Here is a 54,157-nt window from a genome sequence, read left to right on the forward strand (position 1 = left end):
ACGGTTTTGTGACGCGTTACGGGCATCTCAGCGAAATCGACGTCGCCGTCGGCCAGAAGCTCGATGCCGGAGACGTCATCGGCAAGACCGGCAATAGCGGCCGCTCGACCGGCCCGCATCTGCACTACGAAGTTCGCCACAATGGCGAAGCGATCGACCCGCTGCGGTTTTTGACCGTCGGCAAGAAGGTCGAGCGGTACCTCTAGGAGCCGGGTTGCTCCCCAGACGAACCAGCAATTGACCGGCATTGGCCGGCGCTGCCACGCCAAGGCGGCCTCGCCTAAGTATCCTCGGGCGATCGCCCTCCGCCCTGTTCTCTCAGCAAACATTTCGGCTCCAGCCCTTGTGGGCTTGTGCCCCACAGCGTTGACTCCGACGCAGTTGTAGGATGATATGTATAAGCGTATGCCTTAGCCTAGCAGGCTTGTAATGACCGTTCACGGTATCCCGCCTGAAATTCTGAATGCCCTGGAGAGCGCTGTCGGACAAAGCGGCGTGGCTGCCGAAGCGGCCGGCATGGCGAAATACCTTTTGGACTGGTCCGGGGATCATCGCGGCGGAGCCCTTGCGGTGCTGAAGCCGGCTTCCGTCGGCGAAGTCCAGGCTGTGGTGCGGCTCTGCGGCACGCTCGGGCTCGGAATCATCCCGCAGGGCGGGAACACCGGGCTGGTGGCGGGCGCAATCGACATCGACAGCCGTGGCGCGGTGGTCGTCAGTCTGGAGCGGTTGAACGGCATTCGTCTTGTCGACGCCGACAATTTCATCCTGCAGGCCGACGCCGGCTGCATCCTGCAGCACATCAAGGATGCGGCAGAGGCACAGGATTGCCTGTTTCCGCTGGCGCTCGGCGCGCAGGGAAGCTGCCAGATCGGTGGCAATGCGGCCAGCAACGCCGGCGGCACCAACGTGCTGCGCTATGGCATGGCGCGCGACCTCATCCTCGGCCTCGAAGTCGTCCTGCCCGACGGCGAGTTGTGGAGCGGCTTTTCCGGCCTGCGCAAGGATAATCGCGGCTACGACCTGAAGCAGCTCTTCATCGGCAGCGAAGGAACGCTCGGCATCATCACCGGCGTCGAGCTCAAGCTGTTCCCGAAACCGGCCCGGGTCGAGACCGCCTATCTCGGTCTCGCCTCGTTCGAAGCGGCCATCACCCTGTTCCGGCACGCTCGCCGGGCCTCATCCGATCTGATTTCGGCCTTCGAGATCATCGGTTCGGAGTGCATCGACCTCGCCCGCTTGATCGATGCCGACATCGTTTCGCCGGTCGAAGCTCCCGTCCACGTGCTGATCGAACTCTCCGCAAGCGTTGCGGTCGATCTGCGCTCCATGCTGGTCGATTTCCTGGCCGGAGCGATGGAGAGCGGCCTGGTTGCCGATGCCGTCCTTGCTGAAAGCGTTGCGCAGGCCAGGGCGTTCTGGGCCATTCGCGAGGGCTTGGTCGAGGGCCAGGCAAGACGCGGCTACCATGTGCGCACCGACCTTGCGGTCAGGATATCGGACATCCCCGCCCTCGTCGGTAAAGCCCGCCAATTCGTGGCGCTGGAACATCCCGGTTGGCTGCCGCAGGCCTATGGCCATGCCGGCGACGGCAATATCCATTTCAACGTCCTGCCACCGCCTGGGCTCGCCGAGGGTGAAGCTCGTGCCCAGGGCGCGGAGATCACCGCCGGACTCTACCAGATCGTCGGCGCACTTGGCGGCTCGATCAGCGCCGAGCACGGTATCGGCCGCACCCGCCATCGCACTTTCTGGGCCGGCCTGGCGCCTGCCCATCGCCAGCTCATCACGGCGCTCAAGAGAACGATCGACCCTCAGGGATCGATGAATCCCGGCTGCCTGCTGCCATCGACGGAGACCTTTCCATGAAGCAAAGACTGGCCGCTATCGGCACGGTGGAGGCGCTGCCGCATCGCGTCGCCGCGTTCCTCAGCCGCGAGATCGAATCCGGCGAGCTCAATCCGGGCACGCGACTGCCGACCGAGCAGCAGCTCTCGGAAAAATTCGGCGTCAGCCGCAACGTAGTGCGCGAGGCGATCGCTCAACTCAGGGCCGATGGCATGATCGAAGCCCGGCAAGGCGTCGGCGCCTTCGTGCTGGCGCCGGAGCAGCGCGCGTCGATCCGGATCGATGGCGAGGCGCTGAAAGCGACCGGGAATATGGAGCGGCTGTTCGAACTGCGTTGCATACTGGAAGCCGAGTCAGCTGCACTCGCCGCCGAACGGCGCGGGCAGGAGCACCTCGACGCAATCAAGGCGGCGCTAGACCGGATGAGCGGCGAGGAGCGCTGGGAAGAAGGCAGCATCGACGCCGACCTTTTGTTCCATCGCGAGATCGCGCGGGCGACCGGCAACAACTACATCCACACCTTTATCTCCTTCGTTTGCGAGCAGATCCGCCGCTCGATCCACTACGCCCGCCTCACCAATCCGCTGCACGACCTGGTCGAAGTCAATGTCGGGGAGCACGTGCGCATCTATGAGGCGCTGGTCGCGGGCGATCCCACGGCCGCCGAGGCGGCGATGCGCGCCCACATCATCGGCGCCGCCGACCGCGTCGGCGTCAAGCTGCCGGCATCGCGCGCCGCGCACAGCACAGGGAGATAGCCATGCCGGTCGGAGGCGCATATGCGATTTCGGACGTCTGCCTGCTCGTCGAAAACATCGAGCGGACGGTTGAATTTTACGTCGAGAAACTCGGCTTTCGCCTGCGGCGTCGCGCCGAGGGCTTTGCCGACTTCCATGGCGAGGGCGTCACGCTGGCGGCATGGGAGATCGATCACATCAACCGGCACACCGGCGTCTCGAGGTTGAGGTCGCCGCGCCAGGCGCACAAGGTTTGCGTGGCGGTCAGGCTCAACGCGCCCGGCGAGATCGACCGGCTGCATGGCGAACTGGCAGCCAAGGGCGTCCCCTTCTACGGCCCGCCGGAGGATTATGTCTGGAACGCGCGCTGCGCTTATTTCACCGATCCAGACGACACGCTTTGGGAATTATACGCCTGGCTCGACGGCGGCCCCGGCGACTACCACGACGAACAGCCGTAGACGACGCCGCGCCGCGGGAACGGCGCGCAATGAAGAGACGAGAACGTCTTGCAACAGGAGCGAAAAATGAGTGGGAACAGAGACTACGACATGAACCGCCGCAGCTTCGTGAAAGCCGGCTTCGCCGCCGTCGCGGCAGCTTCGGCCGGAATGCAGCTCGTGCTGACGCCCGGCGCCAGGGCTGCCGGAAAGGTCGTCATCCAGTATGACTGGCTGATGTCCAACGGACAGATCGGCGACATCGCGGCCGTCGCCAACGGCTATTTCAAGGACGTGGGCCTCGAGGTGGAATTCAGCCCCGGCGGCCCCAATGCGGCGACGGTGCCGCCGGTGATTTCGGGCGCCGCACAACTCGGCCAGTTTTCCGAAACGCCCCAGCTCTACGCGGCGCGTGCCAGCGGCGTGCCGGTGAAGATCATCGCCTGCGGCTTCCGCACCGGTCCCTATGCCTTCACTTCGAAGCCTGCCAAGCCGATCCGCGGCGTGGCCGACCTCAAGGGAAAGAAGATCGGCATCCAGCCGACGGCGCGCTTCGTCATCGATGAGATCCTGGCCAAGAACGGCATTGATCCGTCCGAGGTCACCGTCGTCAATGTCGGCTTCGACAAGGCGCCGCTGGTGCGCGGCGACGTCGACGCGATTGGCGGATGGATCACCAACACCCAGGCGCTGAGCGTCGTCGGCGACGACAGGATCGATCTTCTGGTGCGCGATCTCGGGCTGAACTCCTATGCCGACGTCTATTTCGCTACCGACACCGCGATCGAACAGGATGCGGACACGCTGGCGAAATTCATCGGCGCCGTCGCCAAGGGCTGGGGCTGGGTGCACGCCAATCCGCAGGAAGCCGTCAAGAAGATGGTCGAGGCCTATCCGGAAATGGACCTCGGTTGGGAGCAGAAGACGATCAATCTGGTGCTGAAACTTTCCTTCGACGGTGCAACCGCCAAGGACGGATGGGGAACCTTCGATCCCGCCTCGATCGAGGAGCAGCTGGCACTGCTGGACAAGGTCGGCCAATACCCGAACGGCCGGCCCACGGCAGCCGATGTCTACACCACCAAGATACTCGAATTGTCGGCCGCTGACCGACCCAAGCTCGACGCGCCCGCCGCTTGATGGCGAACGCGATCGAGGCCCGCAGGCTGGATGTCGGCTATGGCGGCCGGCTGCCGGTGGTGAAAGTGCTCTCCGGTCTCGACCTGTCGGTGGAGGCCGGCTCCTTCCTGTCGATCCTTGGACCTTCGGGATGCGGCAAGTCGACCCTGCTCCGTGTGGTCGCGGACCTGCTCGATCCGCTCGGCGGCTCGATCAGCGTGCTTGGCGACACACCGCATGCGGTCCGTTCGCGGCGCGATGTCGGTTTCGTCTTCCAGGACTCGACCCTGCTGCCCTGGCGCACCGTGCGCGACAACGTCCGCCTGCCGCTCGATATCGGACAAGGCCGGCTGACCCGGACAATAGACGATCGAACCGACGAACTGCTTGATCTGATGGGGCTTGCCGGGTTCGGCGAGCGCCTGCCGCACCAATTGTCCGGCGGCCAGCGGCAGCGCGTGGCGATCGCCCGGGCGCTGCTCGGGCAACCCAGGCTGCTTTTGATGGACGAGCCTTTCGGCGCGCTGGACGAGATCACCCGCGACCGCCTAAACGACGAGCTTTTGTCGTTGTGGCGGCGCACCGGCACGACCATCCTTTTCGTTACTCATTCGATCGCCGAAGCCGCCTATCTCGGAGAACGGGTCATCGTTCTTGCCGCCAATCCGGGCCGCCTGGCCAGGGACCTCGACATGCGGCCGTTCAAGCAGGCAGGCAACCGCTGTTCGCGCGAGGATCCGGCGATCGTTGCCGCGATGGCCGAACTGCGCGGCGCGCTGGAACAGGCCTCATGAGGCAGGCGCCCTTGCCATCGGCGCTGGCCGTCGCCCTGCCCGTTTTTGGCGCGGCTTCGATCCTGCTCGCCTGGCAGTTCCTGCTGCCATGGCTCGGCGTGCCGGCCTATATCGTCCCGACGCCGGCGGCCATATCAGGCGTGTTCCGGAAGAGTCTTGCTTTGCTGCTTAGCAATCTCTGGCCGACGCTGATCGAGGCGCTGGCGGGATTTGTCATCGGCAATCTTGCCGGTGTGCTGCTGGCGGTGCTGTTCGTGCACAGCCGCATCCTGCAGGCCGCCTATTTTCCGATCGTGCTGTTCTTCAACACCATTCCCATCCTGGCGCTGTCCCCGATCATCATCCTGATCTTCGGGCTCGGCATGACGCCGAAGATCGTGATCGCTGCGGTGATCTGCTTCTTCCCGACGCTGGTCAACATGATCCGCGGGCTGGACTCGGCCAGCGACAACGAGCACGAACTGTTCCGGGTGCTATCGGCTACGCGCTGGGAGATCTTCTGGAGCCTGCGCCTGCCAAGAGCATTGCCGATGCTGTTCTCCTCGCTGAGAATTGCTTCGGCCACGGCCGTGATCGGCGCCATTGTCGGCGAGTGGATCGGGTCGGATAAGGGCCTCGGCGCGCTCATCATCCAGGCGACCTTCAACTATCAGTCGGACCGGCTCTATGCGGCGATCGTGCTGTCGTCTTCGCTGTCGATCGCGCTGTTTGCGATCGTGGTTCTGCTGGAGCGACGTACCATCCGCTATTGATCATACCCTTGATGGGCCATCCGCCGGCTTCGCTCAGCGCGGCTGTCGATTTATTTTTGAATTCCATTTGACTGAATAAATCTTCGGTGCCAGTCTGGCCTCTCTCGAGGGCGCAAGGCATGGCACTGCGGGGAACCAATCAGGAGTTCGGGCGGCCGTATAACCGGCGCATCGTGCTCGAATCCATCCGCCTTCATGGCCCGATCGCCCGCGGCGACATTGCCAGGCGGGTCGGGCTCACCGTGCAGACGGTGTCGACCATCGTTCGCGAGCTGGAAGAGCACGGTTACGTGCTGTCGCTGCGCGAAGAGCCCAAGGGCCGCGGCCTGCCGCCGGCAACGCTGCGCATCAATCCGGAAGGCGGCTATGCCGTCGGCATCCACGTCACCCCGCTCGGCATCAATGCCGCGCTGATCAACCTCAGCGGCGACGTCATCGAGAGCAGCTATCGCGAAGCCCCAAATGCAACGCCCGACCGCGCTTTCGAGCTGATCGGCGCCATGGTGCTCGAATTGACGGCATTGCGGCCCGGTGGCCGCGTTCTCGGCATCGGCATGGCGCTGCCCGGCCCGTTCGGCGTGGAGTCCATGAGCTTTGTCGGACCGACCACCATGACCGGCTGGAAAGATGTGGCGCTGCGCGAGCGGCTGGCCGCCTCGACCGGACTGCCGGCCTTTTTCGAAACCGACATGGCGGCGGCTGCGATCGGCGAGCGCCTCTACGGCCTCGGCACGGCATATTCCGAATATTACTACCTCTATTTCGGCGTCGGCCTCGGCGGCGTCATGGTGCATGACGGAGCCGCATTGCGCGGCGCCTGGGGAAACGCCGGTGAAATCGGCCACATTCCCGCGGTGCCGGGCGGCGAGCCCTGTCCGTGCGGCAATCGCGGCTGCCTCGAACGGTATCTCTCGCTGGAGGCGCTGCGTCGCCGCAACATCGCCGACACCGACTGGGTCAGCGAGATCGCGCCGATCTTCCGCAACGCCGTCACCATCATCGAAAATCTGTTCGATCCCGAAACCATCATCCTCGGCGGGCTGGCGTCCACCGATCTGCTCGAAAGACTTGCCGGCGCGGCCGCGCACCTGCCCAATTCGGTCTCGGCGCGAAGCGACCGCACGACGCCCCGCGTCAGCGTCGCCAGCGGCGGCCAGCATGCGGTGTTGCGCGGCGCCGCCGCACTTGCCGTTTCGGGGGTGCTTTCGCCCCGCTTCGGCCAGATCTTCACCGCCGAACGCGAACGCGGACGGGATCTCTTGCATAACAAGGGGATCGCGGCATGAGCGAACCGCTGCTGGTGCTCGATAACGTTGCCAAGAATTATGGCGCCATCGAAGCGCTGAAAGGCATCAGCTTTTCGATCGGCAAGGGCGAAGTGGTGGCGCTTCTGGGCGACAACGGCGCCGGCAAATCGACGCTGGTCAAGATCATTGCCGGCGGCCTGGAGCCGACCTCCGGCCGCATGCTGTTCGAAGGCAAGGAATTCCTCGCCAAATCTCCCGCCGAGGCCAAGGCCGCCGGGATCGAGACGGTTTACCAGGACCTGTCCCTTTGCACCAATGTCGACGTGGTCGCCAATTTCTTCATGGGCCGCGAGATCACTAGAAAGGTTCTCGGCATTCCGGTGCTCGACGAGCGCGCCATGGAGCAGGTGGTACAAAAGGCGCTGGCCAGCGCCGGCACCCGCATTCCCTCGCTTCGCACCAATGTCGAGCACCTCTCCGGCGGTCAGCGGCAGGCCATCGAGCTCAACCGCTTCGTGCATTTCGGCGGCAAGCTGGTGCTTCTCGACGAGCCGTTCGCGGCGCTCGGCGTCGAGCAGACGCGGCGCGGCCTCGACATGATCCGTCAGGTGGCGAGCCAGGGCATCGGTGTCGTCATCATCACCCATATCATGCAGCAGGCCTTCCAGGTCGCCGACCGGATCGTGGTGATCCGGCAAGGCGTTGTGGCTGGCGATGTCGCACGCAACAAAACAAGTCCCGACGCGGTGATTAACATGATCACCGGAGAGACGCTCGCCGGTGCCGGACCGGCGAACTGAGGGACAAATGAGGGGTCCGGCGCAAGAGGAGCGAACGACATGAAGAAAATACTTCTTTCCGTCTTCGGTATCCTGGCACTGGCCTTTGCCACGCTCACGCCGGCATTCGCTCAGTCGAAGGGCACCGTCTACTACATGGTGCCGACATTGCTCGATGAGTTCCAGACCGGCTCGGTGAGCGCGCTGGAACTGTTCCTGAAGCAGGTCGGCTACGAGATGAAGACACTGAACGCCGACAACAAGACCGACGCGCAGCAATCGCAGATGAACGACGTCATCGCGCTGAAGCCGGCGGCGATCATTCTTGCCGCCGTCGATTTCAATGCGCTGAAACCGTCGGTCGAGGCGGCCCGTGCCGCCGGCATCCCGGTCGTCGAGTTCGACCGCCAGATCACCTCGACCCCGTCCGACTTCACCTCGGTGGCCGGAACCGTCGAGATCGGCTACGTCGCCGCCGATCAGGCGCAAAAGCTCCTGACCACGAAGAACGGCTCGGTGAAGGGCAAGATCCTGCAGGTGCTCGGCGATCCGGGCGACCCCTACACGCTCGACATCCAGAAGGGTTTCGAGGAGAAGATGAAGGCATTCCCGGACGTCAAGATCATCTCGCTGCCGGCCATGCAATGGGAGGCCAGTAACGCCGGCACCATCGTTGCCGACCAGATGCTCGCCAACCCCGACATCGACCTGATCTTTAGCCATGCCGCGCATCTTTCGGTCGCTGCCGTCGCCTCGCTCGAGGCCGCCGGCAAGAAACCGGGCGACGTCATGCTGATGAGCTCGAACGGCGCTCCGGTCGGCCTCGACCTGATCCGCAAGGGCTGGCTCAATGTCGAAGTCGAGCAGCCGCTCTACGCCCAGGCCGCGGCGGTCGCCATGTTCATGGACAAGGTGGTCAACAAGCAGGAGATCAAGCCCGGCGAATATGATGTGCTTGGCCTGAAATCGACCCTGACCAAGGAAGCGTGGGGGCCGAACATCAAGATCCCCGGCGCTGCGATCACCAAGGAAAATGTCGATAACCCGGCCTTCTGGGGCAACATGAAGCCGCCGACCGAATCCATCAAGCCGGTCGAATAGCAAACTCGCCAGAAGCTCCGGGCCACACAGGCCCGGAGCCAGCCCTGCAGCCCTGGTGCGTTCGAACGGACGCGCACGGGAACGTTGCAGCAATTTTCAACCGCGCCTGATCTTTCCGAACACCGAGTGGCTTTTTTCGGGGTCGGCGCCAACCGGATCCGCAGATGAACCCCCGCACGCGCCAAACCCTCGAGTTCATCCTCGACAATCTCGTCTGGTTCATGCTGGTCTTCGTGCTGGTGGTCTTTTCCATCCTCATCCCGAACTATTTTCAGCTCGGCATCTTCGCCAACATCATCGAGGCGTCGAGCGTGCTCGGCGTGATGTCGATCGGCCTGGCGCTGGTCATCATCGCCGGCCATATGGACCTGTCGGTCGAATCGGTGGCGGCGCTCAGCGCCATGGCGGTCGGCATCCTGTTCTGCTCGTCGGGCATCGGCCTTGGCATCCAGTTGCAGCCGCAATGGCTGATGGTTCCGGTTTCGCTGCTCATCGCGCTTGCCGTCGGCGGCCTGATCGGAGCCTTCAACGGCTATCTGGTGGTCAGGGTGAAGATGAGCGCCTTCATCATCACCCTGGCTTCTTACATCTGGGTGCGCGGCCTGGTGCTGGTCATCTCCGGCGGCCGCTCGGCACAGGACCTTGCGCCGGCGATACGCTGGTTCGCCATCCAGCGCCTGCTCGGCCTGCCGCTCACCGCCTGGATCGCCATTGCGTGTTTCGTGGTGTTCTCGCTGATCATGGCCAAGACGCCCTTCGGCAGGCATTTGGTCATGATCGGCGGCAACGAGACGGCGACCTTCCGCGCCGGCATCCGCGTCAACCGCAACCTGGTCATAGCCTTCGTTCTCGCCGGCGCCATCGCCGGCCTTGCCGGCTGGCTGCTGGCGATCCGCACCTCCGGAGCCAGTGCCAATCTCGGTGCGGGATTCTTGTTCAACGCCTTTGCCGCCGTCGTCATCGGCGGCGTCAGCCTGAAAGGCGGTGTCGGCACCTTGCCCGGCGTCTATGCCGGCGTGCTGCTGCTGTCGGCGATCAACACGGCGATCAATTTGATGGGCCTGCCGGCCAATTTCACCCTGGTGATACACGGCCTGCTGGTGCTTGCCGCCGTGCTGCTCGATGCATTCAGGCAGACCATCCGCCAGAGGCTCGCATGAGCAGCCGACCGCAAAACCGGCGACTTTTTGGCAAGGTGGCGCTGGTCATCGGTGCTGCCCGCGGCATTGGCAAGGCGATCGCGCAGCGCTTTGCCGAGGAAGGCGCAAAGCTGGTGCTGGCCGATACCGAGACCGAAGCCGGGCAAGCAACGGCAGATGAGGTCGGCGCCCACTTCATTCGCACCGACATTTCGCAGATGGCCGATGCGGAAGCCGCCGTGGCGCTGGCCCTCGACCGTCACGGTCGGCTCGACATCATGGTGCAGAATGCCGGCATCTATCCCTGGCAATTGCTGGAAAACACCAGTCCCGACGACTGGGACCGGGTCATGGCGGTAAACTTGCGCGGCAGCTTTGTCGCCGCACGTGCGGCGCTGGTGCCGATGAAGGCACAGCATTTTGGCCGCATGCTGTTCACCTCCTCGATCACCGGCCCGCATGTCACCAGCCCCGGCCACGGCCATTATTCGGCGACCAAGGCCGGCATCAATGGGCTGATCCGTTCGGCTGCGCTCGAATTCTCGGGCTACGGCATTACAGTCAACGGCGTCGAGCCCGGCAACATCCTCACCGAAGGCATAGAGCAGCATCGCGGCGCGGCCTTCATCAAGAACATGGAAGACGCCATCCCGCTCGGCCGTCTCGGCAGCCCGCGCGATGTGGCCAATGCCTTCCTGTTCCTGGCCTCTGACGATGCCAGTTACATCACGGGCACGACCATCATCGTCGATGGCGGGCAGCTTCTGCCCGAGGGCAAGGACTTCCGGCTGCTGCCGCCATGATCCTCGATTTCGGCGGCGGTTTCTTCCTGCGCCGGGCGACCGCCGCCGATCACCAGACGCTTGCAATGATCTGTCTCAAGACCGGCGATGCCGGCAAGGACGCCAGCGGCCGCGAGGACGACCCGGACCTGCTCGGCCTGCTCTACACCATTCCCTACCAGGTTCTCGAACCCGATCTGGCCTTTATTGTCGATAGCCCCACAGGTGCGGCCGGCTATCTGCTTGGCGCCGCCGACACAGCCGCTTTCAATGCCAGCCTGGCGTCAGACTGGTATCCGGACCTGCAGCGGCGCGTCGCCGACCCGGGATCCGACAGCTCGCGCTGGCGCGGCAGCGATTGGGCGCGGCATCGGGTCCATCATCCCGATTTCGCTGTTCCACCTGCGCTGGCGGCCTATCCGTCGCACGGCCATATCGACCTGTTGCCGCAAGCGCGCGGGAAAGGCATCGGCAGGCGCGCGATGGCCTTCCTCGAGCAGCGCCTTGCCGCGAGCGGCTCGACCGGCATCCACCTCGAAGTCATGCCGCAGAACGATGGTGCGCTGAAGTTCTACAAGGCAATCGGGTTTGAGGTGGTGCAGGATCCGGAACCAGTGAAGCGATGCGTCTACGTCGGAAAACGGCTTGCGAATAGGGCGGAAGCTGCAGGCTGAGCCGCGGCGGGCAATCGCACAAGTCGCACACGACATCCACGGACATGGAAGGATCGCAGCGTCAACACGGTGCGGGCCAATCGGAGTCGTGGCGGAGCGTCTACTAGTTCAGCGTGGGCGGCAGGGGAACATCCGCGACCGTTTCCCCGGCCACAATGGAGAACACATAAAGCAGATAAATGGTTAGTACCAATAACGCTAGGAATGAGCCGCTGGCAAAGATTCCCGCAACCGTGGTGCGGCGATACGGTTCAACTTTTTCCTTCTTAAAGGTGTCTTCTTCGCTCCGGGTTGTCAAAACCCGTTCGCCTGGAAGCTGGATTTTTTCAGCCTCCTTCGATATCTTATCCGCGAGATCTCCTGCGATCACAGGATCATTCGCAAGATGACTCGTAAGCCATCCAGGAATATTTTCGCTCCCGCCCATGCCCATACGCAAGTAAGGTTTAGTTTTTGTTTGTGATCTCTAGAATTACTGCAAGTTTTAGCTTTCGGCAATCGTTTGCCACCTAAGGAGGCAGCAGATCAGACTTAGGTCCCAACGGGAAGACCGATTGATCAGACCAAAGTCCTAGCTCTTATGCTCCCTACCCCGAACCGTGAAGCGTTTGGGAGCGAAGTTACCGCAACAAAGACGAAACCATTGGTTGCATTGATCGCTGGTCTGTTTGCCGGGCAGCTCAGTATCCAGGGTCCGTGTGCCCTACGAGGGACCTTAGCATCGACAACCCACGTGCTTGTTAGCCAATCTCGATACCATCACTCTCGAGACGCCCGCCTTGGCTCTGCGACCGCTTCAGCAGTGAATGCGACGCCTCGATCAGCCGGCGCGATAGGGCGATCGTGTAGCGAAGCTCTTCAATCAGCGCGGTTCCGTGTTCAGTGGCCTGACGAGCACGTGCTACTTGGCTATTGTCGGGCTTGCGAGGGAATTCTTTCACGCTCCGACCTCCAAACCATGCCGAAATTATCGCGAAGAGCAATGCCTGGGCAACGAAGAAGCCCGCCGCGTCTTTTCGACGGTGGGCGATCAGGAAAAATGATAAGGGATGCCAGATAGTTGCGTCTACCAACCGCCAGTTGGACGAATCTCCGACAGTGCAGGCGGTGTGTGAACCGGACATCGCAAAACGACAATGCCTGGATGAACACGTCGATGGAAAGTGGTGGGCGATGACGGGCTCGAACCGCCGACATCTTCGGTGTAAACGAAGCGCTCTACCAACTGAGCTAATCGCCCGCTCCGGGCCGGACCTTTAAGCAGTTAGGACCGGCTTCGCAAGGCCAAATGAGCGGCGAGTGGCTTGGCCGGGAGCCGGTTTCGGCAACAAAGTTCGGCTTGTCAAAAAACCTTCTGCTGTTTGCCGTTATGCTGTCCGGGTCCGCTTGACACCCGCTGGCTTACCCCTTATCCACCGCCCCAACGACGAACACGGCTGACACGTGCTCGTCCATGCGCGGGTGTAGCTCAGTTGGTTAGAGTGCCGGCCTGTCACGCCGGAGGTCGCGGGTTCGAGCCCCGTCACTCGCGCCATTTCTCCTTCGGGCCACGGCCCTTGGTGTTGGAGAAATGTCGACGTTGATTTGTCAAAACCATCGTCGTTCGTGAAGTAATCCACAAGACCTCACACCTTGGCCAGCAGTGCCTCGACTTCCTGCAGCGTCGGCATGGACGGGGCGGTGCCTGGACGCGTCACCGAGATGCCGGCGACGGCGCAGGCGAAGCGCACGGCCTGCAAGGGTTCCATCCCCCTCGACAGCGCCGCCGCCAGGCCGCCATTGAAGGCGTCGCCCGCGCCGGTGGTCTCGACAACCGGGCCGGCGGCGACCGCTGCGACATGCTCGGAACGATCGGCCGTGTGCAGCAGCGCACCCTTTTCGCCGAGCGTTACGATGACGGCGGCAACGCCCTTCTCGAGCAGGCTGTCGGCGGCACGGCGGGCATCGTCGATGGAGGACACCTTGATGCCGGTCAGTTCCTCGGCCTCGGTCTCGTTCGGCGTGACATAGTCGCAAAGCGTATAGATGCGGTCCGGAAGCTTGGCCGCCGGCGCCGGGTTGAGGATGGTGGTCACCCCTGCCCCGCGCGCGATCTCCAGCGCCCGCAGCGCCGCCTCGATCGGCTGTTCGAGCTGGGTGACGAAGACGCCGGCCGCGCGGATCAGGCCGGCATTTGCCTCGATATCGGCGGGCGAGATCAGCATCGCCGCACCGGGGCTGACGATAATGGCGTTGTTGCCGCTCGTCTCCTCGATGAAGATATAGGCGGCACCGGTGTAGCTTTTCGGCGTGTCGATGACGGCGCTCTTCACGCCGGCGTGCGACCAGGTCTGTCTCGCCATGTCGGCAAAAGGATCGACCCCGAGGCGGGTAAGGAAGGTGATATCGGCGCCGAGCCGGCCGGCCGCCACTGCCTGGTTCGAGCCCTTGCCGCCGGGGCCGAGCGTGAAGGACGTGCCCAGGATCGTCTCGCCCATGCGCGGCTGGCGGGCGGCGCGGTAGGCGGTGTCGGCGACGAAGACGCCCAATATGACAATAGGCTTCATGACAATCGGTCTTCCCGGCATGCCGCTACTCCGCATCCGGTGGCACGACGCCCTTGCGGAAGGCAAAACAGCCATAGAAGCGGCGCTCGCCGGTCTGGATGACGCAATAGGCCTTCTTGGCGCGTTCGTAGAAGGCGTAGCGCTCGACCGAGATCATCGGCCAGGCCTTGCCCTCGGCGGCATCGATCTCTTTTTGCACTTCCTGCTGCACGGCAGGGATTTCGACCGGCTTGCCGACGATCTCCATGCGCGCGGCCGCGTCGTCGACGAAGGTGTCCAGCGGATAGAGCGAAAGCACCGCCTTGACCACCTCGGCCGCCGACGCATCGATGCGCAGCAGCCGGCCAAGCACGGTCTGGCGCGCCACCGAATCGGACGGGAAATTGGTGTCGGCGATAATCAGATCGTCACCGTGACCCATCGCCCGCAGCGCCTGCAGCACATCGGCATTGAGCAGGGGATTGATTCCTTTGAGCATGGTATTCCTCGCGAAGTTTGCTGGGGCGAAATCAGAGCCGCTTGCCGGTCTCTGCGTCGAAGAGATGCACCTGGTCGAGCCGTGGTTTCAGGTGCAGTGTGTCGCCCGGCTTGAAGTCGTGGCGCTCACGGAACAGCGCCACCATCTCGCCCTCGCCGAAGCGCAGGAACACCAAAGTCTCGGAACCGGTCGGCTCGACCACCGAAATCTTCGCCGGAACACCATCGGGATGGATTTCGAGATGCTCGGGCCGCACGCCGTAGACGACATTACGGCCGTCCTCGACGGCACTGGTCGCCGCGATCGGGAACGGCGTCCCGGCGATCTCGACGACCGGCTTGTCGCCCTTGCGCACGACGCCCTTGAGCAGGTTCATCGAGGGCGAGCCGATGAAGCCGGCGACAAACAGGTTGGCCGGCCGGTCGAACAATTCCAGCGGCGCGCCGATCTGTTCGATGCGACCGTCGCGCATCACCACGATCTTGTCGGCCATGGTCATGGCCTCGATCTGGTCGTGGGTGACGTAGATGGTGGTGGTCTTCAGTCGTTGGTGCAGTTCCTTGATCTCGGTGCGCATCTGGACACGCAGCTTGGCGTCGAGATTGGAGAGCGGCTCGTCGAACAGGAACACCTGCGGGTTGCGCACGATGGCGCGGCCCATGGCGACGCGCTGGCGCTGGCCGCCAGAGAGCTGGCGCGGATAGCGCTTGAGGTAGGGGTTGAGGTCGAGGATGTCGGCGGCGCGCTTGACCCGCTCTGTGACCACCGCCGGGTCGGTTTTGCGTAGCTTGAGAGCAAAGGCCATGTTCTGCTCGACCGTCTTGTGCGGATAGAGCGCATAGTTCTGGAACACCATGGCGATGTCGCGCTTGGCCGGCGGCAGATGGTTGACGACACGCTCGCCGATGGCAATGGTGCCGCCGGAAACGGTTTCCAGCCCGGCCACCATCCTCAGCAGCGTGGACTTGCCGCAGCCGGAAGGTCCGACCAGCACCACGAACTGCCCGTCGGCGATGTCGACGCTGACATCGTGCAGAACCTTGACGGTTCCGAACGCCTTGGCCACATTGCGGATCGCGACTTGAGCCATTATTCCCCCTTCAGTTGCCGTGAAGCTAAACAACGCAAACGGCGAGGGCAAGTCAGTCTCTTATAGATAAAAAACCCATTCACGTTGACACCGCACTTCGTTGTGCGAATAGTGACAGTGTCCGGCTTATGACCCTGTTCCGGGCGCACCGGTACGCTTGTCCGGTACTGAATGCCAAGCGTCGCGGGAGGGAGAATTCGGGCCGCTATTTACGGGAGTCGCTGTCGTTGGGGAACATAATCGGCGCTCCACCATCTGAACCAATTCACAATTGACCTTCTGGGAGGAACGAAATGAAAGTCAGCCTTTATAACCAACTTGTCCGCGCCGGGGCCACCCGCCGCGACGTGCTGAAGGGAGCGGCCAGCATGGCCGCCCTCGCGGCGGCCTCAAGCGCCGGACTGGGCGCGCTGACGCGCCCGGCTGCGGCCGCCGATGATCTGCGCGCGCAGATCCTGCAGATCCCTGGTGTCGGCAAGGGTCAGCCGACCGATGCCGACTTCCAGCAGGTCGGCGAGCTGTGTCTGGGCGCCACCAAGGCCAACGTCAAGGAAGGCGAATTCGCCGGTGTCGAACTCACCTTCATGGGCCTCAACAACCAGAACCTGCACAATGTGCTGTTTCGCGGCTTCCTGAAGCCGTGGGAGACCTATACCGGCGCCAAGATCAACTGGATCGACCTGGCGCAGGCTGACTACAACGCCCGCCTGCAGCAGTCGATCGCGACCGGCACGGTCGATTTCGACATCATCGAAATGGGAGCACCGTTCGAAGGCGACGTCTGCGGCAAGGGTCTCACCTCCGAGATGCCGGACTGGGTCAAGGACCAGATCGACATGAAGGATGTCGTGGCCTATCTGCAGCCGCCGGTGGGCACCTGGGACGGCAAGCAATATCGCGTCACCGTTGACGGCGACGCACATAATTTCAACTACCGAACCGACGTGTTCGCCGATGCCGACCTCGCCAAGGCCTGGAAGGACGGCGGCGGAGAAGGCGAATGGGGCGTGCCGAAGACCTGGCAGCAGGTGCAGGCGGTGACGAAATTCCTCAAGGGCAAGCAGGTGAACGGCCAGGATGTCTTTGGCTATCTCGATGCGCCCAAGCCCTGGGGCGGTTTCGGCTTTTATTTCCTCGGCAGCCGCGCCAGCGCCTACGCCAAGCATCCCGATGACAAGGCCTGGCTGTTCGATGCCGACACGATGAAGCCGCGCGTCAACAATCCGGCATGGGTGCGGGCGATCCAGGACGTCATCGATGCCCTGCCCTCCGAACCTGCCGACCAGATCAACGCCGACCCGAACACCACCGCCTTCCAGCAATTCCTGGCAGGCACCGGTTCGATGGTCACCTGGTGGGGCGACGTCGGTTCGAACGTCAAGACCAACGATTCCTCGGTCGTCGGCGACATCACCGGCTTCTCGATCCTGCCGGGCTCGGACGATGTCTACAACTCCAAGACCGGCCAGTGGGACAAGCTCGCCAGCGGGCCGAACCATGCGCCGAACTGCGCCTATCTCGGCTGGGGCGTCTATGTCATGGCCCGCGTCGACAGCGACGAAAAAAAGAAGAAGGCGGCCTGGTCTGCCGCTGCCCATCTCGGCGGCAAGGACCTGTCGCTCTGGTGTGCGGCCTATCCGTCGGGTTTCCAGCCCTATCGCAACTCGCATTTCAACATTCCGGAATGGGTGGCGGCGGGCTACGACGAAGCGTTCATCACCTCGTATCTGAAGTCGGAAGCCGACAGCTACAACCATCCGAACGCGGCGATCGAGCCGCGCATCCCCGGCATCTTCCAGTACTACAGCGCCGCCGAGGACATTTTGGCCAACACCTTTGCCGGCAAGATGAAGGCGCAGGAAGGCGCCGACGCCATCGCAGCCGCCTGGGAGAAGCTGACCGACCAGATCGGCCGCGACAACCAGATCAAGCTCTACAAGGCCTCGCTCGGCATGTAGGCTGAGATCGTGAAACCTGGTCCGGCAGCGCACAGCCGCCGGACCTCCCCTTGACCGACTTGGCCTCGACCGGCTCGGCCGGTCATCGAGCCTCCTGTGAACAGGCAAGACGCGTGGCTGACCGGACCCTGGCTGACCAGACTTTGTCGACAAGTGAATGGCCGGCAGGCGCCGTGCCATCCGACCTGATACCGCGGAGCCGCAAACGGCTTGGCTGGGGGCTGATGGCTGCTGCGACGCTCGGCCTTCTGGCGGTGATTACGCTGCAGATCCTCTACAAGAGCGAGGTCGACGCTATCGGCTTCGACACCTGGCGGCCCGTGGTCTACGCCTACGTGCTGTGGGGTGTCGCGCTCGGCATCGGCCAGGTACTGACGCGCGGCGAGGACGGCCAGCGCGCGCTGTTCCTGCTGCCGGCGCTGCTGTTCACCATTGCCATGGTGATCTTCCCGACGCTGTTCGGCTTCTACATCGCGCTGACCGACTGGAACCTCAGTTCCTTCAGCGGACGGCAGTTCAACGGCCTCGACAATTTCTGGCAGATGCTGAACGACGCCTATTATCGCAACGCGCTGTTCAACATGGTGCTCTACGTGCTGGCGGTGTTCGTCGAATATGTCATCGCCTTCGGCCTGGCGCTGCTGCTCAACGCGCAGATTAGGGCACGAAAATTCTTCCGCGTCGTATTTCTCATGCCCCTGATGCTGTCGCCCGTCGCGGTTTCGTGGATGATCGGCAAGTCGCTGATGGAGTACCGCTTCGGGCCCGCCGCGACGCTGGCGCGGCATCTCGGCTGGGAAAACCCGGCCTTCTTCTCCAACCCGATCACCGCCCGCATCTCGATCATGGTGCTCGATGCCTGGACCTTCATCCCGTTCATGATGATCATGCTGCTGGCCGGGCTGCAGGCGATGTCGCGCGAGGTGCTCGAAGCCGCGCGGGTCGACGGCGCCAACGCCTGGCAGACCTTCTGGCAGGTCACTTTCCCGCTGATGCTGCCGGTGTCGGTGACGGCGGTGATCCTGCGCATCATCTTCAAGCTGAAGCTTGCCGACATCATCATCACGGTGACGTCCGGCGGTCCGGGCGGTGCGACAGATTCCGTGTCGAGCTTCATCTATCGCGAGTATCGCGACCGCTCGAATGTCGGCTACGGCACTATGCTGGCGATGGCCTATCTGGTCATCATCATTGTGTTCGTCACGTGGCTGTTGAAATTTGCCAATCGCTTCGTGCGCAATGTCAATTGAAGCAAGATCGGGTGAATTGAAACAAGATGAGCGTCCAGACCACCGAATATGTCGCCTCGGAGATCCGCTCGCCGGCGAGCTTCGTCGCCAGTCGCGTCTTCATCTACGGCGCGCTCGCCTTCTGGGCGTTCATCTGCCTGTTCCCGATCTATTGGACGATAACCACCTCGTTCAAGACCGCGGTCGACGTCACTCAAGGTCATTTGATCCCGTTCGTCGATTTCCAGCCGGATTGGAAAGGCTGGCGCTCGCTCGGCCTTTCACCGGACTCGATCTTCCAGACCTCGACCGTGCGCGAGGAATTCCTCAAGCGCTTCATGAATTCGGTGATCACCTCGGTCGGCGCATCGAGCCTCGCCATCATCATCGGCAGCCTCGCCGCCTACGGACTTACCCGCTATCGCTACCATTTCGCCTGGTTCAAGAACGAGGACATCTCGTTCTTCTTCCTGTCGCAGCTGATCCTGCCGCCGGTCGTGTTGGCGCTGCCCTTTCTCGTGCTTTACCGGGAAGTCGGCATGCTCGACACGCGCGTCGGGCTGATCCTGCTCTATACGCTGATGGTGCTGCCGATCGTCATCTGGATCATGCGCGACCAGTTCAATTCCATTCCCGTCGAGCTTGAGGAAGCAGCCCTCGTCGACGGCCTGTCGATCTGGGGCGCGTTCTTGCGCATCGTCATGCCGATCGCGCTGCCGGGCATGGTCGCCGCCTTCATCCTGGCGATGGTGCTGTGCTGGAACGAGTATTTCTTCGCCGCGCTTTTGACCTCGACCGACGCCAAGACCATTCCTGTCATGGTGGCGAGCCAGACCGGCTCGCAAGGCATCAACTGGTGGTCGATGGCAGCGCTTGCCACCGCCGCCATCACACCGCTCGCCGTCATCGGCATCGCGCTCGAGCGTTACCTGATCATGGGCATGACCGCGGGCGCGGTGAAGTAATTGCGCCAGCCTTCCCTTCTCCACAACAAGGGGAGAAGGGGAAAGCGCGCTAACCCGAAAGTGTTGCCCGCAAATGCTCGAGGATCATGGCAACCCCTTTTTGCCCCAGTTCCGCCGAGGCTTCGGAGGCGCTTGCCGTGTACCAGCCGGTGTTGTCGGCGAAGCGATCGGCATCGACCGCTTCCGGGCACAGCGCCAGCATCAGTGACGTCTCGCCGGTGCCGGCATGATCGAACGGATACTGGCTGTGCATTGAGGCCGGCATCAGCGGATGCACCTGCACCCAGTTGAAGAAATTGCTGCCCTCGGCGTGGGCGGCATAATAGTCGGCCATCGCCGCAGAGCCCCACCAGCCTTCGCCGCGGTCTTTCTCCAGGAAGCGGAAGATCGCCTGCCGGCCGGCGGCCTTGAAGGCGAGATCGGTTGGCATGCCGGCGGCAAAATTTTCGGTCTGGTGGTGAATGATGGCGTGGATGTTGCGGAAGCCGATGCGCAGCAGGCTATAGAACAGTTCTTCCGCAAATGGCGCCAGCACATTGCCGCCGACCTGCACCGAGCCGCTGCCCTCCGGTGCTGCAACCGCATAGCTCGCCGCGCCGTAATAGAAGGGCGGCAGAATGACGATCTCGGCTTCTTTTTCGAACAGTTCCAGGCTCTTGACCACCGCCAGCGTGTCCATTCCGACGGCCATGTGCTCGCCATGATATTCGAGCACACCGAGCGGCAACACGACCGGCCGGTTCTCGGCGATCGCCTTGCGGATCTGGTGCGGCAGCATCAATTCGTAGCGCATGACACCTACTCCATATTGGTGTGGCGGGCGCGCATCGCTTCCGGCGAGACGCCGGTCAGATCCCTGAGCTTCAGCACCATCACTTCGAAGAGGACGAACAGCGCGCCTTCGAAAACCGAGCCCATCGGCAGCACGGATGTCTTTTCCAGGCCCTGGTCGTCGGCCATGGTCTGAGCCGGGATAAGCAGTGTGAAGTCGGCCAGCTTCGCGGCAGTGCTGTCGGCTTGCGCGGTGAGCAGCAGGACGGTGGCACCGGCATCGCGTGCGACCCGCATCAAAGTCAGCACGGTCGAGGTCTCGCCCGGGCCGGAACTGCAGAGGAAGACATCGCCCGCGCCCAGCGGCGGCGTGGTCATGTCGCCGACGACGGACACCGGCAGACCGAGATGGTAGAGCCGCATGGCAAAACCCTGGACCTGCAGCGCCTCGCGGCCGCAGCCATAGGTGACGATCTTTTTCGCACCGGCCAGGATGGCACAAGCGGCGTCGATGCGGCTTTCGTCGATACGCTCCAGCACGGTGCCAAGCTCGTTCAGCGCAATCCCAAACAGATTTTCGCCGGCGTCCGTCATGACATTTGCACCAGCTTGCAGGTGCCGGAGAACCACTTGAATATCTCAGTCACATCTGCCCCGAACAGCTTGTTTTCATTCATGCTATCACCGCGAAAATCGGTGTCCAACGACACGCAGTGCTTTTGATGCGCCACAGCCGTGATAGTGTCACGGCAAATCGCAAATGAGGAAACGACAGCATATGAAGACACGGCATTTCGACCGCATCGGCAATGGCGGCATCAACTTCACCGAGCTCGGCTTCGGCACCGCGCCGCTCGGCAATCTCTACCGCGCCGTCTCCGACGAGGATGCCAATGCCACGCTGGAGACGGCATGGCGGGTCGGCTGCCGCTACTTCGACACCGCGCCGCTTTATGGGCTGGGCCTTGCCGAAACGCGGCTCAATCCGTTCCTGCGTTCGAAGAAGCGCGACGACTACGTGCTGTCCAGCAAAGTCGGGCGCATCATGCGCGCCTGCCCGCCGGAACAGCGCACCGGCATCGGCAAATTCTTCGACACCCCATTGCGCCGCGAGGTCTACGATTACAGCTATGACGGCGTCATGCGCTCCTTCGAAGCCTCGCTGGAACGGCTCGGCGTCGACCGCATCGACATCCTCTTCGTGCACGATGTCGACATCTTCACCCATGGCAGCAAGGAAGCCTCGGACCAGCGGATCCAGGAATTCATGAGCTCCGGCTACTACGGATTGCTGGCGTTGCGCGACCAGGGCGTGATCAAGGCATTCGGCGGCGGCATCAACGAGTGGCAGGTTGCCCAGACGCTGGTCGAGCGCGGCGATTTCGATCTGTTCCTGCTTGCCGGGCGTTACACGCTGCTGGAGCAGGAAGCGCTGCAGTCTTTCCTGCCGCTATGCCAGCAACGCGGCATCGGCATCGTTCTCGGCGGGCCTTACAATTCCGGCATCCTGGCAACCGGGCCGAAGCCCGGCGCCTACTACAACTATTCAGAGGCGCCGCAGGACATCATCGACCACGTCACCCGCATCGAGGCCGTCTGCAAGCGCCACGGCGTGCGCCTGATCGAGGCGGCGCTGCAGTTCCCGCTGCTGCATCGTTCCGTTGTCTCGGTAATCCCCGGCGGCCAGCGGCCGGGCGAAGTCGAAAGCAATCGCTCGCTGCTCGACGCGAAGCTGCCATCGGCGCTGTGGGCCGATCTCAAGAAAGAAGGCTTGATGCGCACTGACGCGCCGACGGCATAGCGCCGCTTTTTCCAACAGAAAAGAAAAACCGGATATGCCGGCTTTTCTTTTCTCTGAAAGACTTAAGGAGGCGCTTAGTTGACCGCGTCCTTGAGGCCCTTGCCGGCCGAGAACTTCGGCACGGTGCGCGCCGGGATCTTCACTTCCGCACCGGTCTGCGGATTGCGGCCGGTCGACGCGGCGCGTTTTGACACGGTGAAATTTCCGAAGCCGACAAGCCGGACATCGCCGCCCTTTTTCAGTTCGCCGGTGATGACGGAAAACACCGCATCAACCGCCGACTGCGCGTCACCCTTCGAAATACTCGCGGCATCGGCGACAGCGGATACCAGTTCGTTCTTGTTCATAAAAATTCCCTTCCATGAGAAAACCGGAATACTCGACTCATCCGGCAGGAAACGGACTTTAGAAAGAAGCGCTCCGGCAACCAAGTCGAAAAGCGCCAAGAAAGTCGAAAAAAGCCCGGAAATCCGCGGTTCTTCACATGAAAAAGCCGGGCTCAAGGCCCGGCTCTCTCTTTGTGCATTGCAACTTTAGCACGCGCTAATGCGCCAGCGATTTACCAGCCTCGTCTCCGACATCGACCACGGCCGGCGCATTAACGGGTTCGACCCACTGGATCGGTTCCGGCATGCGCACCAGCGCATGGCGCAACACTTCGCCAACGCGTGAGACCGGAATGATTTCCATGCCGCTCTTCACGTTTTCCGGAATCTCCGCCAGATCCTTGGCGTTCTCTTCCGGGATCAGCACCTTCTTGATGCCGCCGCGCAGCGCGGCAAGCAGCTTTTCCTTAAGGCCGCCGATCGGCAGCACCCTGCCGCGCAGCGTGATCTCGCCGGTCATCGCCACATCGGCCCTGACCGGGATACCGGTCAGCACAGAGACGATCGCCGTCGCCATCGCCACGCCAGCCGACGGTCCGTCCTTCGGGGTTGCGCCCTCTGGTACGTGGACGTGGATATCGCGCTTGTCGAACAGCGGCGGCTCGACACCGAAATCGATGGCCCGCGAGCGGACGTAAGAGGCCGCCGCAGAGATCGATTCCTTCATCACGTCGCGCAGATTGCCGGTCACCGTCATGCGGCCCTTGCCGGGCATCATGACGCCTTCCACCGTCAACAGCTCGCCGCCGACTTCCGTCCAGGCGAGCCCGGTGACCACGCCGACCTGATCGTCGCTCTCGACCTGGCCGAAGCGGAAGCGCGGAACACCAAGGTAATCGGCAAGATTGTCCGCCGTGATGTTGATCGTCTTCTTCTTCGTCTTCAGGATCTCGGTCACCGCCTTGCGCCCGAGCTTCATCAGCTCGCGTTCCAGGCTCCTGACGCCCGCTTCACGGGTGTAGGTCTGGATGATGCCGCGGATCGCGTCCTCGCCGACGGAGAACTCCTTCGGCTGCAACGCGTGGTCGCGGATCACCTTGGGCATCAGGTGACGCTTGGCGATCTCGATCTTCTCGTCCTCGGTGTAGCCGGCGATACGGATGATCTCCATGCGGTCCATCAAGGGCGCAGGAATGTTCAGCGTGTTCGCCGTCGTCACGAACATCACGCTCGACAGGTCGTATTCGACCTCGAGGTAATGGTCCATGAACGTCGAGTTCTGCTCGGGATCGAGCACCTCGAGCAAAGCCGATGACGGATCGCCGCGGAAATCCTGGCCCATCTTGTCGATCTCGTCGAGCAGGAAGAGCGGGTTGGATTTCTTCGCCTTCTTCATCGACTGGATGACCTTGCCGGGCATCGAGCCGATATAGGTGCGGCGGTGGCCACGTATCTCGGCCTCGTCGCGCACGCCCCCCAGCGCCATGCGGATGAACTCGCGGCCGGTCGCCTTAGCGATCGACTTGCCGAGCGAGGTCTTGCCGACGCCGGGAGGTCCGACGAGGCACAGGATCGGCCCCTTCAGCTTCTTCTGGCGGCTCTGCACGGCGAGGTATTCGACAATGCGGTCCTTGACCTTGTCGAGGCCGAAATGATCCGTATCGAGCACGTTCTGGGCAAAGGCCAGATCCTGCTTGACCTTGGAGTTCCTGCCCCACGGGATCGACAGCAGCCAGTCGAGATAGTTGCGCACGACGGTCGATTCAGCCGACATCGGCGACATCGTCCGCAGCTTCTTCAGTTCGGCTTCCGCCTTTTCGCGGGCCTCCTTGGAGAGCTTGGTTTTCTTGATGCGCGCCTCGATCTCGGCGGCCTCGTCGCGGCCGTCCTCGCCTTCGCCGAGCTCCTTCTGGATCGCCTTCATCTGCTCGTTGAGGTAGTATTCGCGCTGCGTCTTCTCCATCTGGCGCTTGACGCGCGAGCGGATGCGCTTCTCGACCTGCAGCACCGAGATTTCGGCTTCCATGAAGCCCATCGCCTTTTCCAGCCGTTCCTTGACGGACAGCGTGGCGAGCATCTCCTGCTTCTCGGGGATCTTGATGGCAAGATGCGAAGCGACCGTGTCGGCGAGCTTGGAATAGTCGTCGATCTGGCTGGCGGCACCCACCACTTCGGGCGAGATCTTCTTGTTCAGCTTGACGTAGTTCTCGAAGTCGGTGACCACGGAACGTGCCAGCGCCTCGACCTCGACCTCTTCCTCATCCGGTTCGACCAGCGCCGCAGCACGGGCTTCATGGAAATCGGGACGGTCGGTGAACGCGACGATTTTCGCGCGCGATGCACCTTCGACCAGCACCTTCACGGTGCCGTCCGGCAGTTTCAGCAATTGCAGCACGTTGGCGAGCGTGCCGATGTCAAAGATGGCATCGGGCTCCGGATCGTCGTCGGCGGCATTCATCTGGGTCGCGAGCAGGATCTGCTTTTCCTGACCCATCACTTCTTCCAGCGCCTTGATCGATTTCTCACGCCCGACAAAGAGCGGAACGATCATGTGCGGGAACACCACGATGTCGCGCAGTGGGAGGACTGCGAAGACGCCGTCGCTGGGAGCCTTGGATAATTTGGCCATTGTCCAACCTTTCATGTCGCGGCCGCCAATCGGCCAACCGCGAATCTCATATTAACGACCGGGGATCGTTCCGCCTACCACCGTTTGTGACGGGAGTTTTACAGCACAGAATTCGGCACCACGGCCTTCTGCCATTAGTTGGAGGCACAGGGGGTAAAGATCAAGGGTCAACACGGTCCGTCCCTCCAATCCGCGGCCATTACGCGGCGCCGTAGGCTGTGTGCGACAGCAAAACGGCGCCCTGCGGCGCCGTTTCAGAAAAATCCATTGCCGGCTCACGTCAGGCGCTGACGTTGCCCTTCTTTTCCTTCTGCTCGGAATAGATGTAGAGCGGCCTGGCGTTGCCTGACACCACCTCTTCCGAAATAACCACTTCGCGCACGCCTTCCAGCGCCGGCAGCTCGAACATGGTGTCGAGCAGGATCGCTTCCATGATCGACCGCAGGCCACGAGCGCCGGTCTTGCGCTCGATGGCGCGCTTGGCGATCGCCGACAGCGCGTTCTCGTGGAAGGTCAGGTCGACATTCTCCATCTCGAACAGCCGCTGATACTGCTTGACCAGAGCGTTCTTCGGCTCGGTCAGGATCTGGATCAGTGCCGGCTCGTCGAGATCCTCCAGCGTCGCCAGGACAGGCAGACGACCGACGAACTCGGGAATGAGGCCGAACTTCAAGAGATCCTCAGGCTCGACCAGGCGGAAAACATCGCCGGTGCGGCGATCCTCGGGCGAAGCGACGATGGCGCCGAAACCGATCGAGGTTTTCCTGCCGCGATCCGAGATGATCTTGTCCAGGCCGGCAAAAGCGCCGCCGCAGATAAACAGGATGTTGGCGGTGTCGACCTGCAGGAATTCCTGCTGCGGATGCTTCCTGCCGCCCTGCGGCGGCACGGAGGCGACAGTGCCTTCCATGATCTTCAAAAGTGCCTGCTGCACGCCCTCGCCCGACACGTCGCGGGTGATCGAGGGATTGTCCGACTTGCGCGAGATCTTGTCGATCTCGTCGATATAGACGATGCCGCGCTGGGCGCGCTCGACGTTGTAGTCGGCCGACTGCAACAGCTTCAGGATGATGTTCTCGACGTCCTCGCCGACATAGCCGGCCTCGGTCAACGTCGTCGCATCGGCCATGGTGAAGGGGACGTCGATGATGCGGGCCAGCGTCTGCGCCAGCAGCGTCTTGCCGCAACCGGTCGGGCCGATCAGCAGGATGTTGGACTTCGCCAGCTCGACGTCGTTGTTCTTGCCGGCATGGGCGAGGCGCTTGTAGTGGTTGTGGACGGCCACCGACAGCACGCGCTTGGCGTAGGGCTGGCCGATGACGTAGTCGTCGAGAACCTTGAGGATTTCCTGCGGGGTCGGCACGCCCTCGCGCGACTTCACCATCGAGGTCTTGTTCTCCTCGCGGATGATGTCCATGCACAGTTCGACGCATTCGTCGCAGATGAACACCGTCGGCCCGGCGATCAGCTTGCGCACTTCGTGCTGGCTTTTGCCGCAAAACGAGCAATAAAGCGTGTTCTTGGAATCACCGCTGTTGTTGCCGACCTTGCTCATTTTCCTGTCCTTTCATGGCCGCCCGCCGATGGTCTGGTTGAAAGGGCGCATATTCAATCTATCGCGGGAATCCGCTGCCGCCAGTGCCCCGGCTCCCGCAACGCATTCCGTACGAAACACAAATCGGAAAACGGGGCAATGATTCGAACAACCCCACGCAAAGCTAAGCCGTCGAAAATCAACATAGCCTTAACGTAGGCAATTGCACCCGTCGAGGGAACAGCCAATTGTGGCCGAAATGCCGCAAGCTGCGCCAAAAGCGCGTGATCCCGCCACTCATTGCCACCGCGGGGCCACCGCGGACCTATAAGGCAATACCTTCGACCGGCTCACGTGACGAAATGACCTTGTCGATGAGACCGAAATCCCTGGCCTCGTCGGCAGTCATGAAATGGTCACGGTCGAGCGTTTTTTCAATCTCATCGTAGCTCTTGCCGGTGTGCTTGACGTAAACCTCGTTGAGGCGGCGCTTCAGCTTGATGATGTCCTGGGCATGGCGCTCGATGTCGGAGGCCTGGCCCTGGAAGCCGCCGGAAGGCTGGTGGACCATGATGCGGGCGTTCGGCGTGGCAAAGCGCATGTCCTTGTGGCCGGCAGTCAGGAGCAGCGAACCCATCGATGCGGCCTGGCCGATGCACAGCGTCGACACGGCAGGCTTGATGAACTGCATGGTGTCGTAGATCGCCATGCCGGAGGTGACGACGCCGCCGGGTGAGTTGATATAGAGGTTGATTTCCTTCTTCGGATTCTCCGCCTCGAGGAACAGCAGTTGCGCGCAGACCAGCGTCGCCATGCCGTCCTCGACCGGGCCGGTGATGAAAATGATACGCTCCTTGAGGAGCCGCGAGAAAATGTCGTAGGCCCGCTCGCCGCGATTGGTCTGTTCGACCACCATCGGAACGAGGTTCATGTAGGTTTCGACGGGGTTCTTCATGGACTATCCCTTTTTGAGGATGGGATTCCGGCGCCGGAGATTTGCAATCGGGCAGAATCGGTTCTGGATCGTTATTGTGTAAATAGGATGCCGGCTCACCCTAGCGCAAGGCCGCCTCTCCTAGCCATCCGGTTAAGTCGAATCAAGGTTTCCAAAGCAAGTTTCGCCCGTCGCCGTGCCGGCAGCCCTATCCTGCCGTGGGACGGGGCGCTCATGCTGGTCGTTATTTAGCAGTTTCTTAACCACATCGCTTAACGAAAAGTGGTGAAACCGCTTTTTCCGGCCACGGCTTACCCTACAATTCAACGTTGAACTCGCTTCACGCAGTTCAAACAGGGGGAGTGCGATGATCAGGAAAGCTGCTTCCTTGGCCCTTACCGGCATCACCGTTCTCGGCACGGCGTCCGAAACGGCTGCCGGCGGACGCGCGGTCGAATGCTACGAGGAGGTCAACAGGCCGGCCGTCTACGACACGGTCTACGAGGACGTGCTCGTCAGCCCAGCCGGCCAGCAGGTGGAATACGAGGCGCCAATCTACGGGACGCGTGAGCGCGTGGTGCAAATCGCGCCGGCGCGCGTCAGCTACGAGATCGTGCCCGCCATTACCCGCACGATCTACCGCTCCGTGAGGGTCGATGACGGCGGCTATTCCTGGGAATGGCGCATCATTCATGGCCGCAAGGTGCTGTGCAAGGTCAGGCACAAGGCGCGCTATGAACGCGTGGCTGAAATCGTCGTGGTTGAGCCGGAACGCCGGCGGCGCGTTGTCCTCCCCGCCGAATACGAGAGCGTCGCCGAAGAGGTGCTGGTGCGGCCGGAGCAGCGACGCATCATCGACATTCCGGCGTCCTATCAGACAGTGGCTCGCCGCGTGGTGGTCAGGGAGGGCTCATCGAGCTGGCGGCGCGTGCATATTCCGAGGCATTGCCGATACTAGGCGCTCAGGCCGCCTCGGCCCTGAGCCATTTCTTCAGGCCGTCGACATCGCCATTGCCGACGCAGGCCGCAACCCTTTTGCCAACTGCCGCGCCGAACTTGTAGCCGTGGCCGGAGCAGGCCGAGACGACCAGGCATTTGCCTTTCCGGTGGGCCAGGAACTTCTCGTCGGCGGTGAAGGTGTAGGCGCAGGTGACCACTTCGGTGACCTTGTACTCCGCGATGCGGGCAATCGGCGGCGAAAACAGGTTGCGGATCGCCTCACCCTCGCCCGGCACCGGCTGGCGGTTCCAGTCGGCATCGCTGGTCGGCACCCTGTGCAGGCCCGAGCCGAATTTCATGCCGGCGCCGCCTGTGGGCGGGATAGCATAGCCGTCGACAGTGCCGCCGACGTCGAGCACAACGGGTGCTGCCTGCCAGGCTGCTTTCAAATCCGCCGGCGGTTCGACATAGGCGAGCGCGGTGCGCCAGGTTTTCAGTTCGCCATCCAGCTCTGGGAACAGTTTTAGCACCCAGGCGCCGGCAGCGACGACGATCCGGTCGGCCTGCATCGTTTCGCCGCTCGCAAGCACGACATGTCCGGCGTCGGCGTCGATCTCGACCACCTTGCTGTTTTCGTAGACATTGGCGCCATTCGCGCGCAGCCATCGGGCGAGGCCCGAGGCGATCTTGCGGCAATGCAACGCGCCACCGTCCGGCGAAAAATACGCATAGCGGAACGAACCGGGCTGTAGGAACGGCCAGCGTTCGACCGCGGCGTCCGGTTCGAACAATTCGAACGGATAATTTCCCGTTTCCATGCCCTCGCGGTATTCCTCCGCCTCATCTCCCGGCTCCCGCGAAATACAGATGAAGCCGCGCGGATCGAGATGGCTTTCGCCGAGATCGGCCCACATCTCGTCCCATGCTTCATAGGCTTCGGTGATCAGCCGGCCGTAGCCCGTTCCGGCCCGGTAGGCGCGGCGGATAATGCGATGATGGTCGCCCGACGCTGCAAGCGGATTAGGAATCGGTCCCTGCTCGACGATCGAGACGAGGTGACCGGCCTTGACCAGCGACCACGCCGTCGAAAGCCCGGCAATGCCCGCACCGACCACGATCACATTCATGACAACCGTCCTTCCGCAACCGCTCCGCGGCTCACCTCACGGGAGGGCCAACATACGGTCTGGCACCAGACTGGCAAGCCGCGCTAATGATCTGGCATGACCGAATTGAAGCCGCCCTACCTTGCCTTTGATCCAGCCACACGTCGCCTGCGGCTCGATCCGCACGAGCCGGCCTTTTTCCAGAATCCATACGAGGCCTATGCCTTCCTGCACGGCGCATCGAACGCCCTCTTCTGGGAAGAATTTGGTTTCTGGTGCTTTGGCGGCTTCGACGACGTCAACCGTCTGTTGCGCGATCGCCGCTTCGGCCGCCAGAACCCGACCGGCATTCCGGACAGCCGGGGCGTCGGCCAGGACCGCACGCATCTCAGCGCCTTCGACGGCGCCGAGGCCAATTCGATGCTGGAGCTGGAGCCGCCCGTCCACACACGGCTCAGAACGCTGGTCAACCGCGCCTTCGTCTCGCGCCAGGTCGAGCGGCTCAGGCCGCGCGTCGAGGCGCTGGCCAATGAATTGATCGACCGTTTCGAACCAGGAGGAGTCGACCTGCTGCCGGCGTTCGCCGCTCCCTTGCCGATCACCATCATTGCGGAAATGCTCGGCGTGCCCGTCGACATGGGGCCGCAGCTGCTCGACTGGTCGCATCGGATGGTCGCCATGTACATGCATGGCCGCACCCGCGAGACGGAAGAGACAGCCAATCGCGCCGCGCGCGACTTTTCCGATTTTCTGCGCGGCTACGTCGCCGAGCGGCGAAAGAGGCCGGGCGAGGATCTTCTGTCGCTGCTGATTGCGGCACAGGACGACGGCCAGAAACTGTCGGAGGACGAACTGGTGTCCTCGGCAATCCTTTTGCTCAATGCCGGCCATGAGGCAACTGTCCACCAGACCGGCAATGCGGTGCGCTCGATCCTTGCGCAAGGCGGCGACCCGCGCCGCTTCTCCACCTCGCCGGAAGCAACAGCCGCGACAGTCGAAGAGTGCCTGCGCTTCGACGCGCCGCTCCACATGTTCACGCGTTATGCCTATGAAGAGATCGAGGCCGGCCCCGGGGTCATCGTGCGCCCTGGCGAGACGATCGGCCTGCTGCTCGGCATGGCCAATCACGACCCGGTGGCCTTTGCCGAGCCCTTCGCCTTCAGGCCGGACCGTGCCGACCAGAAGAACGTATCGTTCGGCGCCGGCATTCATTTCTGTATCGGCGCGCCGCTCGCCCGGCTCGAATTGCAGGTGTCGCTGAAAACCCTGTTCGACCGGCTACCGCAGTTGCATCTTGCCGAACAGCCGCGCTTGCGCGACACCTATCATTTCCATGGGCTGGAGACGCTCGCCGTGCGCTTTTGAGCATTCGGTCCGGCAGGCTCAGCCGCAGGGGTGATCAAAGCTTGATCACATACTCCTTGCGAGTCGTTTCAAGCACTTCCCAGCTGCCCTTAAAGCCCGGCCTCAGCACGAAACTGTCGTCGGCCTTGACAGTGCGCGCATCGCCGCCGTCTTCGGCGATCACCGAAACCCCTGACAGGATGTGGCAGAACTCCCACTCATCATATTCGATGCGCCATTTGCCCGGCGTTGCTTCCCAGACGCCGGCAAAGAGGCGGCCGTCCTGTTCCTCGACATTCCAGGTGCGGAATTTCGGATCGCCCGAAATCAGGCGATCCGGCGCCGGCGCGCCAAGTTCCGGCTCGACTGTGTCGACGCCGACGGACAGAAATTTCGGCGTTGCCATGGCGATCAAACCTTGGCGAGGGCCTGTTCCAGATCGGCGACGATGTCGTTGACGTCCTCGATACCGACCGAAAGCCTGACCGTGTCCGGCCCTGCCCCGGCGTTGATCTTCTGCTCGTCGGAAAGCTGGCGATGCGTGGTCGATGCCGGGTGGATGACCAGCGACTTGGTGTCGCCGACATTGGCCAGGTGCGAGAACAGTTCGAGCGCTTCGACGAATTTGATGCCCGCCGCGTAGCCGCCCTTCAACCCGAAGGTGAACACCGCGCCGGCGCCGAGCGGCGAGTACTTCTTCTGCAGCGCATTGTTCTTGTCGCCGGGCAGGCCGGGATAGGACACCCAGGCGACCTTGGGATGGTTGGAGAGCCATCCGGCGACCGCCGCCGCATTGTCGCAGTGGCGCTGCATCCTGAGCGGCAAGGTTTCCAGGCCGGTCAGGATCAGGAAAGCGTTGAACGGCGAAATCGCCGCGCCGATGTCGCGCAAGCCGAGCACACGGGCGGCGATGGCAAAGGCGAAATTGCCGAAGGTTTCGTGCAGGACGAGGCCGCCATATTCGGGGCGCGGCTCCGACAGCATCGGATACTTGCCCGACTTCGACCAATCGAACGTGCCGCCGTCGACGATGGCGCCGCCGATGGAATTGCCGTGACCGCCGATGAACTTGGTCAGCGAATGCACGACGATGTCGGCGCCATGTTCGATCGGCCGCAGCAGATAGGGGGAGGCCAGCGTGTTGTCCACGATCAGCGGCAGGCCGTGCTTGCGGGCAATGTCGCCGATTTTCTCGATGTCGACGAAGACGCCGCCCGGATTGGCCAGGCTTTCGATAAAAATCGCCTTGGTCCTGTCGTCGATCTGGCTCTCGAAGGTCGAGATGTCGTTGGTGTCGGCCCAGCGCACCTGCCAACCGAAATTCTTGAAGGCGTGGCCGAACTGGTTGATCGAGCCGCCGTAAAGTTTTGTCGCCGAAACAAAATTGTCGCCGGGCTGCATCAGATTGTGGAAGACCAGCACCTGCGCAGCATGGCCGGAGGCGACCGCAAGGCCTGCCGTGCCGCCTTCGAGTGCCGCGATGCGCTCTTCCAGCACCGCCTGGGTCGGGTTCATGATGCGGGTGTAGATGTTGCCGAACGCTTTCAGCCCGAACAGCGAGGCGGCATGGTCGGCATCGTCGAAGACGAAGGAGGTCGTCTGGTAGATCGGCGTCGCTCGCGCACCGGTCGCCGGATCCGGCTTGGCGCCGGCATGGACGGCGAGCGTGTTGAAACCGGGCGTGCGGGCCATCGAAAACCTCCCTCAATGGTGAATGGTGAATGGTGAATGGTGAATGGTGAATGGTGAATGGTGAATGGCAAAGTCGGCCAGCCCCACCCTGATTGCAAGCGGCTCATATGCCGCGTGGCCCGCCTTTCAGAAAAATCCTTCTATTCACCTTTCACTATTCACTACCTACTTCTGGCGAACGCCGAAACTCTGGAACCCCGGCCGCATCAGCGGCTTCTTCGACGACAGCACGCCTGAATTGACGCCGGTCCAGCCGATCTCGCCGGACAGCTTGCCATATTCGATCTTGGGGCAACGGTTCATCACCACCTTGATGCCGGCGGCTTCGGCGCGTGCGGCCGCCTCGTCATGGCGTATGCCAAGCTGCATCCAGATGACCTTCGGCAAGGGATCGAGCCGCAACACCTCGTCGACAATGCCCGGCACGGCAGAGGAAGCGCGAAACACGTCGATCATGTCGACAGGTCGCGGAACGTCGGCGACCCTCGCATAGGTCATCTGTCCGAGGATCTCCTTGCCAGCCTGGCCGGGATTGATCGGGAACACCGAAAACCCCTTGCCGAGCAGATATTTCAGCACGAAGTAGCTCGGCCGCACGTCATTGGCCGACGCGCCGACCATGGCGATGGTCTTCACCGAATTGAGGATGCCGGCGATGTAGGCGTTGTCGTAGGCGTCGTGGTTCATGCCTCGTCCTCATACAGCGCTTCGGCGAGAAAACCATCTGGATCATTGCAAAAATTGCGCATCATGCGGAAATGGTCGGTATCGCTAAGATCGGTGGGGTCGAGCCCGGACCGGCCGATGCGGAACAGCCGCGCGCCGGGACAGGCCATCAGCAGCGGCGAATGCGTCGCCATGATCACCTGTGCCGTGCCGGACTCCTCCATCCGCCGCAGCATCTTGAGAAGCTCGATCTGCCGCGTCGGCGACAAGGCGCTTTCGGGCTCGTCCAGGATGTAAATGCCTTGCCGGCGGCAGCGCTCCTCGAAGAATCTGATGAAGCCCTCGCCATGCGACCAGGACAGGAAGTCGGGCGGCGCCTCATGTGCGTCGATGGCAGCCTGATCGAGATAGCGGGCGACCGAATAGAAGGATTCGGCGCGAAAGAACCAGCCTGCGGTGACCTTCGGCAGCCAGTGACCGCGCAACGTTGCCGCCAGCGCCGCGCCGCTCTTGTCGATGGCGCGGGAGTGGTCGACCGGCATGTAGCCCTTGCCGCCGTCGGCTTCATCGTAGCCGGCCAGCGCGCCGATCGCCTCGAGCAGCGTCGATTTGCCGGTGCCGTTCTCGCCGACGATGATGGTGATCGGCGTGGTGAATTCGAGCTCGAATTCATGGCCGTGAAAGATCGGCAGGTTCCAGGGATATTTTTCCCAATCGACGACCCGGCTGGGCTCGATCAGGATGCGTTTGAGATAGGGCGCCTTCAGCCGCGTCAGTTGCTTGCGATGAGCCAGAGGGGAACCTCGTCAGGCCGGCAGCGAAATCGATCCGTCTTCCGAGATCGGAAAGGCCGGATTGTGCGCGACTTCCCAGATATGCCCGTCCGCATCGGCGAAATAGCCGTACCAGCCACCCCAGAAAGCGCGCCCGGCCGGCTTGACGATCTTGCCGCCGGCCTTCTCTGCCATCGCCAGCACTTCGTCGACTTCGGCGTCGGAGCGGGTGTTGTAGGCAAGGTAGATCGCCGACGGCGCCTTGGAGAAGGTAACGCCCGAATCCTCTTCGGCGCTTGGGCGCGGAAACAAGCCAAGAATGGCACCGCCCATCTGGAAGAAGGCAACGCCGTCGGTGATCCCGGCATGGCGGGTCAGGCCCATCGCCTCATAGAAGCGCGTCGCGCGCTCGAGATCGTCGGTGGCGATGGTGATGATGGAGATGCGCGGTTCCATATCCGCCTCCTATTCCTCCGGCCATTCCGGCTTGCGCTTGCCGATGAAGGCGCCAATGCCTTCTTCCGCATCGCGCGCCAGCATATTCTCGACCATGACGCGCCCGGTGTAATCATAGGCCTCGGCCAGCCCCATTTCCGCCTGCTCGTAGAAGGCTTCCTTGCCGATCTTGACGACCAAGGAGGATTTGGACGCAATGGTTTGCGCGTATTTGGTGACAATCTGATTCAGATATTCGCGCGGCACGACGCGGTTGACCAAGCCGAATTCCTTGGCGGTTGCCGCATCGATCGTCTCGCCGGTCAAAAGCATCTCCATGGCGTGCTTGCGCGAGACGTTGCGCGACAGCGCCACCATCGGCGTCGAGCAGAACAGTCCGATATTGACACCAGGCGTGCAGAAGGTCGCTTCGTGCGAGGCGATTGCGAGATCGCAGCTGGCGACCAGCTGCAACCCGGCCGCCGTCGCCAAGCCGTCGACTTCAGCGATCACCGGCTTAGGATGGCGAACGATTGCCTGCATCAGTGAGGCGCAGGCGGAAAACGTCTTTTCGAAGAAGGCCCTGCCGCGATCGGCATCGGCGCGATGCGTGCTCAACTCCTTGAGGTCATGCCCGGCGCAGAACACTTTGCCGGCCGCCCCAAGAACGATGACGCGGACGGACTTGTCGGCCTTGGCGCGGTCGAGTTCCGTCGTCAGCGCCGCCATCACAGCGAGCGAAAGAGCATTGGCAGGCGGATTGGTGAGCGTCAGGCGCAGCACGCCCTTGTCCAGCCGGGCGGCGACCGGCCCTTCGGCAACGGCAGGCTTGATGGCGACGATTTCGGCCATGGGTCGTTCCTCCGCGATTCCGGATCGGTGATCGACTAATCTAGTATGCGGGTCTCGCTTCGTCCAACACTCCGCTTCTGCCATAATGAATGGCTGTTGCCAGAAACCGCAGGCTGCGCTCATACAGGCAGGCGCAAACGAGAGACTGACATGCCTGCCCAAAGCAATCTCAAACCGATGCTGACGGCTGCCGAAATCAACGCGCTGATGGCGACCGTTTTCCCGCAGCTCAACGACCAGTTCACCTTCTACGAGGCGTTGGAGGTGTTTCCAGGCGGCTGTGTCGTGCGGCTGAATGCCGACGAGCGCCATTTGCGTCCCGGCGACACTGTGTCGGGTTCGGCGCTGTTCACGCTGGCCGACATAGGTGGCTATGTCTGTGTGCTCTCGCATGCCGGGCCGGATGCGCTTTCGGTTACTACCAGTCTCAACATCAATTTTGTCCGCAAGGCCGAGGCCGGGCCGATCGACGGCCATTGCCGCATCCTGAAGCTGGGCAAGAACCTGATGGTGTTCGATATCGACATCGTCGCCGGCCCGGAGGGACACACGGTAGCGCACGCAACGGGCACCTATTCGATCCCGCCAAGGCGGATTCCGGCCTAATGCTTTCTATTGAATTTTTTTGTTGATGTGTATATATGTGCGCATAGGTGATATTTGCTTGAGCGTGACAGCCGCAAAATCGTGAAGCGTCTCAAGGATGATGGTTTCGAGCTGGTTTCCGTACGCGGCTCGCATCACAAGTTCCGAAAGGGCGAGATCGTGGTGATCGTTCCGCATCCGGAGAAGGATCTACCAACCGGTACAGCTCGCGCCATCGCCAAACAAGCGGGCTGGATATAGGTGACCTGAAGCGTCTTGGAGGCCGAGATGAAGAACTATTTCGCGTTGATCGATAAAGATCCCGACAGCGCGTTCGGCATTCGCTTTCCAGACATTCCGGGCTGCTTTTCAGCCGCGGACGAGGCGGAAGACATCGTACCGAATGCAGTCCAAGCGTTGCAGTTGTGGGCGGAGGACATGCCTGTTCCCGAACCGTCCAGCCATGAGGCGATCGTCGCGCTTGCGGATATACGCAAAGCACTTGCTGAAGGAGGCTATCTGGTGTCGGTACCACTCATCGACAATGACAGCGCCGTCGTGAGGGCGAATGTAACTTTCGAGCGCGGCGTCTTGCGGGCGATCGACGCTGCGGCGCGCGACCGAGGCATAACGCGATCTGCATTCCTCTCCAGCGCAGCTCGCAAGGAAATCGAGGCAAAGCACTGAGATTTGTCTGACACAGAGCCAAGTCGTGATGTGGTAAAATGATACCTTTAACTCAAGTATTTGTTTTTGTTTAGCTTTATCTTCTGGCAGGCATTTCACGCGCCTTGACGCGATAACCACCCTCCCCTATAAGCCCTCACGGAACAGCGGCCCGCAAAGGCCGCCGTTTTGTTATTGGCGACGGCAAGTGCCTTTGCCAATCCAAGCAACAAGAAACGCCTTCTTTTGAAGGTCCGAACCGAAAGCAACAATCCATGGCAACCTTTTCGCAGAAGCCTGCGGATGTGGTGAAGAAGTGGGTGCTGATCGACGCCGAGGGTCTCGTCGTCGGCCGTCTCGCCACTGTCATCGCCAATCATCTTCGCGGCAAGCACAAGCCCACCTTCACCCCGCACGTCGACGACGGCGACAACGTCATCGTCATCAATGCCGACAAGGTGGTGTTCACCGGCAAGAAGTTCACCGACAAGGTCTATTACTGGCACACCGGCCACCCCGGCGGCGTCAAGGAGCGCACCGCGCGCCAGCTGCTCGAGGGTCGTTTCCCCGAGCGTGTCGTGGAGAAGGCCGTCGAACGCATGATCCCGCGTGGCCCACTCGGCCGTCGCCAGATGAAGAACCTCCGCGTCTACGCAGGCACGGAACATCCGCATGTCGCCCAGCAGCCCGTCGTCCTCGACGTGGCCAAGCTGAACGCCAAGAACAAGAAGGTTTCGTAAGATGGCTGAGCTTTCCTCGCTCGCAGAACTCGGAACTGCCACCGGCAACACCAACACCCAGCCGGCAGCACCCGTCCATGTCCAGAAGCTCGACAAATCGGGCCGCGCCTATGCCACCGGCAAGCGCAAGAACGCCATCGCCCGTGTCTGGGTGAAGCCCGGCTCCGGCAAGATCGTCGTCAACGACAAGGTGTTCGCCGAATATTTCGCACGCCCGGTCCTGCAGATGATCCTCAACCAGCCGATCATCGCCGCCAACCGCGCCGGCCAGTACGACATCGTTGCCACCGTCATCGGCGGCGGCCTTTCCGGCCAGGCCGGTGCCGTGCGCCACGGCATCTCCAAGGCGCTGACCTATTACGAGCCGGCGCTGCGCGCCGTGCTCAAGAAGGGCGGCTTCCTGACCCGCGACAGCCGCGTCGTCGAGCGCAAGAAGTACGGCAAGGCGAAGGCCCGCCGGAGCTTCCAGTTCTCGAAGCGCTAAATACCCTATTTTCTATCGATTTTTCAAAGGGGCTGCGTATTCGCAGCCCCTTTTGTTTGTCGACATGGCAATCCCGCATCTTCAGGTGACCCAAAGTAATATTAGTAGTATCTTAATTACAGGTGCGTTCCAGACCCCAGGGCAGCAGCCAACTTCAAAGAGCGGGAGCTGTGCACGTTGCGACGCGCCGGCAACCTGACGCTCGCGAAGGAGGAGGCAATGCGCATCCATTCCAGCAGTGTATTTCTAGCAGCTGTCGCCGTGACTTGGGCATTCGCCGCGCCTGCGGCCGATAAAAGCGACGAGCAGCTGATCGAGAATGCGATTACAGCGGCACCGGAGGCTGTCGGCAAAAACGCCGCCGTCGTGAATTGGGAGATGAAGACGTTGAGGAAGGGCACCAACGGCTTCACTTGCATCCCGGACGACCCTGGCACTCCCGCAGACGACCCAATGTGCACGGATGAGAACGGCATGGCGTGGATGCACGCGATCATGTCCAAGAAGGAGCCGCCAGCAGGAAAGGTTGCCTTCGCCTATATGCTGAAGGGAGGCGATGCGGCCAGCAATACCGATCCCTTTGCAACCAAGCCGCCGGAAGGGGCCAAATGGCTGCATGACGGTCCGCACGTGATGGTCATGAATGCACCGGACTTGATGGCGTTGTATCCCCACGAGCCGAGTCCGACGCAGCCATATGTCATGTTCCCCGGTACGCCGTACGCGCACCTGATGATCCCGGTCAAATAGTCCAAGCAAGACCTGCCGCGAAGCATAGCGGGAGGTCACCTGAGGGAAGGGAGCCGCGCTTATTTTCGGGCGCGGCTCTCCCGGATGTCAGGGCTGGCCGGCCGATACCTTGATGAAATCGATAAACGCCCGCAGCGGCGCCGGTACGAGGCGCCGGCCAGGATAATAAAGGAACGGCCCGGAGAAGCTCTGCCACCACGGTTCAAGCACCGGTTCGAGCGCCCCGCTCTCGAAGTGAGGGCGCAGCCAATCCTCAAACAGGCTGACGATGCCTGTGCCGGCGATGGCTGCATCGACCTTGAGGTCGGTCGCCCCGCCCAGGGTCACGAGAAGCGGCCCACTTGGGTCGACCCGCACCACCTCGCCGTCGCGCTCGAACTCCCACGGCGGCATCGCACGGCTGGCAAAGCGGCCGCGCAGGCAGGCGTGGCCGAGCAGGTCGCTCGGGTGTTGCGGCCGGCCATGACGATCCAGGTAGGCAGGGCTGGCGGCTGTAGCGAAGCGCTGCACGCGCGGTCCGATCGGCACGGCGATCATGTCCTGCTCCAGCCGCTCGTCATAGCGGATGCCGGCGTCGCACCCCGCCGCCAGCACATCGACAAAGCTTTCCTCGGCGATCACCTCCAGCCGGATGCCGGGATAGGCGGCAAGGAACCGCGGGACGATGCCGGGCAGGACCAGCCGCGCCGCGCTGACCGGCACATTGAGGCGCAGCGTACCTGCCGGCCTGTCGCGAAAGCCGTTCACCACGTCGAGGGCCGATTCCACCTCGATCAAGGCAGGACCGAGCCGCGCCAGCAGGCCTTCGCCGGCTTCCGTCAGGACAACGCTGCGGGTCGTCCGGTTGAGCAGCCTGACACCGAGCTGCGTCTCCAGGCGCCGCACAGCCTCGCTCAAGCCGGACGCACTGCCGCCGCTGGCGCGTGCCGCATCCCGAAAACCTCGGGCGCGCGCTACGGCCACGAAGGCGTTAAGATCCCCGAGATCGATCTGCATTGTTCGTCATTCCGCACAGCCCGTGCGAATTGTACCCAATTATCATGAGATCGGACAGCGTCTATCTGTGCACCATTCCTGAAGGAGAAAGACCATGTCCAGCGTCGACCAGTCCGGCACATTCATCCTCGGCGACCGCAGAGTGAGACGGCTCGGCTACGGCGCCATGCAGCTCGCAGGGCCCGGCGTCTTCGGCCCACCAAAAGACCGCGACGCGGCATTGGCCGTGCTGCGCGAAGCCGTCGCGCAAGGCGTCAATCACATCGACACCAGCGACTTCTATGGCCCGCACGTAACCAACCTGTTGATCCGCGAAGCGCTCGCACCCTATCCCGACGACCTCGTTATCGTCACCAAGATCGGCGCCCGGCGCGGCAAGGACGGATCGTGGTTGCCGGCCTTCTCGGCCCAGGAACTCGCCAAGGCCGTGCACGACAATCTGCACAATCTCGGACTCGACGTGCTGGAGGTGGTCAACCTTCGGGTCATGTTCGACGCGCATGGCCCCGCCGAAGGGTCGATCGAGGCGCCGCTTGCGACGCTGGCCGAGCTCCAGCGCCAGGGCCTTGTGCGTCACATCGGGCTGAGCAACGTCACCGCTGCGCAGATCGCCGAAGGCCGCAGGATCTGCAGGATCGTGTGCGTGCAGAACCAATACAATCTGGCGCATCGGGGCGACGATACCTTGATCGACGATCTGGCCCGCGACGGCATCGCCTATGTGCCGTTCTTCCCGCTTGGCGGCTTCAACCCGCTGCAATCGTCGACCTTGTCCAAGGTCGCGGCACGCCTCGGCGCCACGCCCATGCAGGTCGCGCTCGCCTGGCTGCTTCGCCGCGCGCCGAACATTCTTCTGATTCCCGGCACGTCTTCAGTTGCGCATCTCGGGGAGAACCTCGCCGCGGCGGAACTCGAACTGTCGGACGATGTTCTCAAGGAGCTGGATGGCGTGGCGATGGCCGCTTGACCTGCGGACGAGGCTCGAGGTGCCTCCAGCCGGTGTTGGAGACTGGCGAAGGCGGTGATGAGCCAATCTCCCCCCTCGTGGGGAGATTGGCAGCGCGACCGCCGCTCCTAGTTAATGCTGGCCGTATTCGCCGGCTCGGCCGGGCGCTTCTCACCGGCATAGGGCACGCGAAAACCGTTCGCCGCCAGCCAACCGATGGCGGCCCTCGGTTCGTCGGTCTGGATGATGGTGGCGCCGCGCTCGACCCAGAAGCCGTAGGTCTCGCGCGGCAGGCTGGCCGCGACCGCCAGCTCGTCGCCGCGGCCACCGGCGAGGAAGCCGCCCGGCTTGTTGACGATGGCGTAGGTGTCGGCCCAGATGTGCCAGTCGCCCCTCACCGCCAGCGCGCGCATGTGCGGGCTGAACAGCGGACCGCCGTTCTCGGTCAGCGTCTCTGATCCTGCGCGCCAGTTGATCATCTCGACCGCGCGCACCGGGAAGGCCCGGCTGACTTTCTCGGCAAACATGGCGTCGCGAACCGCGTCATCGGCGATGATCGGCATGAACTGGAAGCCGCTGCCGATCGCGTCCATGGCAGCCCTGACCGTAGTGATCCGCTCCGCATTCCACAGGTTCTCCTTGACGATCACCTGTTCGGCCATGCCGAGGTCGCGCGCAACCGCAATCATGCCCGCCAGGCTATCGACATCGAGCTTGTTGTCGAGATTGACGAGGATCCTGTCCCTGGTCGCCATCAACATTTCCCCCAACGTCGAGACCGTCTCGCCCGTAACGGCGCCGGTGCCTTCGATCACCAGCCGGCAGGTCTTGAGTTCGGCCAGCGTCCGCTTGACCACCTCGCCCCTACAATTCGTGGTGCGGTCGAGCCAGCTGTCATGCATGACGACGAATTCGCCGTCCTTCGAGCGCCTGATGTCGACCTCGACGATTTCGGCGCCCATTGCGATCGACGCCTCGACGGCGGCGATCGAGTTTTCGGGATAGAGCGTCTTGCCGGCCTGCATGCCACCTGCGCGGTGCGCGGCCACGATCACATGGTCGCGCCATTGGTTGGCGTGCTCGAACCGCTCAAGAATCTGCCTGGCGCGCGTTTCGCCTGCCGATGCATGACCAAGGGAGACCGCCAACGCCGCGGAAAGCAGAAGGCTCAGCCAAATCGTTCGCATGAGAATCGCTCCGTACCGGGATCGCACCCCCCGTTAAGCGATGCCCGTGACAGGCAGGTGAACGAAGCCGGCTTGCAAAATGCCGGAAAATCAGGTCAGCGCCGGCCGAAGCAGCCGTCGGCGGCTACTTTCGGTTGTTTGCCAGGCAGTCTCCTGGCCAGCCATGCGGGGTTTGCCTGGCGAGCAAGGATTTGTGACCGGATCGAATGGCCATGATCCTCCGCAGGGGTCGCAATTCTGAGAATTATGTCCAATAAGGTTGCGCGCCGACGCACAGGAGATCGCTTCATGCCGCCAAGGACCATCGATCACGCCTTCACCACCCGCTCCAGGACGGGTGCGTCGTTCGAGCCGACCTATGCCGGCGCGCTGTCGTTCATGCGGCGCAAATATTCGAAGGACGTGAAGGGCGCCGATGCAGTGGTGTGGGGCATTCCCTTTGACGCCGCGGTCACCAATCGGCCGGGCGCGCGTTTCGGACCGCAGGCGATTCGCCGCGCCTCGGCCATCCTCGACAACGACCCGCAATACCCGTTTTCGCGCGACCTGTTCGAACGTCTCGCCGTGGTGGATTATGGCGATTGCCTGCTCGACAGCGGCAATCACCAGAAGACGCCTGCTACAATCGAGCGCGAGGCAGCGAAGATCCTGAAATCCGGCGCCTTTCTGCTGTCACTCGGCGGCGATCACTTCGTCACCTGGCCGCTGCTCAAGGCGCATGCCGCCATCCATGGCCCGCTGGCTCTGGTGCAGTTCGACGCACACCAGGACACCTGGCCCGACGACGGCAAGCGCATCGATCACGGCTCCTTCGTCGGCCGTGCGGTCAAGGAGGGCATCATCGACCCCGACCGGTCGATCCAGATCGGCATCCGCACCCATGCGCCCGACACGTTCGGCATCAAGATCCTGTATGGCCATGAAGTGGAGGAAATGCGTGCGTCCGACATCGCCTATGCCATCGTCGACCGTACCGGCGGCAAGAAGACCTACGTCACTTTCGACATCGATTGCCTGGATCCGGCTTTTGCGCCCGGCACCGGAACGCCGGTCGCGGGAGGCCCATCTTCGGCAAAGATCCTGTCGGTGCTGCGCCAGATCAACCAGATCGATATCGTCGGCGCCGACGTCGTCGAGGTTGCGCCAGCCTATGATCACGCCGATATAACGGCAATTGCCGGGTCGATGGTGGCCATGCACTATCTCGGGCTGCTGGCGGAACGAAAGGCGCGGCTCGAGGAAATGAACCAGGGCAATCACAGCGTTGCCGGATTGAATCTGGCAAGCGGCATATAGCTTTGAGATAACAGGAATTTTGGCAAGCAATGAAACCGAAAATCTTCATCGACGGCGAGCACGGCACCACCGGTCTGCAGATAAGGGCGCTGCTTGCCGAGCGCGGCGACCTGGAAATCATCTCCATCCCGACCGAGCGCCGCAAGGAGACGGCAGCGCGCGCCGAGTTCCTCAACGCCGCCGATGTCGCGATCCTCTGCCTACCGGACGCGGCCGCCAAGGAAAGCGTTTCGCTGATCGCCAATGACACCACCAAGGTGATCGACGCCTCGACGGCGCATCGTGTTGCCGATGGCTGGGAATACGGTTTCGCCGAAATGGACAAGGACCAGGCGAGGAAGATCGCTTCGGCGAAGCGCGTCGCCAATCCGGGCTGCTGGCCGCAAGGACCGATCGCGACGCTGCGGCCGCTGGTTGCGGCGGGGCTGTTGCCGGCCGATTTTCCGGTCACCGTCAACGGCATTTCCGGCTATTCCGGCGGCGGCCGGCCGATGATCGAGGATTATGTCGCCAAGGGGGAGGATGCGCCGGAATTCCTGCCCTACGGGCTGACGCTGCAGCACAAGCACGTGCCTGAGCTCAGGACCTATGCCAAGCTTTCGCACGATCCGATCATGCAGCCGGCGGTCGGCAATTTCGCGCAAGGCATGATCACGGTGGTGCCGCTGCAACTCGGCGGCCTCGACCATGTGCCGACCGGCGCCGAGCTGCATGCGGCGATCGCCGATCATTTCGCTTCCATCGATGGCGGCGTGGTCGAGGTGGCGCCGTATCTGCATCAGGAACGCATGCCTGACATCGATCCGGAGATCTATAATGGCACCAACCGGATGAAGCTCTACGTCTTCGCCAATGACGATCGAGCGCAGGCGCTGCTGCTTGCGGTCTACGACAATCTCGGCAAGGGCGCCTCGGGCGCCGCCGTGCAGAACATGGATCTGATGCTCGGCCTCTGAATGGATGCGCCGGCATTTCCAAAGCGCTGGAAGGTCGGCGCGCCCGAACTCGTCGCCGAAACGTTCAGCAGCCGCGTCTGGAAGGTCGCGCGTGAGGACGGCTCGCCGGCAATCGTCAAGGATCTAAAGCCTTTCGACGATGTCGAGGACGAGTTGCGTGGCGAGCATTTCCTCGCCTGGCGATGCGGCGAAGGCGCGGTGCGGCTGCTCGGCAGCGACGGCCACCGCATGCTGCTCGAATACGCCGGCGAAACCTCGCTGTCACAGATCATTGCGGATGAGGACGACAATGCCGCCACCGCCATCGCGGCGGAGGTGATGGCCAAGCTGCTGTCGCCGTCGACGCACCCTGCCCCGCCTGACCTTCAGCCGCTGCGGACACGGTTTTTCAGCCTGTTCCAAAAGGCGAAGGCCGATCGCGCCGCCGGCGAAAAGAGCCTGTATGTCGAAGCTGCCGAAATCGCGGAACGGCTGTTGTCCAATCCGCATGACGCGCGGCCGTTGCATGGCGACCTGCATCACGACAACATCATGCACGGTCCACGTGGCTGGCTGGCGATCGATCCGAAGGGCGTTTTCGGCGACCCGGGCTTTGATGCCGCCAACATGTTCTACAACCCACTCGACCGAGACGATCTTTGCCTCGATCCGCGGCGGATCGCCCATATGGCGCAAGTCTTTGCAGCAACGCTCGGCCAGACGGCGCCCGCCATACTGGACCACGCTATCGCCTTTGGCTGCCTGTCGGCTGCATGGCACCATGAAGATCGCAACGCGGTCGACGAAAACCGCGAGCTGGCGATTGCCGCGGCAATCCGGCGGGTGCGGCTCAGCCTCTGAGAGCAATCTCGTGGGGCAGCGGGTAAGCGCCCCTGGTACCGCGCCAATGCGCGGCGGCGAAGCCGAGCAGAACCAGCGCGAATGCCTGATGCGCCAAGGCCATGTGGAGCGGCACCTGCATCAATAGGGTGCCGATGCCGATCGACGCCTGCACCACGACAATCAGGAACAGCAGCGTCGCACGCCGGGCATGCGTCGTGCCCGGCAGGCGCCGGCGTGTTGCAATCATGTGCCAGAGCGCGACCGCGAAGATCGTTTCGGCGCCGGCCCGGTGGACGAACTGCACCGTCTTCGGATTTTCGAAGAAATTGCGCCATGCCGGCTCGAGCAGCAGCAGGTCGCCGGGCACCAGCTTGCCGTCCATCAGCGGCCAGGTGTTGTAGCTCAAGCCGGCGTCTAGCCCGGCGACCAGCCCGCCGAGATAGATCTGGACCAGCGCCAGCAGCACCAGGACGCCGGCCAGACGTTGCGTCGAGCGGTCGGCGGCAGGTTCCGAGTGCGGCGCCAGCCCACGCGCGACCACCATGGTCGCCGTGAAGATAAGTGCCGCCAACGTCAGATGCATCGCCAGCCGGTATTGGCTGACCGAAACGCGGTCAGCCAACCCGGACGCCACCATCCACCAGCCTATCGCGCCCTGCAGGGCGCCGAGAAGGAGGATGCCCGACAATTTCGTGCCGAGGCCCCGCTCGATGCGGCGCGTCGCCCAGAAGAACAGCAGCGGCAAGGCGAAGACCACGCCGACACTACGCGCCAGGATGCGGTGCACCCATTCCCACCAGAAGATCGATTTGAACGCCTCGATGCTCATGCCCTTGTTGAGTTCGGCATATTGTGGGATCTGCTGGTAGCGCAGGAACTCCTCCTGCCACTCCGCATCATTGAGCGGCGGGATGACGCCGTGTATCGGCTGCCATTCGGTGATCGACAGGCCGGAATTGGTTAGCCTTGTAGCGCCGCCGACCAGTACCAGCGCAAACAGCACTAGGAGCACGACATAGAGCCAACCGCGTACCAGCGCGCGGTTGCGAAGGTCGCGATCGCGGGCGGCGAAAGGCGCGGCATCGGATATGGCAGCAGCCATGGATTTGTCCCGGCAGTTGAAGTCGCGGATTGGTGAACCATCGCAACCCGGCTTGCAAGACCAGACAGCGCGGCACGCCGTCGCGCCGTTTCCGGCGGGTTGCGCGCATCGAATGTTCGGCCTAAGCGATAGCGGTCAACGAGATCGCGCCATGCCCATTCGCCTGAAAAAGCTGATCGGAAGCTTCCTGCTGGTAGTGCTGGTCACAGTCTATGCGCTGGTCGCCTCGATCGTGGCGGTTGCGCAGTTGTCGCAGTCCGGGCCGCTGGCGCACTTCCTCTTCTTCCTGCTCAGCGGGTTTTTGTGGGTGCTGCCGGCGATGGGCATCATCAAATGGCTGATCCTGGAGCCGCGGCCGAAGGGGCGAGGCAACAGTTAGATCGTCACAACCGTCTTGCCGGCATTGGCCAGCGGCGTCGTGACGCCCGACAACATTGTTCGGATGTGGGCGACGCTCTGATAGCGGCCATTGACCGAAATGCGCGGCAGGGCATGCAGGAAGCCGGCATGCTCGGCGCGGAGTATGCCGTGGCGGGTCGTCACCGCCGAGGCATAGCCGGCATCGCGGACTAGGCCGACTTCGCGGCGGCCGACGGCGCTGGCATAACCGTAGGGATAGGCGAAATGGCGCGGCTCCTCGCCGAGTTTGGCCTGCAATATGCGCTTGACGTCGCCGATCTCATGTCGCGCATCGCTCTCGGAAAGCCGCTTCAGATTGCAGTGATTGACGCTATGTGCGCCGATCGTCACCAGCGGGTGCTCGGCCATGGTGCGGATCTCGTCCCAGTTCATCAGCGTGCTCGGGCGCGGACCACCCAACACGATGCCGTTCGAGCGCGCCAGATCCCGCAACACCGCGCGCTGGTCCTGCTCGCGCACCTTCAGCGTCAGATGAGCGTGCAGGCGCGCATTGGCCTGGACCTTTTTTCCGGGACTCGAGCAGTCGATCGTCACTGCGCCATCCGGCGTCGTCAGAGTCAGGCGATCGCGCGCATTGACGATGTCCTCGACCACGTCCCACCACAAATCGGCAGCGCCGTCGATGAGTCCCGGCGCGACATAGATGGTGATCGGCGCGCCGTGTTTCTCCAGCACCGGCAGCGCCTCGGTCATGTTGTCTCGATAGGCGTCGTCGGCGGTGATCGTCGCAAACTGGCCGTCCTTGTCGCCAGCCTTGATGCGCTCGATGGCCTCGTCCAGCGTGACGAAACTGTAGCCGTTCGCCTTCATGTCGGCGATCACGGCGTCGAGAAACCCAGGCGCGATGTTCAAGTGGCGGTTGACGCCGTTCGGCTTTTCCGGCGTCGCGGTGACCCGATGCAGCATCAGGATGGCGCCGAGGCCGCCGATAAATGGTTTAGCCAGCGGAGCGAGACCGGAATAACGGGCGAGATTGAGCGCCAGTTTGCGGATTGCCTCGCCCCCGTCGATCATTCATTCACCTTTTGCGCCTAAGCTCATCAAGCATGGAATGCGCCTGCGCGGACCCCCAATCGCGACGAATACGCCCTAAGGATTGAGGTATGGTTGACGCCACCGCGTCATTTGACGGCAATCGGCTGGCAAGCAGCGAGGCGTCGCCGTGTGCCTTGCCGGCCGGCAAGGCCGGCCTGTCAACCTCGGTCGCCGATGGTGCGGCGCTGGCGGCGTACGCAGAATTCTGCCATTCGGCGCTTTTTGCCCCGGCGCAGAGCGCAGGCTGGATCCTGAACTGGGCCGCACATACCGGCGCCGACGTTGTCGTTGCGACGCTGCGCGCCGACGACAGGCCGGTCTTCTCGTTGGCGCTGGAGGTCACCCACAGTGGAGCGTTCCGCATCGCCCGCTTCATGGGCGGCCGCCATGCTAACGGCAATTTTGCCGCCGCCGACCCGCAATGGCTGGCGAATGCCGATAGTGCGGCGATCCGCTCGATGCTGGCTGCGATTGCCAAGGCGCGGCGCGACATCGATCTTGTCGCGCTGGAGCGGCTGCTGCCCGATCTCGACGGCGTTGCCAACCCGCTCTCCGCCTTGCCGCATTTTTCGAGCCCCAATCTGTCGCTGGCCGCCAGTCTTGTAGGAGGATTTGATGCGCTGCTCACCCGCGTGAGCGGCAAGCGCAGGCGCAAGAAGCATCGCTCGCAGGCGCGCAAGTTCGAGGCCGTCGGCAGCTATCGTCGCATCGAGGCGAGGACCGCGGACGAGGTGCACATGCTGCTCGATGCCTTTTTCGAGATGAAGGAATTCCGCTTTCGCAAGATGGGTATCGCCAATGTTTTCGGTGAAGCGGAGGTGCGCGCTTTTTTCCGCTCGCTGTTTACCGACGCGCTTCAAGAAGAAGATCCGTCCTTCGTCCTGCATGGGCTGGAAGTCGCCGGCAAGCTCCGTGCTGTCACCGGATCGAGCCGCTCGGGCAAGCGGCTGATCTGCGAATTCGGGGCGATCGCCGAGGATGACCTCGCACACACCAGCCCGGGCGACTTCCTGTTCTTCGAGAACATCCAGGAAGCCTGCGAGGCGGGTTTCAAAATCTATGATTTCTCGGTCGGCGACGAACCCTACAAGCGATTGTGGTGCGATGTCGAAACGCAGCATTTCGAGGTGCTGGTTCCGCTGACGCTGAAGGGTCGTGCGCTGGCGCTTGCGCTCAGGCACGGCGCAAGCCTGAAGGCATTCATCAAGCACAGCCCAATGGTCTGGAAGCTGACCAAGCTGCTGCGCCGCAAAGCGGTGGGGCGGACAGCACCGGCCGCAGGCGAAGACGACAGCTGATTTCGATTTGAGAAAACTACCTCAGGCGGCCGAGCGCCGTCCCGGCATTGGCCCCGGCGCCACATGGCCGATCGGTGTGACCAGCGTCAGGTCGGGATAGCCGCTCTCGATGAGCGCGACCGCGGCCTGCGTCACCTCGTCGTCCGGCTCCAGCATGGAGAGCAGGACCTCGGTCCCCTCGCCCACCAGGCGGCTGATGCCTTGCGCGTCGGCCGGCCCGCATTCGACCACGACCAGATCATAGGCGGTGGTCAGCGACTGCATGATGATCGGCAGCCGGTCGGCGGCGCGCATGGCGCGGACCGGATCGGCTGTGCCGACCGGAATAACGTGGCAGTCCGAATAGAGATCGGGGTGGATCACATCGCTGAACTGCGCTTGCGAGGCGAGCAGATCGGTGATGCCCGGAAACAGCCCGCTGTCCAGCATCGGCCGCGAGGCGGCACCCGAAGCGGTGAGATCAAGCAGCAGCACACGTAGCCCGGCGTCGGAGACTGCGCGCGCCACCAGCACCGCCGAGGCGGCCGCCTCGTCGCCTTCCGGCGACACGAATATGGCGCGGGCGGCACCGGTGGCGATCAGTTTTTCCGCGGCCTTGTCGATGTCGACCTCGCCGAGGACAGAACGTGCCGGTTCAATGTCTGCAGCAGCCATTTCAGAGTACTCCGGTTCGATTTTCTCGGCAGCCGCTTCCGCCACCGCGACGGGTTCCGGCTCCACTTTGGTCTCGATAATCTTGTCGTCGTCGGTCTCATCGATCTCGGCGGCTGCCGGTTCGGGCCGGGCAATCGGTGGGTCGGGCTCGGCCATTACGCGTTCGGCCTGGACAGCCGGCATCGCAACCTGCTCGATGCGCTCGAAATGGGCACCGGCGGCCGGACGCATGGCGCGGCCGGAAAACAGTTCCTGCAGCAGCGTGACGATCGCCATGATGAGCAACGAGCCGACAAAGGCCGCACTGACAATCGGACCAATCTTGGGGAAATAGGGTTCGGCCGGCACCTGGGCCTCCGAAAATACGCGAGCGTCGACGGGCAGGTAGTTGCGATCCTTGCGTGCGGCCGCCTGGAGATAGCTGGACGAATAGAGATCGAGCTGCTGACGCTTGGTCGCGGCATCACGCTGCAGCGCATCGAGTTCCACCTGCTCTTCGCCGGCGCGGGCGGACGCCGCCTTCAGCGTGTTAACGTCTGCCACGAGTTGAGCCTCTCGCGCCTTCGCCGTCTCGGCCTGCGCCATCAGACCCTTCATGATCTTTTCCGCTTCGTTGCGGATCTGGCGGTCGAGATCGGCGAGCTGCGACTTCAGCGCGCGGATGCGCGGATGGTTGTCGAGCAAGGTGGTGGAAAGGTCGGCGATGTTATTCTTGAGTTCGACTTGCCGCTCGCGCAGGCGCTGGATCAGTTCGGAAGACAACACCTCCGGAACGGCATCCAGCGAGCCGCCATTGCGCAACGCCCTACGCACGCCGTCAGCGGTCGCTTCCGCCGAAGCGCGGTTGGCGCGCACCCGTGACAGTTCGCTCGACAATTCGGACAGCTGCTGAGTGGCAAGCACCGAATTGTTGCCGCCCATCAAAAGATCGGACTGCGCACGGAATGCGGCAACCTTGGCTTCCGCCTCCTTCACCCGGTTCTGCAGATCCGCGATTTCAGGCGCCAGAAAGTCGGTGGCGGCGGAATTCGATTCGAGCTTGGCATTGCCCTTGGAGGCGATATAGGCGTTTGCAATGGCGTTCGGGATCGCGGCGGCAAGCTTTGGATCCTCTGACGAGAACTCGATTGCGATCGCGCGGGTTTTTTCAACGCCATAGACGTTGAGCTTCTCATGCATTGCGTCCAGCACGCGCTCTTCCAGCGGAATCTCGAACGGATCGCTTTTCAAGCCTACAAGGACAAGGGCGCGGCTCAGCGTCGACATCTTCAGCGCCTCGTCGAATTCGGGCAATTTCGCCAGGTTGAGCTTCGTCGCCACCTGCTTGAGGATGTCGGGGGACGAGATGATCTGGACCTCGGTGGCCACAGCCTCTTCGTCGGGAATCGACCGCTCGTTGCCGTTGGCCCCGGCTGGCCGCGTGAACTCCGATTCTCGAGGCCCGATCTCCAGCTTGGCTGCCGCCTTGTATTCGGGCGTTGCAAGCCAGGCGAGCGCAAAGGCCAGGCCGGTTACAACCAGCGCGACGAAAAGGATCCGCAGCCAGTTTCGCGCCAGGCTGGCGAAAAGCTGCCTGAGATCGACGTCGACATCTGCGGCCGCGGATTGAACGGACATGCATCCCTGCTCCGGTACTGAGTCAGCATGCACCGTAAACAACTATGGTAACTCAGCCGTTAATATCGCGGTAAGAACCTGTCAGGCTCTACTAACAAGCCGCAAACAAGAGGCTGAAAACCATCTGCATTTGTCGATCCGGCCCGTATCGGCCGCGCGCCTTTACCGGCCATTAACCCTAACAGGATGATAACCGAGCTCGATCGTTAAGGTTTGCCGCAGAGTCGCCGGCTATTCAAAGGTACGTGTCCGCTCATGAAAAGCACTGCTCCCCTTTTCCGCGCGCTGCTTGCCGTATCGATGCTTTCGGGCTGCTCCAGCTACCGGCCGACGCCGGCCGCATTCCATGAAGTTCTCGACCAGCCTTATCGCCTCGGCGCCGGCGACCGTGTCCGCGTAACCGTGTTCGAGCAGGAAGGACTGACCAATACCTACAGCGTCGACCAGTCCGGCTATCTCTCGCTGCCGCTGGTCGGCAACGTGCCGGCGCGCGGCCACACCGCCCAGCAGCTCGAGGGCGAGATCGCCGAGAAACTGCGCCAGGGTTATTTGCGGGATCCCGATGTTTCGGTCGAAATCGATCGCTACCGGCCGATCTTCGTCATGGGTGAAGTGGGTGCGGCGGGGCAGTATTCCTATGTTCCAGGCCTGACCGTGCAGAAAGCCGTCGCCATCGCCGGCGGGTTCACGCCGCGCGCCAACCAGGAAAGCGTCGACATTACCCGCGACATCAACGGCAAGGTAATAACCGGACGCGTGGTGACCTCCGACCCGCTGTTGCCCGGCGATACAGTCTATGTTCGCGAACGCCTGTTTTGATGTGCTGACCAAGTGGCGGACACACTCAGGATCGTCCACTGCTTTCGCTCACCGGTCGGAGGCATCTTCCGGCATGTGCGCGACCTGACCGAGGCTCAGGTCGCCGCCGGCCATGCCGTCGGCATCGTCTGCGATTCGACGACGGGCGGCGATTTCGAGGAACGGCTGTTCGAACAGATGAAAGACAGCCTGGCGCTCGGCATTCACCGCACGCCGATGCAGCGGCATGTCGGGCCAGGCGATCTCGCCTCGGCCCGGCGCACCTACAGGATCATAAAAGAATTGCGGCCGGACGTGCTGCACGGGCATGGCGCCAAAGGTGGCGCCTATGCCCGTCTGTTCGGCTCATTGTTGCGGGTATCCAGGTCTCGCGTAGCCCGCCTTTATTCGCCGCATGGCGGCTCGCTTCACTATGACGAGACCACCGCCATGGGGAAGCTGTTCTTCGCGCTCGAGCGCTTCATGGCTCGCTTCACCGATTGCCTGCTGTTTGTTTCCGATTATGAGCGGCGGACTTATCGCCGGAAGATCGGCGAGCCGCCCATTCCGAACGCTCTCGTCCACAACGGCCTGCGCGCCGCCGAGTTCGAGCTGGTGCGGACCGAGCACAAGGCGGCTGATCTCCTCTATATCGGCATGATGCGAGACCTCAAAGGCCCGGACATCTTCATCGATGCGCTGGGGCTAGCCGCGACCCGACTTGGTCGCCCGTTGACGGCGCTGATGGTCGGCGACGGCGACGACCTGCCGCGCTATCGCGCCCAGGTAAATCAGCTCGGCCTGGACGTCGGGTTCCTGGCGCCGATGCCGGCCAGGCTCGCCTTCACGCTGGCCGAACTGGTCGTCGTTCCCTCGCGCGCGGAAGCCATGCCCTATATCGTTCTGGAAGCGCTCGCCGCCGGCAAGCCGATCATCGCGACGTCGGTCGGCGGCATACCGGAAATCTTCGACACCGGCTCGCCTGCCCTGATCCGGCCCGACCCGCGCGAACTTGCCGATAAGATAAGCGCCGCATTGGCCGATCTCGACACCTACAGAGGCCTGATGCCCGGCCTCACCGACCTCAAAGCACGCTTCGGCGCCGATGTAATGGCCGCCGAAATCGAAAAGGCTTATTTCGCCGCGCTCAAAAAATAGAGCAACGGGTTTCCACCGGGCTGCTCCTGGTGAAAGCGTCTCCAAAGCCATCTGTTGTTTCAAGGGTTTCTTAGCTCTCTTTTGCTATTCACCTGAGGGAAACCTACGGACGCCCCATGAACGAAATCGACCCCGCGCGCCGTTTTTCGCTAGACGCGGTGCGCAAATTCGACGCCCCTGCCGAGAACAATACGGCCGGCGGCATGAACGATGTTGCCCGCCAGGTCGCCTCGCAATACCGGCGCGATACGATGTCGCCGATCATGGTGAGCGGCGTCCTGCGCATGGTGGAATTCGCGCTGCTGATGGTGTCAGGTCTTGCCGTCTATTTCTACTATGTCGGTTTTTTCAACTATCTTGCCTGGCAATACTCACTGACGATCGCCGCCACCTCGTTCCTCGCGGTCGTTCTGTTCGACGTCACAGACTGCTACCAGATCGTCGCGCTGATGCGGCCGATCGCCAATTTCGGCCGTCTCCTGCTGGTCTGGGCCGGAACATTCGCCTTGATGGCGCTCACCGCCTTCACCATGAAAATGTCGGAAGACTATTCGCGCCTGCTCTTCGGCACGTGGTTCGTCGTCGGTTTCGTGTTGATCCTGGGTCTCCGCCTGGTGATGTCGAAGCTGATCAGGCGCTGGGCGCGCGACGGGCGGATGGAGCGCCGCGCCGTCATCGTCGGCGGCGGCAAGGCGGCGGAGGTACTGATCCGCTCGGTGGAAAGGCAGCCCTACAACGACATCCGCATCTGCGGCATCTTCGACGACCGCGGCGACAAGCGGTCGCCGCCGGTTGTCGCCGGTTATCCCAAGCTCGGCACGATTTCCGAACTCATCGAATTTGCCCGCATCGCGCGCATCGACATGCTGATCGTATCGCTGCCGCTGACCGCCGAATCGCGCGTGCTGCAGTTATTGAAGAAGCTGTGGGTGCTGCCGGTCGACATCCGGCTATCGGCGCATTCGAACGCGCTGCAGTTCAGGCCGCGCGCCTATTCCTACATCGGCTCGGTGCCGATGCTCGATATCTTCGACAAGCCGATCAACGACTGGGATTCGGTCGCCAAGCGCGCGTTCGACATCGTCTTTTCGATCATCGGCATCATCGTGTTCTCGCCGGTGATGCTGGCGACCGCAATCGCGATCAAACTCGACAGCAAGGGGCCGGTGC

The 54,157-nt window shown here is 62.6% G+C and carries 57 protein-coding genes and 2 tRNA genes (2 of these 59 only partly in view); 35 read left to right on the top strand and 24 right to left on the bottom strand.

Features of this window, described 5'->3' with window-relative positions:
• The 13 genes from AC0L2Y_RS10535 to AC0L2Y_RS10595 all read left to right on the top strand — a co-directional run.
• A protein-coding gene (locus AC0L2Y_RS10535) for a M23 family metallopeptidase (RefSeq protein WP_473555906.1) crosses the window boundary here: on the top strand, positions 1-206 show its 3' portion. 1,087 nt of this gene lie to the left of the window's left edge; only the last 206 of its 1,293 coding nucleotides appear in the window; its start codon lies off the left edge, out of view; its stop codon occupies positions 204-206.
• Positions 207-429: 223 nt separating this feature from the next.
• The gene (locus AC0L2Y_RS10540; protein WP_473555908.1) at positions 430-1,866 is read left to right on the top strand and encodes an FAD-binding oxidoreductase; all 1,437 of its coding nucleotides are present in this window, start codon (positions 430-432) and stop codon (positions 1,864-1,866) included.
• On the top strand, positions 1,863-2,603 hold the full coding sequence (locus AC0L2Y_RS10545; protein WP_352662624.1) for a FadR/GntR family transcriptional regulator: 741 nt from the start codon (positions 1,863-1,865) through the stop codon (positions 2,601-2,603). Before AC0L2Y_RS10540 ends, AC0L2Y_RS10545 begins: the two co-directional genes overlap by 4 nt.
• Before the next feature lie 2 nt (positions 2,604-2,605).
• Complete coding sequence (locus AC0L2Y_RS10550; RefSeq protein ID WP_473555910.1) at positions 2,606-3,043, top strand: VOC family protein; 438 nt, start codon at positions 2,606-2,608, stop codon at positions 3,041-3,043.
• Positions 3,044-3,133: 90 nt separating this feature from the next.
• Complete coding sequence (locus AC0L2Y_RS10555) at positions 3,134-4,162, top strand: ABC transporter substrate-binding protein (RefSeq protein ID WP_473556075.1); 1,029 nt, start codon at positions 3,134-3,136, stop codon at positions 4,160-4,162.
• On the top strand, positions 4,162-4,935 hold the full coding sequence (locus AC0L2Y_RS10560) for an ABC transporter ATP-binding protein (protein WP_473555912.1): 774 nt from the start codon (positions 4,162-4,164) through the stop codon (positions 4,933-4,935). Before AC0L2Y_RS10555 ends, AC0L2Y_RS10560 begins: the two co-directional genes overlap by 1 nt.
• Positions 4,932-5,687 (top strand): ABC transporter permease, encoded by a 756-nt coding sequence (locus AC0L2Y_RS10565; RefSeq protein ID WP_352491919.1) that lies wholly within the window; start codon positions 4,932-4,934, stop codon positions 5,685-5,687. The genes AC0L2Y_RS10560 and AC0L2Y_RS10565 overlap by 4 nt, the downstream gene beginning before the upstream one ends.
• A 119-nt stretch (positions 5,688-5,806) precedes the next feature.
• Positions 5,807-6,973 (top strand): ROK family transcriptional regulator, encoded by a 1,167-nt coding sequence (locus tag AC0L2Y_RS10570; protein ID WP_352491918.1) that lies wholly within the window; start codon positions 5,807-5,809, stop codon positions 6,971-6,973.
• Positions 6,970-7,734, top strand: coding sequence for an ATP-binding cassette domain-containing protein (locus AC0L2Y_RS10575; RefSeq protein ID WP_352477330.1), 765 nt, complete (start codon positions 6,970-6,972; stop codon positions 7,732-7,734). Before AC0L2Y_RS10570 ends, AC0L2Y_RS10575 begins: the two co-directional genes overlap by 4 nt.
• Positions 7,735-7,773: 39 nt before the next feature.
• Positions 7,774-8,814 (top strand): sugar ABC transporter substrate-binding protein, encoded by a 1,041-nt coding sequence (locus AC0L2Y_RS10580; RefSeq protein WP_352491917.1) that lies wholly within the window; start codon positions 7,774-7,776, stop codon positions 8,812-8,814.
• A 164-nt stretch (positions 8,815-8,978) separates the two neighbouring features.
• Positions 8,979-9,974: an ABC transporter permease gene (locus AC0L2Y_RS10585; RefSeq protein ID WP_352491916.1), complete on the top strand. Its 996-nt coding sequence runs from the start codon at positions 8,979-8,981 to the stop codon at positions 9,972-9,974.
• The gene (locus AC0L2Y_RS10590; protein ID WP_352491915.1) at positions 9,971-10,756 is read left to right on the top strand and encodes an SDR family oxidoreductase; all 786 of its coding nucleotides are present in this window, start codon (positions 9,971-9,973) and stop codon (positions 10,754-10,756) included. The genes AC0L2Y_RS10585 and AC0L2Y_RS10590 overlap by 4 nt, the downstream gene beginning before the upstream one ends.
• On the top strand, positions 10,753-11,409 hold the full coding sequence (locus AC0L2Y_RS10595; protein ID WP_352491914.1) for a GNAT family N-acetyltransferase: 657 nt from the start codon (positions 10,753-10,755) through the stop codon (positions 11,407-11,409). Before AC0L2Y_RS10590 ends, AC0L2Y_RS10595 begins: the two co-directional genes overlap by 4 nt.
• Before the next feature lie 103 nt (positions 11,410-11,512).
• Here the strand turns inward: AC0L2Y_RS10595 and AC0L2Y_RS10600 are convergent, their stop codons facing one another.
• From AC0L2Y_RS10600 to AC0L2Y_RS10610, 3 genes are all read right to left on the bottom strand, one after another.
• Positions 11,513-11,836, bottom strand: coding sequence for a hypothetical protein (locus tag AC0L2Y_RS10600; RefSeq protein ID WP_352491913.1), 324 nt, complete (start codon positions 11,834-11,836; stop codon positions 11,513-11,515).
• A gap of 313 nt (positions 11,837-12,149) precedes the next feature.
• Positions 12,150-12,350: a hypothetical protein gene (locus tag AC0L2Y_RS10605; RefSeq protein WP_352491912.1), complete on the bottom strand. Its 201-nt coding sequence runs from the start codon at positions 12,348-12,350 to the stop codon at positions 12,150-12,152.
• Positions 12,351-12,573: 223 nt separating this feature from the next.
• Positions 12,574-12,649: transfer RNA gene (locus AC0L2Y_RS10610), tRNA-Val, on the bottom strand.
• Positions 12,650-12,866: 217 nt separating this feature from the next.
• Here AC0L2Y_RS10610 and AC0L2Y_RS10615 point away from each other — a divergent pair.
• Positions 12,867-12,943 (top strand) — tRNA-Asp (locus AC0L2Y_RS10615).
• 91 nt (positions 12,944-13,034) lie between these two features.
• Here AC0L2Y_RS10615 and rbsK read toward each other — a convergent pair.
• From rbsK to AC0L2Y_RS10630, 3 genes are read right to left on the bottom strand one after another with little or no spacing between them, the layout of a single operon-like run.
• The gene (rbsK, locus tag AC0L2Y_RS10620) at positions 13,035-13,955 is read right to left on the bottom strand and encodes a ribokinase (RefSeq protein WP_473555918.1); all 921 of its coding nucleotides are present in this window, start codon (positions 13,953-13,955) and stop codon (positions 13,035-13,037) included.
• A gap of 25 nt (positions 13,956-13,980) precedes the next feature.
• Positions 13,981-14,433, bottom strand: a complete 453-nt coding sequence (locus AC0L2Y_RS10625; protein WP_352491910.1) for an RbsD/FucU family protein — start codon at positions 14,431-14,433, stop codon at positions 13,981-13,983.
• A gap of 31 nt (positions 14,434-14,464) precedes the next feature.
• Complete coding sequence (locus tag AC0L2Y_RS10630) at positions 14,465-15,523, bottom strand: ABC transporter ATP-binding protein (protein ID WP_473555919.1); 1,059 nt, start codon at positions 15,521-15,523, stop codon at positions 14,465-14,467.
• A gap of 293 nt (positions 15,524-15,816) precedes the next feature.
• On the opposite strand from AC0L2Y_RS10630, the gene AC0L2Y_RS10635 reads away from it, so the two are divergent.
• The 3 genes from AC0L2Y_RS10635 (at position 15,817) to AC0L2Y_RS10645 (ending at position 19,675) form a co-directional block, all read left to right on the top strand.
• A complete protein-coding gene (locus AC0L2Y_RS10635; protein ID WP_353041286.1) occupies positions 15,817-17,481 on the top strand; it encodes an ABC transporter substrate-binding protein in 1,665 nt (554 codons plus the stop codon).
• 128 nt (positions 17,482-17,609) lie between these two features.
• Positions 17,610-18,731: a carbohydrate ABC transporter permease gene (locus AC0L2Y_RS10640; RefSeq protein ID WP_473556076.1), complete on the top strand. Its 1,122-nt coding sequence runs from the start codon at positions 17,610-17,612 to the stop codon at positions 18,729-18,731.
• Between the two features lie 26 nt (positions 18,732-18,757).
• Positions 18,758-19,675, top strand: a complete 918-nt coding sequence (locus AC0L2Y_RS10645; RefSeq protein WP_352491907.1) for a carbohydrate ABC transporter permease — start codon at positions 18,758-18,760, stop codon at positions 19,673-19,675.
• Between the two features lie 49 nt (positions 19,676-19,724).
• Here AC0L2Y_RS10645 and AC0L2Y_RS10650 read toward each other — a convergent pair whose 3' ends face one another.
• Positions 19,725-20,468: a creatininase family protein gene (locus AC0L2Y_RS10650; RefSeq protein WP_473555922.1), complete on the bottom strand. Its 744-nt coding sequence runs from the start codon at positions 20,466-20,468 to the stop codon at positions 19,725-19,727.
• 5 nt (positions 20,469-20,473) lie between these two features.
• On the bottom strand, positions 20,474-21,040 hold the full coding sequence (hxlB, locus tag AC0L2Y_RS10655) for a 6-phospho-3-hexuloisomerase (protein WP_473555923.1): 567 nt from the start codon (positions 21,038-21,040) through the stop codon (positions 20,474-20,476).
• Between the two features lie 184 nt (positions 21,041-21,224).
• Here hxlB and AC0L2Y_RS10660 point away from each other — a divergent pair, with 184 nt between their 5' ends.
• The gene (locus tag AC0L2Y_RS10660) at positions 21,225-22,247 is read left to right on the top strand and encodes an aldo/keto reductase (protein ID WP_473555926.1); all 1,023 of its coding nucleotides are present in this window, start codon (positions 21,225-21,227) and stop codon (positions 22,245-22,247) included.
• A 74-nt stretch (positions 22,248-22,321) separates the two neighbouring features.
• Here AC0L2Y_RS10660 and AC0L2Y_RS10665 read toward each other — a convergent pair whose 3' ends face one another.
• From AC0L2Y_RS10665 to AC0L2Y_RS10680, 4 genes are all read right to left on the bottom strand, one after another.
• The gene (locus AC0L2Y_RS10665; protein ID WP_006201846.1) at positions 22,322-22,594 is read right to left on the bottom strand and encodes an HU family DNA-binding protein; all 273 of its coding nucleotides are present in this window, start codon (positions 22,592-22,594) and stop codon (positions 22,322-22,324) included.
• A 196-nt stretch (positions 22,595-22,790) separates the two neighbouring features.
• Entirely contained in the window at positions 22,791-25,202 is a 2,412-nt protein-coding gene (lon, locus tag AC0L2Y_RS10670; RefSeq protein WP_352491903.1) for an endopeptidase La, read from the bottom strand.
• 280 nt (positions 25,203-25,482) lie between these two features.
• Positions 25,483-26,757, bottom strand: a complete 1,275-nt coding sequence (gene clpX / locus AC0L2Y_RS10675) for an ATP-dependent Clp protease ATP-binding subunit ClpX (protein ID WP_006332719.1) — start codon at positions 26,755-26,757, stop codon at positions 25,483-25,485.
• A gap of 304 nt (positions 26,758-27,061) precedes the next feature.
• Entirely contained in the window at positions 27,062-27,691 is a 630-nt protein-coding gene (locus AC0L2Y_RS10680) for an ATP-dependent Clp protease proteolytic subunit (protein WP_023674655.1), read from the bottom strand.
• Positions 27,692-28,037: 346 nt separating this feature from the next.
• Here AC0L2Y_RS10680 and AC0L2Y_RS10685 point away from each other — a divergent pair, with 346 nt between their 5' ends.
• Positions 28,038-28,628 carry a hypothetical protein gene (locus AC0L2Y_RS10685; protein WP_473555928.1) on the top strand — a complete coding sequence of 197 codons (591 nt, stop codon included), beginning with the start codon at positions 28,038-28,040 and terminating at the stop codon, positions 28,626-28,628.
• A gap of 4 nt (positions 28,629-28,632) precedes the next feature.
• Here the strand turns inward: AC0L2Y_RS10685 and AC0L2Y_RS10690 are convergent, their stop codons facing one another.
• Complete coding sequence (locus tag AC0L2Y_RS10690; RefSeq protein ID WP_473555930.1) at positions 28,633-29,736, bottom strand: NAD(P)/FAD-dependent oxidoreductase; 1,104 nt, start codon at positions 29,734-29,736, stop codon at positions 28,633-28,635.
• A 96-nt stretch (positions 29,737-29,832) separates the two neighbouring features.
• Between AC0L2Y_RS10690 and AC0L2Y_RS10695 the strand changes: the two genes are divergently transcribed.
• Positions 29,833-31,080 carry a cytochrome P450 gene (locus tag AC0L2Y_RS10695; protein ID WP_473555932.1) on the top strand — a complete coding sequence of 416 codons (1,248 nt, stop codon included), beginning with the start codon at positions 29,833-29,835 and terminating at the stop codon, positions 31,078-31,080.
• Between the two features lie 34 nt (positions 31,081-31,114).
• Here the strand turns inward: AC0L2Y_RS10695 and AC0L2Y_RS10700 are convergent, their stop codons facing one another.
• From AC0L2Y_RS10700 to AC0L2Y_RS10725, 6 genes are all read right to left on the bottom strand, one after another.
• Positions 31,115-31,465: a cupin domain-containing protein gene (locus AC0L2Y_RS10700; protein ID WP_473555933.1), complete on the bottom strand. Its 351-nt coding sequence runs from the start codon at positions 31,463-31,465 to the stop codon at positions 31,115-31,117.
• Between the two features lie 5 nt (positions 31,466-31,470).
• Positions 31,471-32,751 carry an O-acetylhomoserine aminocarboxypropyltransferase gene (locus AC0L2Y_RS10705; protein ID WP_352491898.1) on the bottom strand — a complete coding sequence of 427 codons (1,281 nt, stop codon included), beginning with the start codon at positions 32,749-32,751 and terminating at the stop codon, positions 31,471-31,473.
• Positions 32,752-32,916: 165 nt separating this feature from the next.
• Positions 32,917-33,438, bottom strand: a complete 522-nt coding sequence (locus tag AC0L2Y_RS10710; protein WP_473555934.1) for a CoA-binding protein — start codon at positions 33,436-33,438, stop codon at positions 32,917-32,919.
• Positions 33,435-34,211 carry an AAA family ATPase gene (locus AC0L2Y_RS10715; protein WP_473556079.1) on the bottom strand — a complete coding sequence of 259 codons (777 nt, stop codon included), beginning with the start codon at positions 34,209-34,211 and terminating at the stop codon, positions 33,435-33,437. Before AC0L2Y_RS10715 ends, AC0L2Y_RS10710 begins: the two co-directional genes overlap by 4 nt.
• Before the next feature lie 12 nt (positions 34,212-34,223).
• Positions 34,224-34,646 (bottom strand): VOC family protein, encoded by a 423-nt coding sequence (locus AC0L2Y_RS10720; RefSeq protein WP_473555937.1) that lies wholly within the window; start codon positions 34,644-34,646, stop codon positions 34,224-34,226.
• A 9-nt stretch (positions 34,647-34,655) separates the two neighbouring features.
• The gene (locus AC0L2Y_RS10725; RefSeq protein WP_473555938.1) at positions 34,656-35,477 is read right to left on the bottom strand and encodes an enoyl-CoA hydratase; all 822 of its coding nucleotides are present in this window, start codon (positions 35,475-35,477) and stop codon (positions 34,656-34,658) included.
• A gap of 150 nt (positions 35,478-35,627) precedes the next feature.
• On the opposite strand from AC0L2Y_RS10725, the gene AC0L2Y_RS10730 reads away from it, so the two are divergent.
• The 6 genes from AC0L2Y_RS10730 to AC0L2Y_RS10755 all read left to right on the top strand — a co-directional run bounded on the left by AC0L2Y_RS10730 (position 35,628) and on the right by AC0L2Y_RS10755 (position 38,702).
• On the top strand, positions 35,628-36,083 hold the full coding sequence (locus AC0L2Y_RS10730; RefSeq protein WP_473555940.1) for a PaaI family thioesterase: 456 nt from the start codon (positions 35,628-35,630) through the stop codon (positions 36,081-36,083).
• Positions 36,084-36,137: 54 nt separating this feature from the next.
• Positions 36,138-36,323, top strand: a complete 186-nt coding sequence (locus AC0L2Y_RS10735) for a type II toxin-antitoxin system HicA family toxin (RefSeq protein WP_352491894.1) — start codon at positions 36,138-36,140, stop codon at positions 36,321-36,323.
• 27 nt (positions 36,324-36,350) lie between these two features.
• Positions 36,351-36,749, top strand: coding sequence for a type II toxin-antitoxin system HicB family antitoxin (locus AC0L2Y_RS10740; protein WP_473556081.1), 399 nt, complete (start codon positions 36,351-36,353; stop codon positions 36,747-36,749).
• Between the two features lie 254 nt (positions 36,750-37,003).
• On the top strand, positions 37,004-37,468 hold the full coding sequence (rplM, locus tag AC0L2Y_RS10745) for a 50S ribosomal protein L13 (RefSeq protein ID WP_023674645.1): 465 nt from the start codon (positions 37,004-37,006) through the stop codon (positions 37,466-37,468).
• A gap of 1 nt (position 37,469) precedes the next feature.
• Positions 37,470-37,952 carry a 30S ribosomal protein S9 gene (gene rpsI, locus AC0L2Y_RS10750; protein WP_023717316.1) on the top strand — a complete coding sequence of 161 codons (483 nt, stop codon included), beginning with the start codon at positions 37,470-37,472 and terminating at the stop codon, positions 37,950-37,952.
• A 219-nt stretch (positions 37,953-38,171) separates the two neighbouring features.
• On the top strand, positions 38,172-38,702 hold the full coding sequence (locus AC0L2Y_RS10755; RefSeq protein WP_352491892.1) for a hypothetical protein: 531 nt from the start codon (positions 38,172-38,174) through the stop codon (positions 38,700-38,702).
• Between the two features lie 87 nt (positions 38,703-38,789).
• Here the strand turns inward: AC0L2Y_RS10755 and AC0L2Y_RS10760 are convergent, their stop codons facing one another.
• Positions 38,790-39,698 carry a LysR family transcriptional regulator gene (locus AC0L2Y_RS10760; RefSeq protein ID WP_473555943.1) on the bottom strand — a complete coding sequence of 303 codons (909 nt, stop codon included), beginning with the start codon at positions 39,696-39,698 and terminating at the stop codon, positions 38,790-38,792.
• Positions 39,699-39,792: 94 nt separating this feature from the next.
• Between AC0L2Y_RS10760 and AC0L2Y_RS10765 the strand changes: the two genes are divergently transcribed.
• The gene (locus AC0L2Y_RS10765) at positions 39,793-40,665 is read left to right on the top strand and encodes an aldo/keto reductase family oxidoreductase (protein ID WP_473555945.1); all 873 of its coding nucleotides are present in this window, start codon (positions 39,793-39,795) and stop codon (positions 40,663-40,665) included.
• 107 nt (positions 40,666-40,772) lie between these two features.
• Here the strand turns inward: AC0L2Y_RS10765 and AC0L2Y_RS10770 are convergent, their stop codons facing one another.
• Complete coding sequence (locus AC0L2Y_RS10770) at positions 40,773-41,831, bottom strand: glycerophosphodiester phosphodiesterase family protein (protein ID WP_352491890.1); 1,059 nt, start codon at positions 41,829-41,831, stop codon at positions 40,773-40,775.
• Between the two features lie 288 nt (positions 41,832-42,119).
• On the opposite strand from AC0L2Y_RS10770, the gene speB reads away from it, so the two are divergent.
• Genes speB through AC0L2Y_RS10785 form a run of 3 tightly spaced genes read left to right on the top strand, consistent with a single transcriptional unit; the run spans position 42,120 to position 44,923 of the window.
• Positions 42,120-43,127: an agmatinase gene (gene speB, locus AC0L2Y_RS10775; RefSeq protein WP_473555949.1), complete on the top strand. Its 1,008-nt coding sequence runs from the start codon at positions 42,120-42,122 to the stop codon at positions 43,125-43,127.
• 29 nt (positions 43,128-43,156) lie between these two features.
• Positions 43,157-44,083, top strand: coding sequence for an N-acetyl-gamma-glutamyl-phosphate reductase (gene argC, locus AC0L2Y_RS10780; protein WP_473555950.1), 927 nt, complete (start codon positions 43,157-43,159; stop codon positions 44,081-44,083).
• Positions 44,084-44,923: an aminoglycoside phosphotransferase family protein gene (locus tag AC0L2Y_RS10785; protein ID WP_473555953.1), complete on the top strand. Its 840-nt coding sequence runs from the start codon at positions 44,084-44,086 to the stop codon at positions 44,921-44,923.
• On the opposite strand, the gene AC0L2Y_RS10790 is transcribed toward AC0L2Y_RS10785, so the two are convergent.
• Positions 44,913-46,007 carry a COX15/CtaA family protein gene (locus AC0L2Y_RS10790; RefSeq protein WP_473555955.1) on the bottom strand — a complete coding sequence of 365 codons (1,095 nt, stop codon included), beginning with the start codon at positions 46,005-46,007 and terminating at the stop codon, positions 44,913-44,915. The two genes, AC0L2Y_RS10785 and AC0L2Y_RS10790, sit on opposite strands and share 11 nt — an antisense overlap.
• Positions 46,008-46,158: 151 nt before the next feature.
• Here AC0L2Y_RS10790 and AC0L2Y_RS10795 point away from each other — a divergent pair, with 151 nt between their 5' ends.
• Entirely contained in the window at positions 46,159-46,386 is a 228-nt protein-coding gene (locus tag AC0L2Y_RS10795) for a DUF2842 domain-containing protein (RefSeq protein ID WP_473555957.1), read from the top strand.
• On the opposite strand, the gene AC0L2Y_RS10800 is transcribed toward AC0L2Y_RS10795, so the two are convergent.
• A complete protein-coding gene (locus AC0L2Y_RS10800) occupies positions 46,383-47,441 on the bottom strand; it encodes a polysaccharide deacetylase family protein (protein ID WP_352566117.1) in 1,059 nt (352 codons plus the stop codon). The two genes, AC0L2Y_RS10795 and AC0L2Y_RS10800, sit on opposite strands and share 4 nt — an antisense overlap.
• An 89-nt stretch (positions 47,442-47,530) precedes the next feature.
• Here AC0L2Y_RS10800 and AC0L2Y_RS10805 point away from each other — a divergent pair, with 89 nt between their 5' ends.
• On the top strand, positions 47,531-48,760 hold the full coding sequence (locus AC0L2Y_RS10805) for a GNAT family N-acetyltransferase (protein WP_473555959.1): 1,230 nt from the start codon (positions 47,531-47,533) through the stop codon (positions 48,758-48,760).
• A gap of 21 nt (positions 48,761-48,781) precedes the next feature.
• Here AC0L2Y_RS10805 and AC0L2Y_RS10810 read toward each other — a convergent pair whose 3' ends face one another.
• Positions 48,782-51,031 (bottom strand): GumC family protein, encoded by a 2,250-nt coding sequence (locus AC0L2Y_RS10810; protein WP_473555961.1) that lies wholly within the window; start codon positions 51,029-51,031, stop codon positions 48,782-48,784.
• Between the two features lie 255 nt (positions 51,032-51,286).
• On the opposite strand from AC0L2Y_RS10810, the gene AC0L2Y_RS10815 reads away from it, so the two are divergent.
• The 3 genes from AC0L2Y_RS10815 to AC0L2Y_RS10825 all read left to right on the top strand — a co-directional run.
• Complete coding sequence (locus tag AC0L2Y_RS10815; RefSeq protein ID WP_254817578.1) at positions 51,287-51,850, top strand: polysaccharide biosynthesis/export family protein; 564 nt, start codon at positions 51,287-51,289, stop codon at positions 51,848-51,850.
• A gap of 12 nt (positions 51,851-51,862) precedes the next feature.
• The gene (locus AC0L2Y_RS10820) at positions 51,863-52,987 is read left to right on the top strand and encodes a glycosyltransferase (RefSeq protein ID WP_473555964.1); all 1,125 of its coding nucleotides are present in this window, start codon (positions 51,863-51,865) and stop codon (positions 52,985-52,987) included.
• A 116-nt stretch (positions 52,988-53,103) separates the two neighbouring features.
• Positions 53,104-54,157 carry the 5' portion of an undecaprenyl-phosphate glucose phosphotransferase gene (locus AC0L2Y_RS10825; RefSeq protein WP_473555967.1) on the top strand. 482 nt of this gene lie beyond the right edge of the window, so the window shows 1,054 of its 1,536 coding nt (coding positions 1-1,054); the start codon lies at positions 53,104-53,106; the stop codon falls past the right edge of the window.

This window comes from Mesorhizobium sp. WSM4830 (assembly GCF_055811495.1).

What these genes read in the sequence shown, in the direction of transcription:
- AC0L2Y_RS10600 (WP_352491913.1), bottom strand. Translation starts at nt 11,836, where the DNA reads ATGGGCGGGAGCGAAAATATTCCTGGATGGCTTACGAGTCATCTTGCG.
- AC0L2Y_RS10815 (WP_254817578.1), top strand. Translation starts at nt 51,287, where the DNA reads ATGAAAAGCACTGCTCCCCTTTTCCGCGCGCTGCTTGCCGTATCGATG.
- AC0L2Y_RS10785 (WP_473555953.1), top strand. Translation starts at nt 44,084, where the DNA reads ATGGATGCGCCGGCATTTCCAAAGCGCTGGAAGGTCGGCGCGCCCGAA.
- AC0L2Y_RS10705 (WP_352491898.1), bottom strand. Translation starts at nt 32,751, where the DNA reads ATGGCCCGCACGCCCGGTTTCAACACGCTCGCCGTCCATGCCGGCGCC.
- AC0L2Y_RS10810 (WP_473555961.1), bottom strand. Translation starts at nt 51,031, where the DNA reads ATGTCCGTTCAATCCGCGGCCGCAGATGTCGACGTCGATCTCAGGCAG.
- AC0L2Y_RS10765 (WP_473555945.1), top strand. Translation starts at nt 39,793, where the DNA reads ATGTCCAGCGTCGACCAGTCCGGCACATTCATCCTCGGCGACCGCAGA.
- argC (WP_473555950.1), top strand. Translation starts at nt 43,157, where the DNA reads ATGAAACCGAAAATCTTCATCGACGGCGAGCACGGCACCACCGGTCTG.
- AC0L2Y_RS10665 (WP_006201846.1), bottom strand. Translation starts at nt 22,594, where the DNA reads ATGAACAAGAACGAACTGGTATCCGCTGTCGCCGATGCCGCGAGTATT.
- AC0L2Y_RS10800 (WP_352566117.1), bottom strand. Translation starts at nt 47,441, where the DNA reads ATGATCGACGGGGGCGAGGCAATCCGCAAACTGGCGCTCAATCTCGCC.
- AC0L2Y_RS10740 (WP_473556081.1), top strand. Translation starts at nt 36,351, where the DNA reads ATGAAGAACTATTTCGCGTTGATCGATAAAGATCCCGACAGCGCGTTC.
- AC0L2Y_RS10570 (WP_352491918.1), top strand. Translation starts at nt 5,807, where the DNA reads ATGGCACTGCGGGGAACCAATCAGGAGTTCGGGCGGCCGTATAACCGG.
- rpsI (WP_023717316.1), top strand. Translation starts at nt 37,470, where the DNA reads ATGGCTGAGCTTTCCTCGCTCGCAGAACTCGGAACTGCCACCGGCAAC.
- AC0L2Y_RS10630 (WP_473555919.1), bottom strand. Translation starts at nt 15,523, where the DNA reads ATGGCTCAAGTCGCGATCCGCAATGTGGCCAAGGCGTTCGGAACCGTC.
- AC0L2Y_RS10790 (WP_473555955.1), bottom strand. Translation starts at nt 46,007, where the DNA reads ATGGCTGCTGCCATATCCGATGCCGCGCCTTTCGCCGCCCGCGATCGC.
- AC0L2Y_RS10595 (WP_352491914.1), top strand. Translation starts at nt 10,753, where the DNA reads ATGATCCTCGATTTCGGCGGCGGTTTCTTCCTGCGCCGGGCGACCGCC.
- AC0L2Y_RS10590 (WP_352491915.1), top strand. Translation starts at nt 9,971, where the DNA reads ATGAGCAGCCGACCGCAAAACCGGCGACTTTTTGGCAAGGTGGCGCTG.
- AC0L2Y_RS10585 (WP_352491916.1), top strand. Translation starts at nt 8,979, where the DNA reads ATGAACCCCCGCACGCGCCAAACCCTCGAGTTCATCCTCGACAATCTC.
- clpX (WP_006332719.1), bottom strand. Translation starts at nt 26,757, where the DNA reads ATGAGCAAGGTCGGCAACAACAGCGGTGATTCCAAGAACACGCTTTAT.
- AC0L2Y_RS10565 (WP_352491919.1), top strand. Translation starts at nt 4,932, where the DNA reads ATGAGGCAGGCGCCCTTGCCATCGGCGCTGGCCGTCGCCCTGCCCGTT.
- AC0L2Y_RS10755 (WP_352491892.1), top strand. Translation starts at nt 38,172, where the DNA reads ATGCGCATCCATTCCAGCAGTGTATTTCTAGCAGCTGTCGCCGTGACT.
- AC0L2Y_RS10560 (WP_473555912.1), top strand. Translation starts at nt 4,162, where the DNA reads ATGGCGAACGCGATCGAGGCCCGCAGGCTGGATGTCGGCTATGGCGGC.
- AC0L2Y_RS10625 (WP_352491910.1), bottom strand. Translation starts at nt 14,433, where the DNA reads ATGCTCAAAGGAATCAATCCCCTGCTCAATGCCGATGTGCTGCAGGCG.
- AC0L2Y_RS10540 (WP_473555908.1), top strand. Translation starts at nt 430, where the DNA reads ATGACCGTTCACGGTATCCCGCCTGAAATTCTGAATGCCCTGGAGAGC.
- AC0L2Y_RS10710 (WP_473555934.1), bottom strand. Translation starts at nt 33,438, where the DNA reads ATGAACCACGACGCCTACGACAACGCCTACATCGCCGGCATCCTCAAT.
- AC0L2Y_RS10555 (WP_473556075.1), top strand. Translation starts at nt 3,134, where the DNA reads ATGAACCGCCGCAGCTTCGTGAAAGCCGGCTTCGCCGCCGTCGCGGCA.
- AC0L2Y_RS10730 (WP_473555940.1), top strand. Translation starts at nt 35,628, where the DNA reads ATGCCTGCCCAAAGCAATCTCAAACCGATGCTGACGGCTGCCGAAATC.
- rplM (WP_023674645.1), top strand. Translation starts at nt 37,004, where the DNA reads ATGGCAACCTTTTCGCAGAAGCCTGCGGATGTGGTGAAGAAGTGGGTG.
- rbsK (WP_473555918.1), bottom strand. Translation starts at nt 13,955, where the DNA reads ATGAAGCCTATTGTCATATTGGGCGTCTTCGTCGCCGACACCGCCTAC.
- AC0L2Y_RS10795 (WP_473555957.1), top strand. Translation starts at nt 46,159, where the DNA reads ATGCCCATTCGCCTGAAAAAGCTGATCGGAAGCTTCCTGCTGGTAGTG.
- AC0L2Y_RS10550 (WP_473555910.1), top strand. Translation starts at nt 2,606, where the DNA reads ATGCCGGTCGGAGGCGCATATGCGATTTCGGACGTCTGCCTGCTCGTC.
- AC0L2Y_RS10680 (WP_023674655.1), bottom strand. Translation starts at nt 27,691, where the DNA reads ATGAAGAACCCCGTCGAAACCTACATGAACCTCGTTCCGATGGTGGTC.
- AC0L2Y_RS10650 (WP_473555922.1), bottom strand. Translation starts at nt 20,468, where the DNA reads ATGCGCTACGAATTGATGCTGCCGCACCAGATCCGCAAGGCGATCGCC.
- AC0L2Y_RS10635 (WP_353041286.1), top strand. Translation starts at nt 15,817, where the DNA reads ATGAAAGTCAGCCTTTATAACCAACTTGTCCGCGCCGGGGCCACCCGC.
- AC0L2Y_RS10695 (WP_473555932.1), top strand. Translation starts at nt 29,833, where the DNA reads ATGACCGAATTGAAGCCGCCCTACCTTGCCTTTGATCCAGCCACACGT.
- AC0L2Y_RS10690 (WP_473555930.1), bottom strand. Translation starts at nt 29,736, where the DNA reads ATGAATGTGATCGTGGTCGGTGCGGGCATTGCCGGGCTTTCGACGGCG.
- AC0L2Y_RS10770 (WP_352491890.1), bottom strand. Translation starts at nt 41,831, where the DNA reads ATGCGAACGATTTGGCTGAGCCTTCTGCTTTCCGCGGCGTTGGCGGTC.
- AC0L2Y_RS10805 (WP_473555959.1), top strand. Translation starts at nt 47,531, where the DNA reads ATGGTTGACGCCACCGCGTCATTTGACGGCAATCGGCTGGCAAGCAGC.
- AC0L2Y_RS10700 (WP_473555933.1), bottom strand. Translation starts at nt 31,465, where the DNA reads ATGGCAACGCCGAAATTTCTGTCCGTCGGCGTCGACACAGTCGAGCCG.
- AC0L2Y_RS10685 (WP_473555928.1), top strand. Translation starts at nt 28,038, where the DNA reads ATGATCAGGAAAGCTGCTTCCTTGGCCCTTACCGGCATCACCGTTCTC.
- AC0L2Y_RS10575 (WP_352477330.1), top strand. Translation starts at nt 6,970, where the DNA reads ATGAGCGAACCGCTGCTGGTGCTCGATAACGTTGCCAAGAATTATGGC.
- AC0L2Y_RS10645 (WP_352491907.1), top strand. Translation starts at nt 18,758, where the DNA reads ATGAGCGTCCAGACCACCGAATATGTCGCCTCGGAGATCCGCTCGCCG.
- AC0L2Y_RS10545 (WP_352662624.1), top strand. Translation starts at nt 1,863, where the DNA reads ATGAAGCAAAGACTGGCCGCTATCGGCACGGTGGAGGCGCTGCCGCAT.
- AC0L2Y_RS10760 (WP_473555943.1), bottom strand. Translation starts at nt 39,698, where the DNA reads ATGCAGATCGATCTCGGGGATCTTAACGCCTTCGTGGCCGTAGCGCGC.
- speB (WP_473555949.1), top strand. Translation starts at nt 42,120, where the DNA reads ATGCCGCCAAGGACCATCGATCACGCCTTCACCACCCGCTCCAGGACG.
- hxlB (WP_473555923.1), bottom strand. Translation starts at nt 21,040, where the DNA reads ATGACGGACGCCGGCGAAAATCTGTTTGGGATTGCGCTGAACGAGCTT.
- AC0L2Y_RS10660 (WP_473555926.1), top strand. Translation starts at nt 21,225, where the DNA reads ATGAAGACACGGCATTTCGACCGCATCGGCAATGGCGGCATCAACTTC.
- AC0L2Y_RS10720 (WP_473555937.1), bottom strand. Translation starts at nt 34,646, where the DNA reads ATGGAACCGCGCATCTCCATCATCACCATCGCCACCGACGATCTCGAG.
- lon (WP_352491903.1), bottom strand. Translation starts at nt 25,202, where the DNA reads ATGGCCAAATTATCCAAGGCTCCCAGCGACGGCGTCTTCGCAGTCCTC.
- AC0L2Y_RS10580 (WP_352491917.1), top strand. Translation starts at nt 7,774, where the DNA reads ATGAAGAAAATACTTCTTTCCGTCTTCGGTATCCTGGCACTGGCCTTT.
- AC0L2Y_RS10725 (WP_473555938.1), bottom strand. Translation starts at nt 35,477, where the DNA reads ATGGCCGAAATCGTCGCCATCAAGCCTGCCGTTGCCGAAGGGCCGGTC.